General features: G+C 73.7%; 40 protein-coding genes and 1 pseudogene (1 of these 41 only partly in view). 24 read left to right on the top strand and 17 right to left on the bottom strand.

What is annotated here, in order from left to right; genetic code table 11:
- Positions 1-697: 697 nt before the first annotated feature.
- The 10 genes from HCC30_RS29040 to HCC30_RS19780 all read left to right on the top strand — a co-directional run bounded on the left by HCC30_RS29040 (position 698) and on the right by HCC30_RS19780 (position 10,345).
- Complete coding sequence (locus HCC30_RS29040) at positions 698-820, top strand: hypothetical protein (RefSeq protein WP_277348010.1); 123 nt, start codon at positions 698-700, stop codon at positions 818-820.
- A gap of 35 nt (positions 821-855) precedes the next feature.
- Complete coding sequence (locus HCC30_RS19820; protein ID WP_169443932.1) at positions 856-1,281, top strand: phage tail protein; 426 nt, start codon at positions 856-858, stop codon at positions 1,279-1,281.
- A 55-nt stretch (positions 1,282-1,336) separates the two neighbouring features.
- A complete protein-coding gene (locus HCC30_RS19815; protein ID WP_169443931.1) occupies positions 1,337-2,080 on the top strand; it encodes a LysM peptidoglycan-binding domain-containing protein in 744 nt (247 codons plus the stop codon).
- Positions 2,077-4,005 carry a VgrG-related protein gene (locus HCC30_RS19810; protein ID WP_169443930.1) on the top strand — a complete coding sequence of 643 codons (1,929 nt, stop codon included), beginning with the start codon at positions 2,077-2,079 and terminating at the stop codon, positions 4,003-4,005. The genes HCC30_RS19815 and HCC30_RS19810 overlap by 4 nt, the downstream gene beginning before the upstream one ends.
- A 40-nt stretch (positions 4,006-4,045) precedes the next feature.
- Positions 4,046-4,516, top strand: coding sequence for a GPW/gp25 family protein (locus HCC30_RS19805; RefSeq protein ID WP_169443929.1), 471 nt, complete (start codon positions 4,046-4,048; stop codon positions 4,514-4,516).
- Positions 4,516-6,474: a putative baseplate assembly protein gene (locus HCC30_RS19800; RefSeq protein ID WP_169443928.1), complete on the top strand. Its 1,959-nt coding sequence runs from the start codon at positions 4,516-4,518 to the stop codon at positions 6,472-6,474. Before HCC30_RS19805 ends, HCC30_RS19800 begins: the two co-directional genes overlap by 1 nt.
- Complete coding sequence (locus tag HCC30_RS19795) at positions 6,471-7,028, top strand: phage tail protein (protein ID WP_169443927.1); 558 nt, start codon at positions 6,471-6,473, stop codon at positions 7,026-7,028. Before HCC30_RS19800 ends, HCC30_RS19795 begins: the two co-directional genes overlap by 4 nt.
- Positions 7,025-8,377: a zinc ribbon domain-containing protein gene (locus HCC30_RS19790; RefSeq protein WP_240979725.1), complete on the top strand. Its 1,353-nt coding sequence runs from the start codon at positions 7,025-7,027 to the stop codon at positions 8,375-8,377. Before HCC30_RS19795 ends, HCC30_RS19790 begins: the two co-directional genes overlap by 4 nt.
- 91 nt (positions 8,378-8,468) lie before the next feature.
- The gene (locus HCC30_RS19785; protein WP_169443926.1) at positions 8,469-9,245 is read left to right on the top strand and encodes an SDR family NAD(P)-dependent oxidoreductase; all 777 of its coding nucleotides are present in this window, start codon (positions 8,469-8,471) and stop codon (positions 9,243-9,245) included.
- A 62-nt stretch (positions 9,246-9,307) separates the two neighbouring features.
- On the top strand, positions 9,308-10,345 hold the full coding sequence (locus tag HCC30_RS19780) for a WYL domain-containing protein (protein ID WP_169443925.1): 1,038 nt from the start codon (positions 9,308-9,310) through the stop codon (positions 10,343-10,345).
- On the opposite strand, the gene HCC30_RS19775 is transcribed toward HCC30_RS19780, so the two are convergent.
- Both HCC30_RS19775 and HCC30_RS19770 read right to left on the bottom strand, forming a co-directional pair.
- Positions 10,336-11,295, bottom strand: a complete 960-nt coding sequence (locus HCC30_RS19775) for an SDR family oxidoreductase (protein WP_169443924.1) — start codon at positions 11,293-11,295, stop codon at positions 10,336-10,338. The genes HCC30_RS19780 and HCC30_RS19775 overlap by 10 nt on opposite strands.
- 72 nt (positions 11,296-11,367) lie before the next feature.
- Positions 11,368-12,033 (bottom strand): hemerythrin domain-containing protein, encoded by a 666-nt coding sequence (locus HCC30_RS19770; RefSeq protein WP_169443923.1) that lies wholly within the window; start codon positions 12,031-12,033, stop codon positions 11,368-11,370.
- A 39-nt stretch (positions 12,034-12,072) separates the two neighbouring features.
- Here HCC30_RS19770 and HCC30_RS19765 point away from each other — a divergent pair, with 39 nt between their 5' ends.
- Positions 12,073-12,636: a GNAT family N-acetyltransferase gene (locus HCC30_RS19765; RefSeq protein ID WP_169443922.1), complete on the top strand. Its 564-nt coding sequence runs from the start codon at positions 12,073-12,075 to the stop codon at positions 12,634-12,636.
- Positions 12,637-12,684: 48 nt separating this feature from the next.
- On the opposite strand, the gene HCC30_RS19760 is transcribed toward HCC30_RS19765, so the two are convergent.
- On the bottom strand, positions 12,685-13,743 hold the full coding sequence (locus HCC30_RS19760; RefSeq protein WP_169443921.1) for an alkene reductase: 1,059 nt from the start codon (positions 13,741-13,743) through the stop codon (positions 12,685-12,687).
- A 221-nt stretch (positions 13,744-13,964) separates the two neighbouring features.
- On the opposite strand from HCC30_RS19760, the gene HCC30_RS19755 reads away from it, so the two are divergent.
- The gene (locus HCC30_RS19755; protein WP_169443920.1) at positions 13,965-15,041 is read left to right on the top strand and encodes a metallophosphoesterase; all 1,077 of its coding nucleotides are present in this window, start codon (positions 13,965-13,967) and stop codon (positions 15,039-15,041) included.
- Positions 15,042-15,104: 63 nt separating this feature from the next.
- Here HCC30_RS19755 and HCC30_RS19750 read toward each other — a convergent pair whose 3' ends face one another.
- Positions 15,105-15,779, bottom strand: a complete 675-nt coding sequence (locus tag HCC30_RS19750; RefSeq protein WP_169443919.1) for a DNA alkylation repair protein — start codon at positions 15,777-15,779, stop codon at positions 15,105-15,107.
- Positions 15,780-16,053: 274 nt separating this feature from the next.
- Between HCC30_RS19750 and HCC30_RS19745 the strand changes: the two genes are divergently transcribed.
- The gene (locus HCC30_RS19745; protein WP_346776706.1) at positions 16,054-16,731 is read left to right on the top strand and encodes a ScbR family autoregulator-binding transcription factor; all 678 of its coding nucleotides are present in this window, start codon (positions 16,054-16,056) and stop codon (positions 16,729-16,731) included.
- Positions 16,732-17,227: 496 nt separating this feature from the next.
- Here the strand turns inward: HCC30_RS19745 and HCC30_RS19740 are convergent, their stop codons facing one another.
- A complete protein-coding gene (locus tag HCC30_RS19740; protein ID WP_169443917.1) occupies positions 17,228-17,899 on the bottom strand; it encodes a TetR/AcrR family transcriptional regulator in 672 nt (223 codons plus the stop codon).
- Positions 17,900-18,330: 431 nt separating this feature from the next.
- Between HCC30_RS19740 and HCC30_RS19735 the strand changes: the two genes are divergently transcribed.
- Complete coding sequence (locus tag HCC30_RS19735) at positions 18,331-19,002, top strand: YceI family protein (protein WP_169443916.1); 672 nt, start codon at positions 18,331-18,333, stop codon at positions 19,000-19,002.
- Between the two features lie 109 nt (positions 19,003-19,111).
- Here HCC30_RS19735 and HCC30_RS19730 read toward each other — a convergent pair whose 3' ends face one another.
- Positions 19,112-19,927 carry an SAM-dependent methyltransferase gene (locus HCC30_RS19730; RefSeq protein ID WP_169443963.1) on the bottom strand — a complete coding sequence of 272 codons (816 nt, stop codon included), beginning with the start codon at positions 19,925-19,927 and terminating at the stop codon, positions 19,112-19,114.
- A 639-nt stretch (positions 19,928-20,566) separates the two neighbouring features.
- On the opposite strand from HCC30_RS19730, the gene HCC30_RS28760 reads away from it, so the two are divergent.
- Positions 20,567-20,779: a hypothetical protein gene (locus HCC30_RS28760; RefSeq protein WP_346776711.1), complete on the top strand. Its 213-nt coding sequence runs from the start codon at positions 20,567-20,569 to the stop codon at positions 20,777-20,779.
- Positions 20,780-20,807: 28 nt separating this feature from the next.
- Positions 20,808-22,688, top strand: a complete 1,881-nt coding sequence (locus HCC30_RS19720) for an alkyl sulfatase dimerization domain-containing protein (protein WP_346776705.1) — start codon at positions 20,808-20,810, stop codon at positions 22,686-22,688.
- Positions 22,689-22,694: 6 nt separating this feature from the next.
- On the opposite strand, the gene HCC30_RS19715 is transcribed toward HCC30_RS19720, so the two are convergent.
- Entirely contained in the window at positions 22,695-24,341 is a 1,647-nt protein-coding gene (locus HCC30_RS19715) for an acyl-CoA dehydrogenase family protein (RefSeq protein WP_169443915.1), read from the bottom strand.
- Between the two features lie 24 nt (positions 24,342-24,365).
- Positions 24,366-24,986 carry a TetR/AcrR family transcriptional regulator gene (locus tag HCC30_RS19710; RefSeq protein WP_169443914.1) on the bottom strand — a complete coding sequence of 207 codons (621 nt, stop codon included), beginning with the start codon at positions 24,984-24,986 and terminating at the stop codon, positions 24,366-24,368.
- A gap of 99 nt (positions 24,987-25,085) precedes the next feature.
- On the opposite strand from HCC30_RS19710, the gene HCC30_RS19705 reads away from it, so the two are divergent.
- The 4 genes from HCC30_RS19705 to HCC30_RS19690 all read left to right on the top strand — a co-directional run bounded on the left by HCC30_RS19705 (position 25,086) and on the right by HCC30_RS19690 (position 30,189).
- Positions 25,086-25,688, top strand: coding sequence for a TetR/AcrR family transcriptional regulator (locus tag HCC30_RS19705; RefSeq protein WP_169443913.1), 603 nt, complete (start codon positions 25,086-25,088; stop codon positions 25,686-25,688).
- Positions 25,689-26,128: 440 nt separating this feature from the next.
- Positions 26,129-27,070, top strand: a complete 942-nt coding sequence (locus HCC30_RS19700; protein ID WP_169443912.1) for a TauD/TfdA family dioxygenase — start codon at positions 26,129-26,131, stop codon at positions 27,068-27,070.
- A gap of 90 nt (positions 27,071-27,160) precedes the next feature.
- Positions 27,161-28,486, top strand: coding sequence for an MFS transporter (locus HCC30_RS19695; protein WP_169443911.1), 1,326 nt, complete (start codon positions 27,161-27,163; stop codon positions 28,484-28,486).
- Positions 28,483-30,189, top strand: a complete 1,707-nt coding sequence (locus tag HCC30_RS19690; protein ID WP_169443910.1) for an aldehyde dehydrogenase family protein — start codon at positions 28,483-28,485, stop codon at positions 30,187-30,189. The genes HCC30_RS19695 and HCC30_RS19690 overlap by 4 nt, the downstream gene beginning before the upstream one ends.
- A gap of 19 nt (positions 30,190-30,208) precedes the next feature.
- Here HCC30_RS19690 and HCC30_RS19685 read toward each other — a convergent pair whose 3' ends face one another.
- Together HCC30_RS19685 and HCC30_RS19680 are read right to left on the bottom strand one after the other, a co-directional pair.
- Positions 30,209-31,192: a M56 family metallopeptidase gene (locus tag HCC30_RS19685; protein ID WP_169443909.1), complete on the bottom strand. Its 984-nt coding sequence runs from the start codon at positions 31,190-31,192 to the stop codon at positions 30,209-30,211.
- Complete coding sequence (locus tag HCC30_RS19680) at positions 31,189-31,566, bottom strand: BlaI/MecI/CopY family transcriptional regulator (RefSeq protein ID WP_169443908.1); 378 nt, start codon at positions 31,564-31,566, stop codon at positions 31,189-31,191. Before HCC30_RS19680 ends, HCC30_RS19685 begins: the two co-directional genes overlap by 4 nt.
- Positions 31,567-31,722: 156 nt before the next feature.
- Between HCC30_RS19680 and HCC30_RS19675 the strand changes: the two genes are divergently transcribed.
- From HCC30_RS19675 to HCC30_RS19665, 3 genes are all read left to right on the top strand, one after another.
- On the top strand, positions 31,723-32,598 hold the full coding sequence (locus HCC30_RS19675; protein WP_169443907.1) for a F510_1955 family glycosylhydrolase: 876 nt from the start codon (positions 31,723-31,725) through the stop codon (positions 32,596-32,598).
- 37 nt (positions 32,599-32,635) lie between these two features.
- Positions 32,636-33,070 (top strand): hypothetical protein, encoded by a 435-nt coding sequence (locus HCC30_RS19670; RefSeq protein ID WP_169443906.1) that lies wholly within the window; start codon positions 32,636-32,638, stop codon positions 33,068-33,070.
- A 77-nt stretch (positions 33,071-33,147) separates the two neighbouring features.
- Complete coding sequence (locus HCC30_RS19665; protein WP_169443905.1) at positions 33,148-34,740, top strand: multicopper oxidase family protein; 1,593 nt, start codon at positions 33,148-33,150, stop codon at positions 34,738-34,740.
- A gap of 74 nt (positions 34,741-34,814) precedes the next feature.
- On the opposite strand, the gene HCC30_RS19660 is transcribed toward HCC30_RS19665, so the two are convergent.
- A complete protein-coding gene (locus HCC30_RS19660) occupies positions 34,815-35,612 on the bottom strand; it encodes a cytochrome c biogenesis protein CcdA (protein ID WP_169443904.1) in 798 nt (265 codons plus the stop codon).
- Between the two features lie 195 nt (positions 35,613-35,807).
- Between HCC30_RS19660 and HCC30_RS19655 the strand changes: the two genes are divergently transcribed.
- Entirely contained in the window at positions 35,808-37,019 is a 1,212-nt protein-coding gene (locus HCC30_RS19655; protein WP_169443903.1) for an MFS transporter, read from the top strand.
- 67 nt (positions 37,020-37,086) lie between these two features.
- On the opposite strand, the gene HCC30_RS19650 is transcribed toward HCC30_RS19655, so the two are convergent.
- The 6 genes and pseudogenes from HCC30_RS19650 to HCC30_RS19625 form a co-directional block, all read right to left on the bottom strand.
- Entirely contained in the window at positions 37,087-37,293 is a 207-nt protein-coding gene (locus HCC30_RS19650; protein WP_169443961.1) for an EF-hand domain-containing protein, read from the bottom strand.
- A gap of 90 nt (positions 37,294-37,383) precedes the next feature.
- Positions 37,384-38,607: pseudogene (locus HCC30_RS19645) on the bottom strand (2-oxo acid dehydrogenase subunit E2); the annotation flags it as partial.
- 17 nt (positions 38,608-38,624) lie between these two features.
- Positions 38,625-41,333: a pyruvate dehydrogenase (acetyl-transferring), homodimeric type gene (gene aceE / locus HCC30_RS19640; RefSeq protein ID WP_169443902.1), complete on the bottom strand. Its 2,709-nt coding sequence runs from the start codon at positions 41,331-41,333 to the stop codon at positions 38,625-38,627.
- Between the two features lie 261 nt (positions 41,334-41,594).
- Positions 41,595-42,221, bottom strand: coding sequence for a GntR family transcriptional regulator (locus tag HCC30_RS19635; protein WP_240979747.1), 627 nt, complete (start codon positions 42,219-42,221; stop codon positions 41,595-41,597).
- A 151-nt stretch (positions 42,222-42,372) separates the two neighbouring features.
- Positions 42,373-43,641, bottom strand: coding sequence for an MFS transporter (locus HCC30_RS19630; RefSeq protein ID WP_169443900.1), 1,269 nt, complete (start codon positions 43,639-43,641; stop codon positions 42,373-42,375).
- A 129-nt stretch (positions 43,642-43,770) separates the two neighbouring features.
- Positions 43,771-43,890: the 3' portion of an AEC family transporter gene (locus HCC30_RS19625; protein ID WP_169443899.1), read on the bottom strand. Its footprint extends 804 nt past the window's final position; only the last 120 of its 924 coding nucleotides appear in the window; its start codon lies off the right edge, out of view; its stop codon occupies positions 43,771-43,773.

Here is a 43,890-nt window from a genome sequence, read left to right as displayed (position 1 = left end):
GACGCCGCCCCGTACTGGCACTTCGCCCGCGAGGCCAACGCACCCCGGAGCCTCGGGCGTGACGCCGCCCCGTACCGGAACCTCGGGCGTGACGCCGCCCCGTACTGGCACTTCGTCCGCGACGCCAACTCCCCCCGGAGCCCCGTCCGCGACGCCGCCCCGCTCCGGAACCTCGGGCGTGACGCCGTCCCGTACTGGCACTTCGTCCGCGACGCCAACGCACCCCGGAGCCCCGTCCGCGACGCCGCCCCGCTCCGGAACCTCGCCCGCAACGCCGTCCCGCACTGGCCCCTCGCCCGCGACCCCAACTCCCCCCGGACCCCCACCCGCAACCCCGCCCCGCTCCGTACCCACGCCCCCGACGCCACTCCACCCCGGACCGATCCCACCCGGATTCAAGGCCCCGACCCCAACCTCACCCGAAACCCAGCCCCACCCCCCAACTCCCTCCACCCTCAACCCCGTTCACCCCACCACCCCACGCCCTCTCCCCATCCAGCCCCGCCGCCGCAACACCCGCCCCCGACGCCCCCACCCCACCCAGGCACCTCCGCCCCCGACCGACGAGCCCCCACCCCCGGACACCACGCCCCCGAACCACACACCCCCCAACCCCCCACCCACCCAAGCCGAAGCGCCCCCGACCTCCCCACCCCCCTACACCCCCGTCCCCCAGGGCGAGTTCGATCCGCGGCGGTTGAGTGAGTTCCAGCTGGACGAGCTGGCGCAGCGGCTGATCGGGCGGATCACGCGGAAGCTGCGGACCGAACTGCGGCTCGACCGGGAGCGCACCGGACAACTGCGCGACCCGCGGCACTGACCGTCCCCGCTCCCGACTCCAGAAAGGCGTACGCGATGCCCAGCGATCCCGACCCGGCCTCCACCGTCTTCTTCACCCTGACCATCGACGGCGCGAGCCTGGGCTACTTCAACGGGTGCGAGGGGCTGTCCTCCTCGGTGGAGATCGAGCAGCGCCAGGAGGGCGGCAACAACGGGTTCGTGTGGCAGCTGCCGTCGCGGGTGACCTTCTCCACGATCCGGCTGACCCGGCCGCTGACCCCGGACACGACCAAGGTGGCGGCCTGGATCTCCTCCGTCACCACGGGGGTCACCCGGCCCACCGCGCAGATCGCCGCACTGCGCGCGGACGGCACCGAGGTGGCCCGCTGGGGCCTGATCGACGTGCTGCCGGTCAGCTGGCAGGGCCCCCGGCTCGACCCGTCGAGTCCGGGCGTGGCCACGGAGGTTCTGGAGATCACGCACCACGGCTTCACGGACTGAACCAGGAATCGAAGAACCGGGAACACGGCATCACACCAGCGAAGGAGCGGGACTCATGGCAGGCAGGGGCGGCAGAGGCTCCAGGGGCGGGGCGGGCAAGAGCCTGGTCCGGGCCTCGTTGGCGATTCACGAGCCGCCGATCGGGCAGAGCACCACCCCGGGCGCGCTGATCCGGAACTTCGCGTTCGACTTCAACCCGTCGCAGCTCGCGCTGAGCCGGCGCGCCCAGTGGAAGACCACCCCGACCGCGGCCGTACGGGACGGCGCCGTACCGGAGTTCATGGGTCCCGAGCCGCGCGAGATGACGGTGGAGATCTTCCTGGACTCCTCGGACCGGCCGAGCGGCAACGGCGTCATGAAGAAGGTGGAGTCCCTCTTCTCCTGCTGCGAGGTGACCCGCAAGAGCATCGCCGCGAAGCAGCCGTCGACGCCCTGGGTGGTCTTCCAGTGGGGCTCGTTCAAGACGGCCCGGTTCACCGCGTACGTCTCCTCCGTCGACGTGACCTACTCGCTGTTCGGCACGACGGGGGTGCCGATCCGGGCCACCTGCCAGGTGCGGCTGAACGAGATCCCGGCCAAGGCCAAGGGACAGAACCCGACGTCCGGCGCGCTGAACGCGGCCCGCGTGCACCGGCTCGTCGCGGGCGACTCGTTGCAGTCGCTGGCCTGGCGGGAGTACGGGGACGCCGCCGTGTGGCGGGCCATCGCGGAGGCCAACGGCATCGACGACCCCGCGCGGCTGCCCACCGGAGCGGAACTCGTCCTGCCGGCCGCCGAGGAAGTGGGGGAGCTGCGATGACCAAGGCGTCCTTCTCCAACGTCGTGCACGTGAAGCTGGGCGGCGCCAAGCTGCCCGACAAGGTCGCCGACGACCTCGTCGAGGCATGGGTCGACCTGGGCGCCGGCGTGCCGGGCGCGTTCCAGCTCACCTTCCGCGACCCGCACGGGCGGCTGCTGGGCGAGCAGAAGGTCAGGTTCGGCACCAAGGTGGTCGTCTCGCCGGTCGCGGACGGGCGGGGCGCGCAGACGCCGCTGCTCACCGGCGAGGTCACCGGAATGGAGAGCGAGTACGACGGGACCGGCACGTTCACCGTCATCCGCGGCTACGACAAGGGCCACCGGCTGATGCGGCAGCGCCGCGTCGCCGCGTACCGCAACCAGACCGCCTCGGACATCGCGCGGAAGCTGGCCCGGCAGAGCGGCATCCCGCTGGGCAGGATCACGCCGACGAAGACGGTGTACGAGTTCATCAGCCAGGCCAACGTCTCCGACTGGGACTTCCTCTCCCGCCTGGCCGACGAGAACGAACGCGTGATGTCCCTCGACGCGCGCGGCAGGTTCTGCTTCGTCACCCCCGACCCGGCCGCCAAGGCACCGCCGACCAGCACCGAGGGCGACAAGAGCGCCTTCGTGCTGCACGCGGGCAAGGACGTGCTGCGCTGCCGGGCCGCGATCTCGGCCGCCGACCAGATCGGCAAGGTCGAATCGCGCGGCTGGGACGTCACCACCAAGAAGGCGGTCACCGCCACCGCCACCGCGACCAGCACCCAGGGCGTCGCCATCGGCAAGAAGCCGGCCGAGGCCGCCAAGGCGTTCCGCGGGCAGAAACTCGTCGAGACGGGCGTGCCGTACGACAAGCAGGCCGAGGCGAAGAACGCCACCAACTCCCTTGCCGACGACGTGGCTTCCTCCTTCGCCGAACTGGAGGTCACCGTGCGCGGCAACCCGCAGCTGCGCCCCGGACTGCCGGTGACGCTGCGGGACGTGGGCGTCCCCTTCGAGGGCAAGTACACGGCCACCTCCGTCCGGCACGTCTTCGCCGACGACGCGCCCTACCAGACCTGGGTGACCGTCAGCGGCCGGCAGTGGCGCTCCCTGTACGGGCTGACCTCGGGCGGCGACGGGGGCGGCGCGGCGAAGCTGCCCAGCGTGGCCAACGCCCTGGTGACCGACGTCCAGGACCCGCTCAAGCAGGGCCGGGTGAAGCTCCGCTTCCCCTGGCTCGACGGCACCTACGTCAGCGACTGGACCCGCACCGTGCAGCTGGGCGGCACCGCGGGCGGCGGGATCTTCCCGCTCGACGTCGGCGACGAGGTGGTCGTCGCCTTCGACCGGGGGGCCCTGGACCACCCGTTCGTCATCGGCGGCCTCTACAACGGGCGCGACAAACCGACCCCGGTCAAGGACGTCCCGCTGCACGACGGCGTACGCAAGAAGGCCGCCCGGCACACCCTCTCCGACCGGCAGGGCAACCGGGTCGACCTGCTGAGCCAGGGCTCGCGCAGCCGCAAGCAGGGCGTACGCGTCGCCAGCGGCGACGACAAGCTCACCGTCAACCTGGACCGCACCAAGACGGAGATCACCGTGACCAGCAAGGGAGCGGTCCGGATCAAGGGCAGCGGCGCGGTGTCCGTGGACGCCGGAACCCGGCTCGACCTGCGGGGCAGACAGGCCGTCACCATCCGCAGCGGCGGCCCGCTCACGCTCCAGGGCCAGGGCGCGGTGAACCTCGGCTCGCTCGGCGGCCTCGTCAACGTGAACGCGGCCGGGGCGCTGAGCCTGCGAGCCGCGGCCGCCGCGTCCCTCGCCGCCGGAGGCGCCGCCACGGTCAACGCGGGCGGCACGGTGCAGATCCAGGCCGCCGCCAACCTGGGCCTGCGCGCGGCCACCCACCTGATCAACGGCGTGGTCCTGGTCAACAACAAGCCGTATCCGATCCCGTGACGGCGCGGCGGCACGTCGGGAGAAGGGGAGGGGGCCACTGATGGCCGAACAGTTCGTCGGGTCCGGCTGGGGGTTCCCGCTGCGCATCGGGCCCACCGGCGGCATCGCCCTGGTCAGCGGGGAGCTGGAGATCGAGGAGGCGATCCGCCTCGTGCTCGGCACCGCGCCGGGGGAGCGGCCGCAGCGCCCCGAATTCGGCTGCGCCATCCACGACCTGGTCTTCGCACCGGTCAACGAGGCCACCGCGGGACGCATCCAGCACGAGGTGTACGCGGCCCTCGACCGCTGGGAGCCCCGCGTCGAGGTCAACGACGTCGAGGTGACCGCGGGCGGCGATCTGAGCGTGCTCTACATCGACGTGCGCTACGCGATCCGCGGCACCAACAACCCGCGCAGCCTGGTGTTCCCGTTCTACGTCATCCCCTCCCACGACGAGCCGGACGGCACCGGCGCGGACGACACGAACGCGGGACCAGCGGGCACCTCTGTGGAAAGCGAGAGCGAAGACTGATGGCACTGCCCTCCCCGAACCTCGACGACCGCCGCTTCCAGCAGTTCGTCGACGACGCCAAGCGCTACATCCAGCAGCGCGCGCCGGAGTGGACCGACCACAACGTCTCCGACCCCGGCATCACCCTCGTCGAGACCGTCGCGCACATGGCCGACCAGATCGTCTACCGGCTCAACCGGGTGCCGGAGAAGAACCACCTGGCCTTCCTCGACCTGATCGGCATCACCCTCTTCCCGCCCTCGGCCGCCCGCACCGACGTCACGTTCTGGCTGTCCGCGCCGCAGGAGGAGGCGGTGCTGCTGCCCGTCGGGACCGAGGTCGCCACCCTGCGCACGGAGAGCGAGGAGGCGGTGGTCTTCGCCACCGAGCGTGAACTCACCGTCGTCTCCTGCGAGTTGCGGCACCTGATGGTGCACCACCAGGACGGCCCGGTCACCGACCGGACCACCGACCTGGCCGAGGGCCGGGACCTGATGTGCTTCGCCGAGGCGCCCCGGCCCGGCGACTGCCTGCTGTTCGGGCTGAGCGCCGCCGTCCCGCACTGCGCGATCGCGCTGGAACTCGACAGCCGCGTCGACGGCGTCGGCGTCGACCCGCGCCAGCCGCCGCTGGTCTGGGAGGCGTGGACGGAGGACGGCTGGGCCGCCTGCGAGGTCGACCGGGACGGCACCGGAGGACTCAACCGTCCCGGCGAGGTGATCCTGCACGTCCCCGGCGGCCACGCCCTCTCCCGCACCGGCGGACAGCAGGCGGGCTGGGTCCGCTGCCGCGTCACCGAACCCCGCTCCGGGCAGCCGTTCTACACCGCGTCGCCGACCGTACGGTCCGCCGAGGCGTGCACGCTCGGCGGCACCACCCGGGCCGTGCACGCCGAGCCCGTACGGGACGAGCCGCTGGGCGAGGCCACCGGGCTGCCGGGCCAGCGGCTCCGGCTCGCGCACGCGCCCGTCGTCGGCGACGACCCGCCGGTGCTGCTCCAGAGTTCCGAGGGCGAGGGCTGGCAGGACTGGCAGGTCGTCCCGCACTTCGCCGCCTCGGGCCCCGGCGACCGGCACATCACCCTGGACGCGGCCACCGGCGAGATCGCCTTCGGCCCGTCCGTCCGCGAACCCGACGGCTCGCTGCGGCAGTTCGGGGCGCTCCCGGCCAAGGGCGCCGTGCTCCGCGCCCGCCGCTACCGGATCGGCGGCGGCCGCGCCGGCAACGTCGCCCGCGGCGCCGTGCAGGTGCTGCGGGACTCCGTCCCGTACGTCTCCGAGGTCGTCAACCGGGAGGCGGCGCGCGGCGGGGTCGACGGCGAGACCGTCGAGGAGGCCAAGACCCGCGCCCCGGTCACCCTGCGCGCCCAGGAACGCGCCGTCACCCTCCGCGACTACGAGGAACTCGCCCGCCGCGCCGCACCGGAGACGGCCCGCATCACCTGCCTGGAGGGCGAGGAGAACGAGCACGGGGCCTACGCGGTCCGGGTGCTGGTGGTGCCGCAGGCGGTGCCCGACCCCGGCGGGCGGCTCCGCTTCGAGCAACTCGTCCCCGGCGAGGCCCTGTTGAAGCGCATCACCCGGCACCTGGACGAGCGGCGGCTCATCGGCACCCGGGTCGCGGTCGGCCCGCCGTACTACCAGGGCGTCACCGTCGTCGCCACCGTGCACGCCTTCCCCGGCGTCGACACCGACCGGGTACGGCGCCGGGCGCACGACGCGCTCTACCGCCATCTCGACGCGCTGACCGGCGGCGCGGAGGGCACCGGCTGGCCGTTCGGGCGCCGGGTGCAGGCGGGCGAGCTGCACGCCGTGCTCCAGCGCGTCCCCGGCGTCGAACTCGTCGACCAGGTACGGCTGCACCCCGCCGACCCGCTGACCGGCAAACGCGGCGACCCCACCGACCGCATCGACCTCGAACCCCCGGCCCTGGTCTTCTCCTACGACCACCGGGTCCGCGTGATCGGGGACGGCGCGTGAGGGGGCCCGTCGACGGCCTGGGATCCTCCTCGCCGCTCGGCCTGATGCTGCCCGCGATCTTCGCCGACGACCGTCTCGCGCAGCAGTTCGTGGCCGGGCTCGACGAGACCGTCGCGCCCCTGCTCAACGTCCTGGACTGCCTGGACTCCTACTTCACACCCGCCCTCGCCCCGCAGGACTTCACCCGCTGGCTCGGCGGCTGGGTCGGCGCCGAGACCGACGGCACCGAGCCCGAGCAGCGGCTGCGCGCGGCCGTCGCGGCCGCCGCCCATCTGCACCGCATCCGCGGCACCCGCCGCGGCCTGTCCGAGACGGTACGGCTCGCCTTCGGCGTGGCACCCGAGATCACCGAGAGCGGGGCCGCCGCCTGGAGCGTGCGGCCGCGCGGCGCGATCCCGGGCGAACGCCGCCCCGGCCTGCACGTCGCCCTGCGCCTTCCCGACCCGACCCCGGCGGACGAGCACCGTCTCGACACCCTCGTGGCCGCCGCCCGCCCGGCCCACATGCCGTACACGGTCCAGGTGACCGCCGCAGAAGGGAGCACCGAACGATGAGCAGCCAGACCTCCGGCACCGGGCCCGGGAGGGGCCCGTCCGGACCCGGCGGCGCCCTGAACTGCCCCGAGTGCGGCGTACGGGCGGAGCCCGGCCAGTCCTTCTGCGACTCCTGCGGCGCGGTGCTCGGCTGGACGAGCGCCGGCACGGCCGGCATCGCCGAACTCGCCGAGGCGGAGGGGCCGCAGCGGACACCGGGCGGGGCCGCCGGGCCCCCGGAACCGTCCGGGCCCGCCGGAAACCCGGAGCCGGACGGTGAGCCGGGCCGTCCCGGGACGCCGCCGGTCCCGCCCGAAGCCGGACCGGGGGACGCCGCCGGAGCGCCCCTCGGGCCACCGGCCGGACCCCTCGACGCGCCGGGCTCCCAGCCCCCGGAGCCGGCCCCGCCCGCGGACCGGGCCCCGCAAGCACCCCCGCGGCAGGCCCCGCCCGCGCACCCGGACGACACGGCGGCCCGGGCCCGCTCCCTGCTGGTGCCTGTCGAGGAGCCCGACCCGCCGCAGGCGCCGCAGCCGTCCGTGGCCCCCGTGCTGCCGGGCCGCCCGGACGCGGACCGGCCCCAAGTCCGCGCCCCGGCAGGGGAGTCGGGGGAGCGCGGCGGGACGCCCTGCCCCTGGTGCGCCACTCCCAACCGGCCCGACCGGCACTTCTGCGGCCGCTGCGCGATGCCGATGACCCGCCGCGAGGAGGCCCCGCCCGAGGCCCCGCTGCCCTGGTGGCGCCGCCTCTTCGGACGCGACGGACGGGAGACGCCGTGGGCGGGCGACCGGCCGCGGCTGCGCCGGGGCTTCGGCCGGGTGCTGAACTGGGTGGTCGGCGTCCTCGTCCTGGCGCTGGTGGCGGTCGCGGTGCTCAACGCCCCCGCCGCGTATCACGCGGTGCGCGACCACTTCGCCAAGCGGGCGCCGGTCCAGCCGAATTCGGTCGCGGCCTCGCGCTCCTACTCGGGGCACGATCCGCAGCTCCTCTTCGACAAGCGCAACGACACCTGGTGGGGCCCGGGCGTGACCAAGTCGGCCGAGGGGGAGTGGGTCGAGGCGCACTTCGACCGGCCCCCGAGGCTGCTCGACGTCATCATCACGCCCGGCACCTCGGCCAAGGCCGACGAACTGTCCAAGTCGGCCCTGCCGCAGGAGGTGGAGGCGACCGTCACCAAGGCCGACGGCAAGAAGGAGACCCACCGGCTCACCCTCGACCAGGCGGCGGGCGGCCAGCTCCGCTCCTTCCAGGTCGGCTCCGCCAGCGCGGTACGGCTCACCGTGCGCTCCTCCTACGGTGCTACCGACAACAAGCAACTGGCGATAGCCGAGGTCGAGTTCTTCGGGCCGTCGAGCGGCAGCAGTTCATAGGAGCGGACGGCCGGTGCTCCTCCCCGTACGACCACGGTGCCCATGCACGACAATTGACGGGGCGTCAGGTGTCTCCGTAGCGTCGTCCGGCATGACACTTCCGGCGTACGACCTCACCGGCCGCACCGCCCTGGTCACCGGCGCGGCCGGCGGCATCGGACGGGCCACCGCGCAGCTGCTCGCCCGGGCCGGTGCCGCCGTGCACTGCGTGGACCGGGACGCCGAGGGCGTCGAGGAGACGGCCGCGCTCGTCACGGCGGACGGCGGCACGGCCCACCCGCGCACCACCGACGTGACCGACCCGGCGGCCGTACGGGACGCCGTCGAGGCGGCCGCCCGCACCGGGGGCGCGCTGCACATCGCCGCCGCCGTCGCCGGGATCATGCACCGCAGCACCGTCCTGGAGACCGAGGAGGCGGACCTGGACCGGGTGCTGGACGTCAACTTCAAGGGCGTGCTGCGCACGTGCCAGGCCGCCGCGCGCAGCATGATCGGGACGGGCACCCGGGGCAGCATCGTCACCATGGCCTCCGGCGCCGTCGACGCGGCCGCCCCCGGCCTGCTCTGCTACAGCGCGGCCAAGGCCGCCGTCGTCCAGCTCACCCGCACCCTCGCCACCGAGGCCGGCGCGCACGGCATCCGCGTCAACTGCGTCGCCCCCGGCTGGATCCGCACGCCCATGACCGAGCGGAACAGCGCCGACGAGCAGCGGCAGACCGAAGCCGCGATGGCCCGGACGTCCCCGCTCGGCCGGGTCGGCGAACCGGAGGAGATCGCCCAGGCCGTCCTGCACTTCGCCACCGACGCCTCCGCGTTCACCACCGGCCAGATCCTCCGCCCCAACGGCGGCGTGGCCATGCCCTGGTGACCCACCGGGCCCCGGGGGCGCCCGCGGTGCGCAGACGCCCCCGGACCCGCGATGATCGGGGGATGCGTGCTGCCCGCCTCATCCGGATGGCCCTCCTGGTCCAGTCGAACCCCGGCCTGACCGCCACCGCCCTCGCCCGTGAGCTGGAGGTCTCGGAGCGGACCGTGATCCGGGACGCGCAGGCGCTGCAGGAGGCCGGCGTCCCGGTCCGCTCCGAGCTCGGCCGGACGGGCGGCTACCACCTGGCCCCGGGCTACCGGACCCGGCTGACGACGCTGCACCCCACCGAGGCCGAGACGCTCTACCTCTCGGGACTGCCCACGGCCCTCCGCGACCTCGGGCTGTCGGACGCGGCGAGCACCGCCCGGCTGAAGCTGTCGGCCACGCTCCTGCCGTCCCTGCGCGCGGTGGCGGAGTCCTCGGTACGCCGCTTCCACCTCGACGCCCCCGGCTGGTTCCGCGAACCGACGGCCCCCGAGCTGCTGCCCGAACTGGCCCGCGCGGTGTGGGCGGACCGTACCGTCGAGCTGACCTACGCGCGGCCGCCCCGGGACGGCACGCCGCCCCGCGCCGTGACCCGGCTGCTGGATCCGCACGGCCTCGTCCTGAAGGCGGGCGTCTGGTACGTCGTCGGCCGCGTCCCGGAGCGGCGGGCAGCCGGGGACCCGGCCTGGCGCACCTACCGCGTGGACCGCGTCACGGCCCTCGACCCGGCACCCGGCGCCGACGGGCCCTTCACCCGGGACCCGTCCTTCGACCTGGCCGCGTACTGGGAGGAGACCGCCGCGGACTTCGCCCGGGCCCTGCTGCGCACGGCCGTGACCGTACGGCTCACCGCACGCGGACTCCGCCGGCTGCCCGCGGTGACGGACCGGGCCGGCGCCGACGAGGCACTGGCCCACGTACCCGCGCCGGACGCCGACGGGCGCGTCACCCTGCGACTTCCGGTGGAGTCGGAGGACGTCGCCTTCGATCAGCTGTCCCGGCTGGGCGCGGACGTGGAAGTGCTGGCCCCGCCGGCCCTGCGTACCCGCTTCCGCGAGCACGCGAGGGCCCTCACCGCCCTGTACGGGACGGAGCCGGCGGACGATCAGCGGTAGTCCTCCGCCGCGTAGTCCTTTCCGCCGACGACGACCTCCTCGTAGTACCTCCAGAAGTCCGGCCGGCTGCCGTCCACGTCCCGCACGCCGTAGACCTGCGCCAGCTCCGCGCTGGAGGTCGACCTGCCGGCCCACCGGCCGGCCCGGTCCGGGTCGGCGGCCAGCGCGGCGACCGCGCGGGCGAGGTAGTGCGGCGACTCGGCGAGGGCGAAGGCCGGTTCCTGTGCGACGGCGTCGCGCCAGTTCTCCTCCCGTACGCCGAAGTGGGCGAGCATCTGCTCCGAGCGCAGGAAGCCCGGGGTGACGGCGACGGCGGTGCCCCCGTACTCCGCCAGTTCCTGGCTCAGCCCGAAGGCGATCCGGATCGGGGCGTTCTTGGCGAGGTCGTAGTAGAGGTTCTCGCGGTAGCGACGGTTGAACTCCGCCGTACCGTCGGTGACTTCGATGTGCAGCGGACCCTCGGAGCGGATCAGCAGCGGGAGCGCGAGCGCCGCGGTGATCACGTGCGAGCGGACCCCGAGCTCCAGGATGCGCAGCCCGTCGGCGAGCGGCGTCTCCCAGCTCTTCTTGCCGAAGACCGAGTCCACGAGCAGGTGCTCGCCGCCCCACAGGTCGTTGACGAGAATGTCGAGCCGTCCCTGCTCGCGGTCGATCCGCTCCACGAGACCGCGTACCTGATCCTCCTGGAGATGGTCCGTGGGGACGGCGACGCCGACGCCGCCCGCCGCCGTGACCAACTCCGCGGTCTCCTCGATGGTTTCCGTGCTCCGTCCGACCTCGCTGACTCCTGCGCGGGTCGTACGCCCGGTGACGTACACGGTGGCGCCGGCGCGGCCGAGCTCGACGGCCAGCGCCCGTCCGGCCCCGCGCGTGGCCCCGGCGACGAGAGCGATCCGCCCGGCGAGCGGGCCTGCCTGACCGGGGTGCTGAGCGTGCTGTTCCTTGTCCATACCACCACGGTGCACGCCAAGGGTGACAACCTGCGTCACCCTTTTTCCGGCACCCGAACCGGCCGCGGAATCTCACCCCGAGGCGAACACCCTGCGCCGGTAGCGCCGCGCGGCGACCGGGCCGAGCCGGGACATCACCGCGAAGACGGGGGCGCCGGCGGCTTCCCGGAGGAGGGCGCGCTCCTCGTCCGTGGCCTCCTGCAAGAGCATCCCGAACAGCACGGGCAAGCTTCCGCGCGGCATGGTGCCCAGGGCCTTGCTGCCGACCTCGGCCCACTCCCCGGCGGTCAGGTGCCGGTCGATGAGCGGGAGCAACTGCGCCTCCTCGGCGGCGAGATGCTCGCCGAGCGGCGGCAGCAGCCCGTCGACGGTGCCGGCCAGCGCCTCGCGGTCCGCCGCCGTCGCCGTGCTCCGCCAGCGGGCGGTGCGCTGCTCCGTCTCGGTCAGCGCCGCGTCGACCGTCCGGTGCTGGGAGCGCATCAGGTCGACCAGGGGCGCCACGTCCTCCGGGCCCCGGCTCGCCAGCTTGGGCCAGCAGTGCTCGTCCTCGCTGCGGTGGTGCACGTGCAGCAGGCCGACCACCAGGTCGACGTGCTCGGCGACGGTCCGGGCGCGCGCCCGGTCGTCCGCCGCCACACCGCGGATCAGCGCGGGCAGCGCGCCGAACTCGCGCCGGAACATGGTGTGGACCGCGAACATGTCCCTGCTGTCCGCGGGCCGCGGGTGCTGCTCCGTCATGCTGTCCCCCTGTGTCCTGGCGTTCCGTAACCTGTGATCATGGCGAACACCCGTTACCCGGCATACGAGTTGCGCACCGCGGGCCCCGAGGACGAGAAGTCCATCGAGGCCGTAGACAGTTCCTTCACTACCGGAACCGTCTTCCGGGTGGAGGCCACGGACGCGGGATTCACCCTCACGGAGGTCCCGGTGGACCCGCCCCTGACCAAGGTCTTCCCGGAGGAGGAGCCGGGGGAGGGGGAGGGGGACGACGACGGGGACACCGCCGTGTTCGTCGCCCTCGACCCGGAGGAGGGACGCGTCGCCGGGTTCATCTCCCTGACGTACGCGGCGTGGAACCGGCGGGTGACCGTCGAGGACATCGAGGTGGCGCCGGAGCACCGGGGCCGGGGCGTGGGCCGGGCGCTGCTGGACCGTGCGGTGGAGTTCGGGCGGGAGCGGGAGGCGGGGCATCTCTGGCTGGAGGTCTCCAGCGTCAACGCCCCCGCGATCCGCGCCTACCGGCGGATGGGCTTCGCCTTCTGCGGGCTGGACACCAGCCTCTACCTCGGCACCGGATCCGAGGGCGAGCAGGCACTCTTCATGAGCAGGCCCTGCCCCTGAGCAGGGACGGGCGCCCGCCCGGCCGCGCGGGGCCGGGCGGGCGGGGGATCAGCGCGCGTCCGCGAACGGGTAGTCGGTGTACCCGAGCGCGCCCTCCGCGTAATAGGTCTCGGGGTTACGGGTGTTGAACGGCGTGCCCGAGGCGAGACGCTCGGCCAGGTCCGGCGTGGCGATGTAGTCCTCGCCCCAGGCGACGGCGTCGGCGACACCCTCGGAGACAAGCCGGCGCGCGGACTCCGGCGTCATCTCCTCGTTGGCGATGACCGGGCCGCCGAACGCCTCCTTGATGTGCGGGAGCAGGCTGTCCTCCCCCTCGTACTCCCGGAGGCAGAGGAACGCCACGTCACGCCTGCCGAGCTCCTCGGCGACGTGCAGGAACAGCGACTTGGGGTCGCTGTCGCCCATGCTGTGCTGGTCACCGCGCGGCGCCAGGTGCACGCCGACCCGCTCCCCGCCCCACACGGACGCCACCGCGTCCGTGATCTCCAGCAGGAACCGGGCGCGGTTCTCGACGGTGCCGCCGTACTCGTCGGTGCGGTGGTTGGAGGCGTCCTGGAGGAACGAGTCGATGAGGTACCCGTTCGCGGCGTGCAGCTCGACGCCGTCGAACCCGGCGCGCTTGGCGTTCTCGGCGCCGCGCCGGAACTCCTCGACCACGCCCGCTATCTCCTCCGTCTCCAGTGCGCGCGGCACCGGGTGCTGGCGCTTCGGACGCAGCAGCCGCACGTGCCCCTCGGCGGCCACCGCGCTGGGCGCGAGCGGCAGTTCGCCGCCCAGGTACACCGGGTCGGAGATGCGGCCGACGTGCCACAGCTGCAGGAAGATCCGGCCGCCCTTGGCGTGCACCGTCTCGGTGACCTGCTTCCACGCCTCGGTCTGCTCGTCGTTCCAGATGCCCGGCGTGTTCGGGTACCCGATGGCCATCGGGGAGACGGAGGTGGCCTCGCTGATGATCAGGCCCGCCCCGGAGCGCTGCCCGTAGTACTCGGCCATCAGCGCGTTCGGCACCCGGCCCTCACTCGCGCGGGACCGGGTCAGCGGCGCCATCACGGCGCGGTTCGGCAGGGTCAGGGCCCCGAGATTGAGCGGCTGGGACAGCGGCGACATGCCAACTCCTTGCTGTACTGCGTACATCTTTCAGGCAGTTCAACAATCGCCACGGTCCGGTATTCCACCTACGGGCAGTCAGATCTGAGGGGGCGGATTCCGGCCGGGGTGGGACGGATTCCTCGTCGAAGTTACCGAGGCGTATCGGTACGGCCCGACTGCGTTTACCTTGACGGGATCATCTGTGCGACGAGCGACGACGAAGGGTCAGGGTTCAGGGGATGCGGGATCAGGGAATCAGCAGGCGCGCGATGCTGGCGGGCGTCGGCGGCGTGGGTACGGCGGCCGCCTTCGGCGCGTTCGGAGGGCAGGCGGTGGCGGCCGAGAACGGCGTGACCAAGTTCCCGGTACCCGACAAGCCGGAGCTGAAGGTACTGCTCACGGGCGACGCGGGCACGGGCACGCGGGAGCAGTACGCGGTCGCGGCCGCCGCGCGGAAGCTGTGCCGGGACCGGGGCGTCGACCTCGCCGTCGGCCTGGGCGACAACATCTACGAGAACGGCCCGGAAGACGTGATGGACGACGAGTTCATCTCGAAGTTCGAGGCGCCGAACGAGGGCATCGACGTCCCCTGGCTGATGGTCCTCGGCAACCACGACACCAGCGGCATCTTCCCCGGCAGCGGCGGCCGTCCCACCCGGGGCGACCACGAGGTGGAGTACCACCAGCACTCGGCCCGCTGGTACATGCCCTCCAGGTACTACTCCGTGGCGATACCGCAGAAGGACCCCGTCGTCGAGTTCTTCGGCATCGACACCACGCCGCTGTCCTCGTACGTCCTCCAGACCGACCCCGAGTACCACTGGGACGGACCGTTCGCGCGCCGGCAGCGGGACTGGCTGGCGGAGTCGCTGGCCGCCTCCCGCGCCCGCTGGAAGTTCGTCTTCGCCCACCACCCACTGCGCAACAACGGCACGCACGGCAACGCGGGCAACTACGAGGGCATCAGCTGCGGCGACTACATGAGCGGCAAACACGTCAAGAAGCTGTACGAGGAAGTGGTCTGCGGGAAGGCCGAGTTCCTGCTCGCCGGGCACGACCACACCCTCCAGATCCTGGACACCGCCGACGAGTACCGGGGCACCCAGCAGATCGTCTGCGGCGCCGCCGGGAAGAAGAAGGGCAAGTCCGCCACCCCGGAGAACAAGGCGTTCTGGGAGGCGTACGACACGCTCGGCTTCATGATGCTCTCGATCGACGCGGGCCGGGTCGTCACGGACGCGTACACCGTCGACGCGGACACCTCCGCGTACACGCACGCCTACCGTCACGTCCGCACGGACAGCCTCACCGACTGACCCCTCCCGGCGCCGCCCCGGCCCGACGGGCGGCGCCCACGGGGGAGTTCGGGCCCCGGCGGGCTACGTGGTGTCGTCCCTGCGGCGGACCAGTTCGGTGATCCAGACGGGCGCGTACGGGGACGTGCAGCCGGGGGACGTCGGGTAGTCCTTGAGTACCCCCAGGCGCTCGCCGATGGCGAGTGCGCGGGCGCGGTGCTCCGGGTGTTCGATCCCGATCCGGGCCAGGCAGTGGTTCATGGACCACTGCAGGCGATCGGGCGCCTCCTTCATCTCCGCCTCGACGACGTCGAGCAGGCCCGCGAGGTCGAGCCCCTCGGGCCGCTTCGCCACGCGTTCCGCCGTCAGTTCCCAGCCGGCGCTCGCGACCACCAGGTCCGGGTCCGCCGTCCAGGCGAGCCGCAGCTCCTCGGCGTGCGGGCTCTTCCGCACCACCTGGCTCAGCAGCCAGTCGTGCACCTTCGGCGTGCCCGCCTCGCGCAGCATCGCGTCCAGCTCGTCCCGCGTGAACGCCTTCGGGCGGCAGATCAGCAGCGCCAGCAGCCGCGCGGCGGAATCGCCCGTGGCCCACAGCTGCCGCGCGAGGTCCTGCTGGGTCTTCAACCGCCTGGCGAGCGCGCGCAGTTCGCCGAGCTTCACCCCGTGGTCGTCCCCGTGCCGCGCGTTCACGGCGCGGACCTTCGGGTCCTCCAGCTCCGCCAGCTCGGCCGTCACCTCGGCCACCGTCTTCCCGGCCACGTCGGCCTCCGTCCCTCGGGTGCGTACGCGCGAACCCGCTGGTGTCCGCGCGGGAGGCAGCCTACGAGGGGCGGGGGCCGACTCCCGGGAGCGCCGGGGCGGGTGGTGCGGGCGGGGCGCGGCGAAGTGCCGAAGTCGTCGGAGCGCGCGGGCTCTTGGGCGATCTTTCCCCGAACGTCCCCTGCGCGGCGTGCAAGTGGGTGTCCGCTCCAGGAATCGCGCATTAACGTAGAGAGCGTTCCATTTTTTTGTCGAGGACGACGGAGCGGCGCAGGTGGCGGGAGCGAAGCAGGAACGTGCGGTGCGCACTCGGGCGGCTCTTGTCCAGGCGGGTGCCCGGGCATTCGGCGAGCTGGGGTTCGTCGGAGCGAGCGTTCAGAAGATCACGAAGGACGCCGGGGTCACTCTCGGGGCGATGTACTTCCACTTCGCTTCCAAGGAGGACCTGGCCCGCGAGATCATCCGCAGTCAGCCGGGGCGCCTCACCCTGGGCCACGGTTCGGCCGGGCTTCAGCGGGCCGTGGACATCACCCTCCACTGGGCGTCCCAACTCCTGGAGGACCCGATCCTGTTGGCCGGTGCCCGGCTGGTGATGGACCAGGAGTACTTCATCACCCCGGAGGAGGAGAGCTCGCACCACCAGTGGGCGGAGGTCGTCATCCCCACGCTCCGCGACGCCCAGCGGAACGGCGAACTGCGCGCGGACGTCGACGTGGACGCCCTGGCCCGCCTCATAGTGAACGGCTGCACGGGCGCGCAGATGCACGCCCAGCTCTCCTCGAGGCGCATCGACCTCGTCGACCGCGTGGCCGAGATGTGGCGCCTGCTGCTCCCCCTCGTCACCCCCGACGGCGCCCCGCGCATCACCCTCCAGGCGGAGAGCCCCACCGCGGGTGACAACGGCACCCTTCCCGGCCCCCGGGCTGAACCCGCGGGGGCGGCCGAGAACTGAGTGGGCGGGCGTACTCCTGAGGGGAAGGCGTACAGCCTGACCGGTGGCGTACGTCTGAGGTACAGGTGCGCGCCCCGGCCGGTGTTGTACGCCTGGAGGTCCAGCCGCTGCCTCGACTGGTGTTGTACGCCTGCGGTCCAGGCGGACGCTGGACCCCGGACGTGCGCCTCAGGTACAGCCGTACGTCCGGACCCTGGGAGTACCCCTGAGGTCCAGCGTCCGCTTGGACTCCGGGTGTACGCCTGAGTGCGAGGCGTCCGCTTGGACTCCGGGTGTACGCCTGAGCGCCAGGCGATGCGTGGCCCTCGGGCCTACGCCTGAGTGCCAGAGGTTCGCCCAGCCCCCGGGCGTACGCCGAAAGTTGGCATCGCGGAGGTGGTTCCGCGTCAAGGGTGGACCCGCGCGGGGTACGGCCGCGCGGGTTCGGGGGTCCGGGGCGGCTCGGGGCGGGGGAGCCCCGAGCCGGGCGGGCCGTGGTGCGGGTGCGGCGGGGAATCTACTGCTCCCGTGGGGGAGTCGGGTCCGCGCGCAGCCCTGCCAGGACGATCTGCCACACGGGATCCGCGACGGCCTCGGGGGACCCGGAGCGCTCGGGGGGCTCCGGGTGCCCTGGGGTCTCACCGCTCCCGCCTGCCCGGTGGGCGCCGTCCGCACCGTCGCCGTCGCCGTCGTCCTCGGACAGAGCCAGCGCCGCTCCGGCGATCAGGCGCTCCGTGATGTGCAGGGCCGTCTCCGCGTCGCAGGTCAACCGGCCCTGGGCAGCGGCCTGTTCGAGCAGTGCGCGCATCGTGGGGAGCCATGCCTCGTGCCATCCGGCCGCCGTGGTCGTGCCCTCGCCGGTGAGGCGTATCGCGGCGCGGACGGCGGCGTTGTGCTGGACCAGGCGTGTGAGGCGGCAGACGAGTTCCGTCGCGGCGGCGAGCGGGTCCTCCGGTTCGCCGGCGAAGCGTTCCGCCTCCGCCTCCGCCAGCTCGGTCGCGATGGTCTGGATGCTGAGGGCCAGCTTGGCCTTCGAGGGGAAGTGGAACGTGAGAGCGCCGGAGGACACTCCCGCGTACCGGCTGATGGTGTTCGTGCAGGCGCCGTAGTAGCCGTACTTGGCGAACTGTCCGGCTGCCGACCGCAACAGGCTCGCGCGCGTCTGCGCGGCCCGTCCCTGAATGACCATGGTGTCACCGTTCCTTCGTCTCCGGGACCCGACGTCTGCGGGGTCCGACCCGGTACCGGCCTGCCACGCACGCGCGTCGGCCCTCCGGCTCCGTCGTGCGGGCCGGGGGACGGGTGACGTGCGGGCGGAAAAAATAGCGAGCGATCACTATCTTTGCCGTCCGATCCCCGCTGAAACCTCGCGTCCACGGTGTGTCCATTGACACGTGGGGCCGTTCAATGCCCTTGGGGCGGCGGTGAGTTGGAGCCGGGTACGCAAAAGGGGCCGGTGTGACGGCCGTTGCGGGTGAACGGGGTGTGAAGTCCCGCCGGAGGATGGGCGGATCTCGTGCCGTGCGCGATTCTGTGGGCGGAGGGCTCTGGCGCGACAGGGTTTGGCCGGTTCATGATCAGGGCTTGCGCACCACTTACCTTGCACGTAACTAATTGATCATGAAACTGTTCAATCGCAGCTCGCCACCCCGACGCCCCGAGGCGAACGCCCCTGCGACGGCCCCCGGCCCCGCACCGGGCCACGACCGCGCCCCCGCCTCCGCGGTCCGGCCCGACCCCGCACTGGAAGCCCTCACCGGTGAGTGGATCATCGACTCGGCGCACAGCAGGATCGGCTTCTCCGTCCGGCACGCCATGGTCACGACCGTGCGCGGCGCCTTCGCCGAGTACGAGAGCCGCCTCTACTTCGACGGCCGGGACCCCTCCCGCTCCCAGGCCCGGATCGCCATGTCCACCGCGAGCGTGCGGACCGGCGAGGAGCAGCGCGACGCGCACCTCGCCGGACGCGACTTCCTGGACGCCGCGAAGTACCCGCGCATGACCTTCGTCAGCACCGCCGTCGAACTCGCGGGCCCCGACGTCTACCGGATGACCGGCGACCTCACCATCCGGGACGTCACCCGCCCCGTCGTGCTGGAGCTCACCTACATCGGGTACGTCACCGACCCGTTCGGCTACGAGCGCGTCGGCTTCGACGGGACGACCACCATCAACCGCTCCGAGTGGGGTCTGACCTACAACGCCCGGCTGGCCCAGGGCGGTTCGATGGTCAGCGAGACCGTCCGCCTGCAGTTCGACATCGCCGCCATCCGCACGGCCCCCGGCGCCTGAGCCCTCCCCGGGGCCGCACACCCGTCACGCCCGCGCCCGCCCCTGCCGCACCCCCCTGCGGCGGCAGGGGCGCGGCGTGGGCGGCCCGCGGTCCCCGGAACCCCCGGGATCAGCCCGGCTTGCGGGCCAGGGCGCCGTACATGGCGATGTCCGCGTCCCGTACCGGCTCGTCGTCCGGGCCGGGGCGCCACTTGTGGACCTGGACGACGCCCGGGTCGACGAGTTCCAGCCCGTCGAAGAAGGCCGTGGCCTCCGCGTGCGTGCGCAGCACCATGGGCATGCCCTCGGCCGCGTACCGCTCGGCGACGCGGCCGACCTCCTCGGGCGCGAAGTCGGCGGTGCCGATCGTCGCCGCGAGGTAGCTGCCCGGGGGCAGTGGGTCGAGGAGCCGCTGTATCAGGCCGTGGTCGTCGTCCGACGGGTGGATGAAGTGCAGTATGCCGATGACGGTGAGCGCGACCGGCTCGTCCGGGTCGAGGGTCCGCCGGAAGTCGGGCGAGTCCAGGATGGCTTCCGGGTCGCGCATGTCCGCGTGGACGTAGGCCGTGCGCCCCTCGGGGGTGCTGTCGAGCAGCGCACGCGCGTAGTTGAGGACGATGGGGTCGTTGTCGACGTAGACCACGCGGGAGTCCGGCGCGGTCTCCTGGACGACCTCGTGCAGGTTCGGTGACGTGGGCAGGCCCGTGCCGATGTCGAGGAACTGGCGGATGCCCTTCTCCCGGGCCAGGTAGCGGCCCGCGCGGTGCATGAACGCGCGGTTGGCGCGCATGTGCACGGGCAGCGCGGGCCACACCTCGACCATGGCGTCCCCGGCCGCCTCGTCAGCGCGGTAGTGGTTCTTGCCGCCCAGGATGTAGTCGTACACCCGGGCCGAGTGCGCCGTGCCCGAATCGAGCGGCTCCCGCGTAACGGCGTCTTCCCGCATCACTGCCCCAGACTCGCCGACCCCGGGCCGGCGTGACGTCGCTTTTTTCCTCCCCCGCACCTCGCACCCTAACGCCTCCGGGTGAAGGCCGCCGGGCCCGAACAGCCCTGCACAGAGGCGATGTTGAGCACACGGCCGGTGCAGGCCCGCCGTGGCACCGCCGTCCCGCGCGGACTACCCCGTTCGGCCTACCCGCGCGGACCCCGCCTCCGGGGCCGATACCGGGGGACGAGCCCGTACCGGCCTCGTCCCCCGACGGGCAGGTCCCGCCGCGGTCCCTTCTACTGGGCTGTGCTCCCGGTGGAGAGCCGGCGTACGCCGGTGGAAGGAGGCGCAGGTGACGGACCGGTACGCGTCCGACAGCCGCCCGTGGCCGCGGGTGTTCCCGACGGGGGCCGGCCCTGTGGGTGCCGGCCGTCGTGGTCACCTTCGCCACCGGCACCGCGCACCTGCTGCCGACGCTCGCCCTGCTCGGCAGCTTCCTCGTCCCCGTCACCTTCGTGACCTGGGCCTTCGCCCACGCCGGCAGGCAGCGCGCTGCTGGGGTGCACCTCGGCGTCGGGCTCATCGGGGAGGGCGTGAAGCTCGCCGCTCCGGGGCGTCGCGCACGGTCCGGCGCGCTGCACGCCGCGGGACGGGCTGGTCCCGGGCGCCGCCGTCGGCTTCGGCTCCGCGGCGCTGGAGTCCTCCGGGTACGCGCTGACCGCGCCGGCCACCGTGCCAGGCCTGTCCCCGGGGGCGCTGGTCCGGACGGAGATCCTGCGCGGGCTGCCGGCCCCCTCCGGGCACGGGCTGTGGACCCTGGCCCGCCGCACCCCGCCCGCGGAACCACGCACCCCGGCCCCGTACTGACCCGCCGCCCACCCGAAGGAGCCCCGAAGTGCCCAGCGAGCAATCCGCATCCACCGGCCACGGCGCGTACGCCGAGCTGCCCTTCGACGACACCCGGGACTTCACCGACGCCGGACGCGGCTTCCTCGCGCCCCTCGTGCCGCCCGTCGTCACCGGCGCGGACGGCGGCCGGGTGTGGGACGCCGAGGCGTACGGGTTCCTGGCCGGGGAGTGTCCGGACACCGCGCACCCGAGCCTGTGGCGGCAGGGGCAACTCGTCGCGAAACAGGGGCTGTTCGAGGTCACCGAGGGCATCTACCAGGTGCGGGGGCTGGACCTGTCGAACATGACGCTCGTGGAGGGCACCCGCGGGGTCGTCGTCATCGACCCGCTGATCTCCACCGAGTGCGCCGCCGCCGCGCTCGCCCTCTACCGGGAGCACCGCGGGGACCGTCCCGTCACCGGAGTGATCTACACGCACAGCCACGTCGACCACTTCGGCGGCGTGCGCGGCGTCCTGCCCGAGGACCCGGCGGGCATCCCGGTGCTCGCCCCGCAGGGCTTCCTGGAGCACGCGGTCAGCGAGAACGTGTACGCGGGCACCGCGATGACCCGCCGCGCGGTCTACATGTACGGCGACGCGCTGCCCAAGTCCCCGCGCGGCCAGATCGGTTGCGGCCTCGGCATGACCACCTCGGCCGGCACGCTCAGCCTCGTCCCGCCCACCGTCGACATCACCCGCACCGGGCAGGAGGAGACGGTCGACGGCGTACGGATCGTCTTCCAGCTCACCCCGGGCACCGAGGCGCCCGCCGAGATGAACTTCCTCTTCCCCGGCCACCGCGCCCTGTGCATGGCCGAGAACGCCTCCCACACCCTGCACAACGTGCTCACCCTGCGCGGCGCGCTGGTCCGCGACGCCCGCGTGTGGGCGCACTATCTCGACGAGGCGGCCGCGCTGTTCGCCCCGCACGCCGACGTGGCCTTCGCCTCCCACCACTGGCCCACCTGGGGCCGCGAGGGCATCGTCCGCCACCTGACCCAGCAGCGGGACCTCTACGCCTACCTGCACGACCAGACCGTGCGGATGCTCAACCAGGGCATGACCGGCACCGAGATCGCCGAGGAGATCACCCTGCCCCCGGCCCTCCGCTCGGCCTGGCACGCGCGCGGCTACTACGGCTCGGTCAGCCACAACGTCAAGGCCGTGTACCAGCGGTACATGGGCTGGTTCGACGGCAACCCGGCCCACCTGTGGGAACACCCGCCCGCCGAGGCCGCCAAGCGGTACGTGGAGTGCCTCGGCGGCACCGACGCCGTCGTCGCCCACGCCGGGCGGTACGCCGACGACGGCGACCCGCGCTTCGCCGCCACCCTGCTCAGCCACGCCGTCTTCGCCGACGAGCAGCACGCCGGGGCCCGCGAGGCACTGGCCCGGGTCTACGAACGGCTCGGCCACGGCAGCGAGAACGGCACCTGGCGCAACTTCTACCTGATGGGCGCCCAGGAACTGCGCGAGGGCGTCACCACCACCCAACTCGACATCGCCGACCCGGAGATGACCTCCGCGCTCACCGTGGAACAGCTCATCGACTCGCTCGCCGTACGCGTCAACGGCCCCCGCGCCTGGACGGAACACCTCGTCATGGACTGGGTGCTCGGCGACGAGGGCACCCGGCACCGCATCCGGCTCTCCAACGGCGCCCTCACCCACCTCACCTCCCCGGCCGACGGCCCCGGGGACCCCGACGCCACGGAGTCCCCGGCGCTCACGCTCACCCTGACCCGGCCGCTGCTCCTGCGCCTCCTGGCCGGGGAACCCCTGGAGCGGCTGGACGGCGTCGGCGTCGAGGGCGACCCGAGCGTCTTCGGAGCCCTGCTGGCCACCCTGGACCAGCCGGACCCGTGGTTCGCCCTCACGACGCCGTGACGCCGGTCAGGCCGGCAGCCGCTCCAGCAGGCCCGTGAAGTCGGTGGCCGGCGGCAGCGTGCCGAAGGCGAGGCCGCCGTCCCCGGCGAGCCGGGAGCCGCAGAACGCGTCGGCCACCGCGGGCGGCGCGTGCCGGACCAGCAGCGCGCCCTGGAGGACGAGCGCGGCGCGCTCGATGACGCGGCGGGCCCGCAGCGGCGCGTCCTCGGTGAGCACGAGCTCCTCCCGCAGGCCGCGCCAGGCCGCGTCGAGGCGCCGGTCGGCGCCCGCGGCCGCCTCGACCTCGGCGCGGTAGGCGTCCCAAGATTCGGGCTCGCGGGCCAGGGCGCGGAGCATGTCGAGCGCGTTGACGTTGCCCGAGCCCTCCCAGATGCCGTTCAGCGGTGCCTCCCGGTACAGCCGCGGCATGCCCGAGGTCTCGTCGTACCCGTTCCCGCCCAGGCACTCCAGCGCCTCGGCGACCGCGGCCGGCTGCCGCTTGCACACCCAGTACTTGCCGACGGCGGTGACGAACCGGAGGAAGGCGCGCTCCCGCTGGTCGCCCCGGTGCGCCCGGTCGGCGGCGCCCGCGAGACGCAGCGCGAGGGTGCTCGCCGCCTCGGACTCCAGGCCCAGGTCGGCCAGCACGTTCCGCATCAGGGGCTGTTGGAGGAGCGGGGCGCCGAAGACGGTGCGGTGGCGGGCGTGGTGCGCGGCCTGGGCGAGCGCGGCGCGGGTGCCGGCGGCCGAGCCGAGGAGGCAGTCGAGCCGGGTCATCGTCACCATCTCGATGATGGTGCGCACGCCCTTGCCCTCCGTGCCGACCAGCCAGGCCACCGTGTCGTCGAACTCCGGCTCGCTGCTGGCGTTGGAGCGGTTGCCGAGCTTGTCCTTCAGCCGCTGGATGCGGAAGGTGTTGCGCTCCCCGTCGGGCAGGACGCGCGGCACGAGGAAGCAGGACAGCCCTCCGGGCGCCTGCGCGAGCACCAGGAACAGGTCGTTCATCGGCGCACTGGTGAACCACTTGTGTCCGCGCAACCGCCAGCTGCCGTCGGCCTGTTCGACGGCCGTGGTGGTGTTGGCCCGTACGTCGGTGCCGCCCTGCTTCTCCGTCATGCCCATCCCGGCGAGCAGGCCGCGCTTGTCCGCCGGGGCGCGGAGGCCGGGGTCGTAGGTGCGGCTGGTGAGCAGCGGCTCGTACTCCTTGGCGAGCTCGGGGGAGTGCCGCAGCGCGGGCACCGCCGCGTACGTCATCGAGACCGGGCAGCCGTGCCCCGCCTCGGCGCTGCTCCACACCATGAACCCGGCGGCGCGGGCGACATGGGCGCCGGGCCGCTCGTCCGCCCAGGCGCTGCCGCCGAGTCCCTCGCCGATCGCGACGTCCATCAGGGCGTGGTACGCGGGGTGGAAGTCGACCTCGTCGACGCGGTGGCCCCAGCGGTCGTGGGTGCGGAGCACGGGCTCGTACCGGTTGGCCTCGTCGGCCCAGCGCTGCACCTCCTCGCTCCCGGTGCGGCGGCCGATCCGGTGCAGGTCGTCGAGGTACCACTCGGCGCCCTCCCGGCGCACGCCCTCCAGCAGCACCGGGTCGTCGGCGACGTCGTGCCCCGTCAACGGCGGGGGCTGGTTGGTCACTTCGTGGGTCACGGCGGTGGGCCGGGTTCCGGGTGTCATCGGGTCCCTCCGGGGTTCGCGGGGTCAGGGGTGCGGGGTGCCGGGCGGGGCGCCGGCGCAGCGCAGGGCCGTCGCGGTGAGCTGGGCGAGCAGCCCTTCGGTGCCGTCCTCGTCCGGGGTGCTCAGCGGGACGACGAGGATCTCGCCGATCGCGCCGGTGAGCGCGGCGGCGGTGACCTCGCCGTTCTGGGCGGGCAACAGGCCCTCGGCCATGCCCTCGTGGACCACCTCGGCCCACAGCTCGCGGTACCGGCGGCGGAAGGCCAGCCGCTCGGCGACGACGGCCGCGTCGACCGGGGCGGCGAGCAGCGCGTAGGCCAGTCCGCGGTTCTCCAGGGCGCGGCGGACGAAGGTCCGGATGCCGCCGGCGAGCCGCTGGACCGGGTCGCCGGGCCCGTCCAGCACCTCGGCCAGTACGTCCACCTCGCGCTGCGCCGCCCGCCGGAACACCTCGACGGCGAGCGCCGACTTGGACGGGAAGTGCTGGTACACGGAACCGGCCGAGATCCCGGCGGCGTGCGCCACGGCGGTCACCGACGCCTGGGACCAGCCGACTTCGGAGACGACGGTGGTCGCGCAGGTGACGAGGTGCTCGCGCGCGGCGTCGAGCCGGCGGAGCTCGGCGGGGGTCTTGCGGTAGGCCATGCAAGAAGTGAAGCACCATTCAGAGCTTGGGGCCAGAGTTTCTGCCCGCCGGGGGAGCCCGGCCTGCGGGGTGTCGCGCCGTCCGCGTAGGGTCGCGGCATGGCCGGTGAGGAGGCGCCGAACAGGCGGAGGGGGCCGGGGCGTCCGCGCGCGGAGCGGGTGTCCGGGGCGGTGCTGGACGCCGTCGTCGTGCTGGTCGCCGAACGCGGCCTGGGGGCGCTGACGATGGACGCGGTGGCCGCCCGCGCCGGGGTCAGCAAGCCCGCGATGTACCGCCGCTGGCCCACCAAGCAGGACCTGGTCATCGCCGCGGCCGAGTCCCGGATCGGGCCGCTCACCGTGCCCGACCTGGGCGACTTCCGGGCCGAGCTGCACGCCGTCCTCACCGCCCGGATGGAGGCGTACCGGCAGCCCGGCGTCGCCCGCCTGCTCGCCGGGGTGATCGGCTCCTCGGCCGAGGCGGAGGCCGAACCGGCCGCGTACCGCGCCTACACGGCCCGCGTGACGAGCGAGACCCGGCACATTCTGGAACGCGCCGTCGCCCGCGGCGAGATCGCCCCCGAGGTTGACGTCGCGACCACCACGACGCTCATCGCCGCGCCCCTCCTCTTCCGCACGATCGCCGAACACGAGGCGCCCGACCAGGCGTTGGTCGACACGGTGACGGAACTCGTCGCACGGGCGGTTGCGGGGCCGCGCTAGAGGCGCGGGGAGGCTCGCCCCGTCAGGGGCGCGGGGAACTGCGCGAGCGGCCACGTCGTACGGGGTGGCCCGGCGACGGCGTTGCGCACCCCGCGCCGGGGCGGGCGCTGCGCTTGCCAGCCCTGCGCCTTTGGCGCAGTTCTCCCAAGCGGGGTGAGCCCGCGATAAGGGGCGCGGGGAACGGCGCGAAAAAGGGGCGCGGGGAACTGCGCGAAACCCCGGAGCCCGACGGCGCCGCACCCGAACAGGCGGGGTGAGCCCGCGATAAGGGGCGCGGGGAACTGCGCAAAGGCGCGAGCCACGACGGCCCCGCACCCCGCGACGCCCCGCAACCCGCCCCCCGCGAAGCCCCCCCCGAAACCCCCTGCACACCCCTTGCCCCGCCCCCGGCGCAATATCGATACTGCCGGTTACGTAATCCGCCCCGTCGGGAGGACCCCATGCCCAGCCGCAGCGCCGCACCCCTCGCCGCCGACGCCCAACACCCCATGCTCGACAAGCCGTTGATGCACTACGGCCGCCGCGTCCTGAACCGCCGCGCGCCCGGCGCCGAACCCCCGGAGTTCCGGACGCTCGGCGTCACCCCGCTCACCCCGCACATCGGCGCCGAGATCAGCGGCGTCGACCTCGCCGAGCCGATCGGCCCCGAACTCGCCCGGGAGCTGCGGCAGGCCCTGCTGGAGTGGAAGGTCATCTTCTTCCGCGACCAGCCCCGCGTCCGGGCGGGCCATCACCTGGAACTGGCCGCCGTCTGGGGCCCGCCGGAGGCCAACCCGTTCTTCCCGAAGTCCGGGACGGAGGGCGTCTCCCGGCTCGCCAAGGACGAGACGGCCATCGGCAACGAGAACATCTGGCACAGCGACCACTCCTTCATGGCGGCCCCGGCGCTCGGCTCGGTGCTGCGCTCGGTCGAGGTCCCGCCCGCCGGGGGCGACACCATGTGGGCCGACATGGGCGCCGCCTACGACAACCTCCCCGAGCGGACGAGGACCCGCATCGAGCACCTCACGGCCACTCACGACTGGGTGCCCAGCTGGGGCTCGACGATGAGCGAGGAGCAGGTAGCCCGCCTCCGGGAGGAACTGCCGCCGGTGGAGCACCCCGTGGTCGTGCGCCATCCGCGCAGCGGACGTCAACTGCTGTACGTCAACGAGCCGTTCACGACGCGGATCAACGGCGTCTCCGAGACGGAGAGCCGGGAACTGCTGGACGAGCTGGTGCTCCAGGCCCGCGTCCCGGAGTACCAGGTCCGCTTCCACTGGGAGCCCGACTCCGTCGCCGTCTGGGACAACATCGCCACCCAGCACTACGCGATCAGCGACTACTACCCGCGCCGCCGCGTCATGGAGCGCATCGCCGTCGCCGGGGTCCCGCTCTCCTGAGCCGCGCGCCCCCGGGTGCGCGCTCCCGCGCGCACCCGGGGCACCAACCGCCCTGCCACACGGACCCGTTGACACTCCTCAGGAGGTCCCATGAACGCGGCACCGGCCCCACCCGGCACCGGCGACGGCGTGCGGGCCTGGACCGTGACGGCGCTGCTCGTCGTCTTCATGATGGTGAACTTCGCGGACAAGTCCGTACTGGGCCTGGCCGCCGACGAGATACGGGCCGATCTCCAGCTGACCGCCACCGGGTTCGGGCTCGCCAACAGCGCGTTCTTCCTGCTCTTCTCCGTCGCCGCCGCCCTCGTCGGGCTGCTGGCGGACCGGGTGTCGCCGAAGGTGCTGCTGCTGGTGATGGCCCTGCTGTGGTCCGTCGCCCAGGTGCCGGTGGCGGTCGGCGGCGGGCTCGCCGTGCTGGTCGCCTCGCGGGTCTTCCTCGGCGCGGCCGAGGGGCCCGCCTTCCCCGTCGCCCAACGGGCCACGCTGGCCTGGTTCCCCGACCACCGGCGCAACCTGCCCGGCGCGCTGATCACCCTCGGGGTCACCCTCGGCGTGATCGTCTCCGCGCCGGTGCTGTCCTGGGTGATCCGGCACCACGGCTGGCGGGCCGCGCTCTGGGTGCTCGCGGCGACCGGCCTCGTCTGGGCCCTGGCCTGGACGTTCCTCGGCGCCGACGGCCACCGTCTCACGGAAGGCGAGCCCCCGAACGGCCGGGCGGTGAAGGCCGCTTGGCGCCCCGCGCTCCCGTACCGCAGGATCTTCGCCACCCGCACCTGGGCCGGGGCCACCCTCGCCTACTTCACCAGCTACTGGGTCGTGGGACTGATGCTCGCCTGGCTGCCGTCCTACCTGCGCAACGGGCTCGGGTACCCGGCGGACGTGGCGGGCACCCTCGTCGCCGTCCCGTGGACGGTGGGCGCGCTCGTCCTGCTCGCGCAGGCCGGGATCACCGGCCGGCTGATGCGCCGCGGGGTGGGCAGCCGGTACGCCCGCGGCTGGGTCGGCGGCGCGCTGCTGGCGCTGGGCGCCGCCTGCTGCCTGGCGCTGCCGCTGGCCGAAGGCACCACCGCGCGGACGGTGCTGCTCGCCCTCGGCTTCGGCCTGGGCGGCTCCTACGCCACCGTCGCCGTGACCGCCGTCGCCGAACTCGTCCCCGCCGACCGCGGCGGCGGAGCCCTGGGCGCGATGAACGCGGTGGTCACCGCCGCCGGGCTGGCAGCGCCCGCCGTCGTCGGCGCGCTCGTGGACGCGCAGGGCGTCGCCGGGTACCGGAGCGCCGTGCTGCTGACCGGGCTGCTCCTCGCCCTCGGCGCCGCCGCCTCCTTCCTCCTCGTCGACCCGGCCCGCGACAGCCCCCGCCTGCGTCCCGCCCCCGAACCCCAACCGTCCGCACCACCACAGGAGTTGACCCCGTGAGCCCCGCACCCGACACCGCCACCCTCGACGAAGCCCTCTCCGTGCTGCGCGGCCGCGCGGAGTCCTGGACGGCGACGCCGCTGCGGGAGCGGATCGCCCTGCTGGAGCGGATGCTGCCGCGGATCGCCGACGGCGCCCCGGCGATGGTCGCCGACCTGGCCCGCGCCAAGGGCTACGACGCCGCCTCGCCCTGGGCCGCCGAGGACTGGGTGACCGCACCCTGGGCCCTGGCCCAGTCGGTGACGGCGCAGCTGCACGTGCTGCGCCGGCTGGCCGCCGGACGCGACCCGGTCGCCCCGTCGGCCGTCCGGCGGCACGGTGACCGCACCCTCGTCGACGTCTTCCCCGCCACCGCCACGGACCGGCTGCTGCTCAACGGCTTCTCCGCACAGGTCTGGACGCAGCCCGGCACGGCCCCGGAGGACGTCAACTCCCGTGCGGCGGGCGAGTACCGGGGCCGTCCCGGGCGCCCGGGCGTGGCGCTCGTCCTCGGCGCGGGCAACGTCGCGGCCATCACCCCGCTCGACGTCCTGCACAAGCTGTACGCCGAGGGGCAGGTCGTCCTCGCCAAGATGAACCCGGTCAACGCCTACCTGCGCCCGCACTTCGAGCGGGTCTTCGCCGAGTTCACCGACCGCGGCTGGGTGCGCTTCGCCGACGGCGGCGCCGCCGAGGGCGCCTACCTCACCGCCCACGAGGACGTCGCCACCGTGCACGTCACCGGCAGCGAGCGGACGCACGACGCGATCGTCTGGGGTACCGGCGCGGACGCGGAGCGGCGCCGCCGCGCGGACACCCCGCTCAACCCGAAGCCCCTGACCAGCGAACTGGGCGGCGTCAGCCCGTGCATCGTGACACCGGGGCCGTGGAGCGCGGCGGACTTCCGGTTCCAGGCCGAGCACATCGTCACCGGCAAGATGAACAACTCGGGGCACAACTGCGTCGCCGGGCAGGTCCTCCTGGTCCCCCGCGAGTGGGACGGCACCGAGCGGCTGCTCGCCGAGATCCGCCGGGTGCTGCGCGCGCTGCCCCCGCGCCGGGACTACTACCCGGGGGCCGAGGAACGGCTCGCCGAGCTGGCCCGGGTCCACCCGGAGGCGGAGACGCTCGGCGAGGGCACCTCCCGCCTCCTCGTACCGGACATCACCCGCGAGGACGACCCGATGCTCTCCGACGAGGTGTTCGCCAGCGCCCTCGGCGTGGTCCGGCTGCCCGGCGCGGACGCCCCCGCGTTCCTGCGCGCGGCAACGGAGTTCGCCGACGAGAAGCTGCCCGGCACCCTCGGGGCGACCCTGCTGGTGCACCCGAGGACGGAACGCGCGCACCGCGCCGCCGTCGACGCGGCGATCGCCGGGCTCCGTTACGGCACGCTCGGCGTCAACTGCTGGTCGGCCTTCGGCTTCCTGCTGGGCTACACGCCCTGGGGCGCCTTCCCCGGGCACACCCGCACCCGGATCGGCAGCGGCACCGGCTTCGTGCACAACGCCTTCCTGCTGGAGGACGTCGAGAAGACCGTGCTGCGGGCCCCGTTCGCACCCGCGCCGCGCGGCCTGTTCACCGGCTCGCCCTCGCTGTCCCCGCGCCCGCCGTACTTCGTCACCAACCGGACCGGCCGTACGACGATGCGCCGGCTCACCGCCTTCGCCACGTCCCCGGGTGTCACGAAGCTGCCGGGCATCTTCCTCTCCGCGCTGCGGGGTTGAGCGCCTCGGCGGCCGGCGGTCAGAGGGCCGCCGCCTCCGCCGGGGTGAGGGGGAAGTGCGGCAGCGGGCAGGAGCCCATCGCCGTCGCCGCGACCGCGGGCTGGGCCGCCAGCACGACGGGCAGCGCCAGCGCGACGGCGACGGTGACCGCCCAGCCCCAGGCCACCGCCCGGCGCAGCGGCTGCCGGGGCGCGAGCAGGCGCCGCACCCGGTCGGCCGCGTGGCCGCCGGACGCCGCGAGCGCGGAGGCGGGCGCGCCCGCGCCCGCGAGTTCGACCAGCGCGCCGGCCAGCGGCAGCGAACCGGTGCGCGCCGTGGCCTCGTCGTCGGCGGCCATCTCGACCAGCCGCTGGGTCTCCTCGGCCGCGTGCCGGAAGAGCGGCAGGAAGGGGAAGGCGCGCCGGAGCGCGTCCGCGCAGGCGAGGACGAGGTGGTGGCGCTGCCGGATGTGCGCGCGCTCGTGCGCGATCACCGCGTTTAGCTCGTGCGGCTCCAGCGCGGTCAGCGCCGCCGAGGTCAGGACGATCCGCCGGCCGCGCCCCGGCAGGCAGTACGCGGCGGGGCGGCCGTCCTCCAGGACCGTGACCCCGAGGTCGTCCCGCACGCTGCCGACCATGGCCAGCACCCGCGCGTGCCGGGCCCGTTCGCGGCGCGCCCGGAACAGTCCGGCCGCCAGGCACCAGCCGCCCCGGGCCAGGATCGCGGCGGCCAGCAGGGTGCCGCCGGCGGCGGCCGCTCCGCCACCGGGCGCCTCGTACGGCGCGCGTACCGCCATCACGCACGCCTGCAGCAGCTCCGCCGCGCTGCCGACCACCGGCATCGCGGGGACGGCCAGGGCGAGTCCGGCCAGGACGGCCGAGACGACGACGGTCGAGGTCAGCGCCTGCCAGGCCCAGATGCCCAGGCGCGGGGCGCGCGCCGTCCAGCCGTCCCGGGCCAGCAGCGCGGGTGCGAGCGCGCCCACCAGTGCCGCGTACCCCAGCAGCCAGAGCGCGATCGTCACGACCGGCCGCCTTCGGTGCGGCGCGCCGCCAACGCGGCCCGCAGCTCGGCGACTTCGGCGTCGTCCATCCCGTCCACCAGGCGTACCAGGGTGGCGGTGCGGTCGGCGCCGGTGGCCCACACCTGGTCGATGAGGGAGGCCGCGTACTCCTCGCGGGTCTTCGTCGGGCGGTAGCGGAAGGCGCGGCCGTCCCGCTCGCGGGAGAGCCAGCCCTTGCGGTGCAGCACCTCCGTCACCGTCTGCACGGTGTTGTAGGCGAGTTGCTGCGTGCGCTCGCGGTTGAGCCGCTCCAGCACCTCACGCGCGGTCACCGGCGACTCCGCCGCCCACACCACGTCCATGATCGCCTGCTCCAGCTCGCCGAAGCCCCGCATCAGGCCGTCCTCCTCCACGCAAAGCCCCGGGTCCAGTTCTCGACAGGCCATCGTACGGGGGCGGGGTGGAGGGCCGGACGGGAGGCCGGGGTCCGGGGTGATCACCTAAAGTGCTTAGGTGTTAGGGTTCCGGAACCCGACCGTTGAGGACGCCCGATGAACCTCCCCCTCCGTGCCGCGGCCGCAGCCGCCGGCGCCCTGCTGCTCACGGCGACGCTGACCGCCTGCTCCACCGGCCCCGAGGACTCCGGCGCCTCCGACGCGAAGGCCGACGGCCCCGCTGTCAGCCACGTCCACGGACTCGGGATCGACCCGGCCGACGACCGCCTGTACGTCGCCACCCACCACGGCGTCGTCTCCGTCGCCGAGGACGGCACGGCGAAGCGGGTCAGCGAGGACGAGGGCGACTACATGGGGTTCACCGTCGTCAAGGACAAGACCTTCCTCGGCAGCGGCCACCCGGCACCCGGCACCGGCGAACCCGCCAACCGCGGCCTGATCCGCAGCGAGGACTCCGGCAAGACCTGGAAGACCCTCTCCCTCGGCGGCGACGTCGACTTCCACTCCCTGAAGTACGCGCACGGCTCGGTGTACGGCTACGACAACACCAACGGCATGCTCCGCGTCAGCGAGAACGGCACCGACTGGGACGACCGGGCCAGGCTCGCCGCGCTCGACATCGCCGTCCACCCCGAGGACCCGGACACCGTCCTCGCCACCACCGAGGCGGGCGTCGCGAAGAGCACCGACGGCGGCGAGAAGTTCGGCACCGGCGCGAAGCCCGTACTGGCCTTCCTCTCCTGGCCCGAGCCGAAGGCGCTGTTCGGCATCTCCCCCGAGGGGGAACTGCGCCGCAGCTCCGACAGCGGCGAGAGCTGGAAGACCGTCGGCACCCCGCCCGGCGGCGCCCCCCAGGCCCTGACCGCGCTCGACTCCCGCCACCTCCTCGTCGCCACCGGCGACGGCGTGTACGAATCCCGCGACGGCGGCGAGAGCTTCGACAAGCGCCTGGCCGTCACCGGCGAGCAGTAACCCCATTCCGGCGGCGAGGCAGCAGAGGGAGGACACGATGCGGCGACCGGCCACGCCCGCGCGGGACACCCGCACCCGGCGCCTCCTCCTGCTCGCCGCCCTGCTGTTCGGCCTCTTCACGATGCACACCCTGGGGCACCCGACGGACCCCGGGGGGCCGGGCGCCGTCGCGGAGGCCCAACCGGGCGCCGGCGAAGGGGAGTTGGCCACCGCCACGCAGGCGCGGACCCCGGACGCGGCCCCCGAGCCGCACGATCCCGCGCACAGTACGGGCACGGACCCCGCCGCCGTCTGCGTCGCCGTGCACGACGACCGGCCGCTCACGGACCCGGCCGCCGCCTGCTCCGTCGCCGGGGTGGGCGGCGAGGGCGTACCGTCCGCCGTCGCCCGGGCCGGGGCGCCGCTCGCCGAGCGGCCCGAACCGCCGCCGCGCGGCGAGCTCCTCGCCGGGATGTCGGTGCTGCGCAGATAGGGGCACCCGCCGCCGCTCCCGCGACGGCGAGCCACGCGTACCCCTATCGCTTCGACACCGACGAGGTGCCCTCCGTCATGCGCACACGCACATCCACCCGCCTCCTCGACCGCCGCGCCGTGCTCGGCGCCGGACTCGCCGCCGCCGGCGGCGGCCTGCTCGCGGCCTGCTCCGGCGACGGTTCCGGCCCGGACGCCGGAAAGGCCGCCAACAAGCCCTCCGGACCGGCCGGTTACGTCTCCCCGGACGGCAAGGAGGTCGCCGACGCCGAGGCCGCGCGGAAGCCGGGCCCGGTACGGAAGGTCCGGCTCACGGCGGCGGAGACCCGCCTCGACCTCGCCGGCCGCACCGTCTCCACCTGGGCGTACGGCGACCGGCTGCCCGGCCGCGAGATCCGGGTCACCGCGGGCGGGACGCTCGCCCTCACCCTCGCCAACCACCTGCCGGAGGCCACCTCGGCGCACTGGCACGGGCTGGCGCTCCGCAACGACATGGACGGCGTCCCCGGCGTCACCCAGCGGCCCGTGAAACCCGGCGCCTCCTTCGAGTACCGGTTCGCCGTCCCGCATCCCGGAACCTACTGGTTCCACCCGCACTCCGGGGTGCAGCAGGACCGCGGCCTGTACGCGCCGCTGATCGTCGAGGACCCGAAGGAGCCGCTGGCGTACGACCGCGAGTGGGTCGTCGTCCTGGACGACTGGGTCGACGGCGTCGACGGCAGCACCCCGGACGCCGTCCTGGCCGAACTCGGCCGCGGCATGGGCGGGATGGACCACGGCGGGCACACCATGTCGCACGCCTCGGCCACGTCCGGGAAGACGCCGTCCCCGAGCCCCTCCGGCCCCTCCCGGATGATGATGGGCGCGACGAGCAAGCTGCTCGGCGGCGACGCGGGCGATGTCGACTACCCGTACTACCTGCTCAACGGCCGCACGGCGGAGGACCCGGAGACCTTCCGGGCGAAGCCGGGCGAGCGCGTCCGCCTGCGCCTGGTCAACGCGGGCGGCGACACCGCCTTCCGGGTCGCGCTCGGCGGGCACGGGATGACGGTCACCCACACCGACGGCTTCCCCTGCGAACACGCCGACACCGAGGCCCTGTTGCTGGGCATGGGCGAGCGCTACGACGTCCTGGTCACCGTCAAGGACGGCGTCTTCCCGCTCACCGCCCTCGCCGAGGGCAAGAAGCGGACGGCGCTCGCCGTGCTGCGCACCGGCGGCGGCGCGGCGCCCGAGCCGTCCGTACGGCCCGCCGAACTGGACGGGAAGCTGCTCACGGCGGGGAAGCTGAGGTCCGCCGAGCAGGTGCGGCTGAAGAGCCGCAGGCCGGACCGCCGGATCGAGCTCACCCTCACCGGCTCCATGGCCGACTACGACTGGGGCATCAACGGCGAGGCGTACGACCCGGACCGCCGATACGGCCTCCGCGCGGGCGAGCGCGTCCGCCTGTCGTTCCGCAACCGCACCCACATGTGGCACCCCATGCACCTGCACGGCCACACCTTCGCGCTGCCGGACGGCGGCCCGCGCAAGGACACCGCGATCGTGCTGCCCGGCAAGCGCCTCGACGTCGACTTCGACGCCGACAACCCGGGCCTGTGGATGACCCACTGCCACAACGTCTACCACGGTGAATCCGGGATGATGACCGTCCTCGGCTACCGCCGCTAGACCCCGCACGGCCCGGGCGGGAACGATCCCGCCCGGGCCGCCGCGGTCCACCCGACCGGGGTGAACTCCTGTTTTCACAGGGGGAGTTGATAATCGCTCATCCAGACCTGGAGCTCGTAGATCATCATGCTCCACAGCCCGGTGACCTGCGTGAGGCCGACGGCCACCAGCAGCCCGCCCCCGACGCGGAGCACCGCCTGGGTGTGCCGCCGCGCGAAGGAGAAGGCCCGCAGGGACTTGCCGAGGGCGAGGGTGAACAGCAGGAACGGGATGCCGACGCCGACGGCGTACAGGAACGCGAGGAACGCGCCCCGGGCGGCGGAGCCGGTGCTGACGGACAGCGACAGCACGGCCGCGAGGGTCGGGCCGATGCAGGGCGTCCAGCCGACCCCGAACATCACGCCCAGCACGGGCGCGCTCGCGAGCCCGGCGCGTGGCGTGTACTGCGGGCGCAGCGTGCGGGACAGCAGCGGTATCCGGCTGAACACCCCCATGAACATCAGGCCCAGCACGATCGTGATCACGCCCAGGACCCGGATGATGACGTCCTGATAGCTGAGCAGCAGCCTGCTCACGGCCCCGAACAGCGCCCCGTACGCGGTGAAGACGGCCGCGAATCCGAGGATGAAGAGGAGCGTGCCGAGCAGCGCCCGGCGCTTCTTCGGGCCGGTCCTCGCGCCGTCCGGGCCCTGCCGCTCGGCCTGCGCGTCGGAGGCGGTCATTCCGGTCGCGTAGGAGAGATAGCCGGGCACGAGTGGCAGGCAGCAGGGGGACGCGACGGTGATCGCCCCCGCGGCCAGGGCGACCGGAGCCGCCAGCAACAGTGAGCCGGAGCCGACCAGTTGGCCGACATCGAGGGACGCGAGGTACATGGCGGCGCCTTTCGAACGGGTTTCGCCCGAGGAGCGTATCTCCTATGCGGCTTAGGTGTTCGCCTCGGGGTGCCCCCGCCGGAGCCGGACGTACCCGGGTGAGTTCCCCGGCCGCACCGCAGCGCGCCGCCCCGGCGGCCTCCCGGCGGTCCACCAGGATCGGCACATCGCCCGTACGTCCGCCCCAGGAGCCCCATGAGCACCCCGCCGCACCAGAACCCGCCGGGCACCGAAGCGGCACCGGCAAGGCGCGGGGCGGCAGGCCGCCTCGCCACCGCCTGGCTGACCCAATTCACCGTCGGCACCGACCTGTTCGTCGTCTCCCCGCTGATGCCGCAGATGGAGGACTACTTCTCCGTCTCGGCCGGCGCGATGGGCCTCACGCTGACGGTGTTCTCGCTGGCCTACCTCTGCACCGCACCCCTGCTCGGCAGGCTCGCGGACGGCATCGGACGGCAGCGCGTCCTCGTCGCCGCCCTGCTGCTGTTCACCCTGGCCAACCTCGCCACCGCCCTGATGCCCGCCTACCCGCCGCTCGTCGCGGTCCGGGTGGTCGCCGGAATCGCCGCCGCCGGAACGGGGCCCACCGTCTACGCCCTCTCCAGCGCCACCGCCCCCGCCGGCCGGCGGGCCACCCACCTGGCCCTGGTCGGCTCCGGACTGCTGTCCGCGCTGTGGGCGGGCGCCCCGCTCGGCGAGGTGCTCGGACGCCAATTCGGCTGGCAGTACGTCTTCGTGGCCCTCGCCCTCGCCACCCTCCTCCTCACCCTCGCCAACGCCCGCGTCTGGCGCGGGGCGCCGGGGACGGGCCCGCGCGCGGACGCCGGGGCCGGGCGGGCCGGGGAGGCGGGGCGCTCCGCGCGCGGCGGGCCGCTGCTCGTCGCCGTCACCGCGCAGTGGGCGCTGGCGGTGTACCTCCTGTACACCTTCCTCGGCACGGAGGTGAGCGGCCGGGGCGACGCCACCGCGCTGCCGTGGACGCTGGTGGCGTACGGCGTCGGTGCGGTCGGCGGCAGCATGCTCGGCGGGCGGCTCGCCGACCGGATCGGCCCGGACCGGCTGGCCACCGGGTCCCTGCTGGCCGCCGCGCTGACCGAGGCCCTGTGCGCCTGGGTCTTCCGCACCGGTGTGCCCTGGGCCTTCGCCCTCGCCCTCCTGTGCTTCTCGCTGCCCGCCTACGCGACCTTCCCCGCCCAGCAGCGGCGCCTCTTCGACCGCTTCCCGCACCGCGCCGGCACGCTCATGGGCTGGAACAACAGCGCGCTGTTCTGCGGCATTTCGGTCTCGGGCGCGGTGGGCGCACCGCTCATCCACGTCCTGACGTACCCGGGCGCGCTGCTCGCCGCGGCGGCCGTCGCGGCGCTGGCCGCCGGTACGAGCGCGCTGGCGGGGGCCCGGCGGCGGTGACCTCACACCACTGTGCGCGTACTCCGGGCCGTGGACCCGGGGTACGCGCACTGTCGCGTGGAGTGCTTCAGATGCCCATGGAGGCGCGGAATTCCTCGAAGGAGACCGTGCGGTCGCCGTCGCTGTCGAGGGAGTCGATGAAGTCCTGCGCGGCCTCGGTGGTGATGCCCGACTCGCCGAGCTCCTCGACGACCTTCCGGTACTCCTCGGCAGTCACCTGACCGTCACCGTCGACGTCGTACTGGTCGAAGACCTTGCGCGCCGCGGCTGCCATGTCTACCACGTGATCCCCATTTCCTTGCTGTGCCAAGACCGGCCCCAGCCTAGGGCCTTGAGGGCAACCACCGGCCACCGCCCGAGCCCGTCACAGGACCGGCTCGAACTCGCCGGCCTCCAGGATCTGCTTGACCGTGGTCAGGTAACGGGCCGCGTCGGCGCCGTCGACGAGACGGTGGTCGTAGGAGAGGGCGAGGTAGGTCATGTGGCGCACGGCGATGGTCTCGCCGAGTTCCGGGTGGTCGATGACGACGGGGCGCTTGACGGTGGCGCCGATGCCGAGGATGCCGACCTGGTTGGGCGGCACGATGACGGTGTCGAACAGGGCGCCACGTGAACCGGTGTTGCTGACCGTGAAGGTCGCCCCGGACATGTCGTCGGGGGAGATCTGGTTGTTGCGGACCCGGCCCGCGAGCTCGGCGGTCTTCTTGGCGATGCCGGCCAGGTTGAGGTTCCCGGCCTCCTTGATGACGGGGGTCATCAGGCCCTTTTCGGCGTCGACGGCGATGCCGATGTTTTCGACGTCGAAGTAGGTGATGGTGCCTTCGTCGTCGTTGATGCGGGCGTTGACGGCCGGGTGGGCCTTCAGCGCCTGGGCGGCTGCCTTGACGAAGAAGGGCATCGGGGAGAGCTTCACGCCCTCGCGGGCTGCGAAGGCGTCCTTGGCGCGGCCGCGCAGCTTCATGATCTTGGTGACGTCGACCTCGACCACGCTGGTGAGCTGGGCCTGGCTGTGCAGGGCCTTCATCATGTTGTCGCCGATGACCTTGCGCATCCGCGGCATCTTCACCGTCTGACCCCGCAACGGCGACGCCTCGACGACCGGAGCCTTCGACGCGGGCTCGGGGGCTTCGACAGTCCCTTCCTGCTCTACCGCTGCGGCCGCCTGCTCGACGTCCTGCTTCCGTATCCGGCCGCCGACGCCCGTCCCCTGGACCTGCGAGAGCCGCACCCCGTGCTCGGCGGCCAGCTTGCGCACCAGCGGCGTGACGTACGCACCCTCGGCCGCACCGGCGGAGGGCCGCTCAACAGCGGGCGCGGGAACCGGGGTTGGCGCCGGAACCGTATCCGGAACGGCCTCCGCCGCCCCGATGACGGCGAGCTTCGAGCCGACCTCGGCCGTCTCGTCCTCACCGACGGTGATCTCCAGCAGGGTGCCGGAGGCCGGGGCCGGGATCTCGGTGTCGACCTTGTCCGTCGAGACCTCCAGCAGCGGCTCGTCCTCGGAGACCTCCTCGCCGACCTGCTTCAGCCAGCGCGTCACGGTGCCCTCGGTCACCGACTCGCCCAGCGCCGGGAGGGTGACTTCGGTGGGGTCCGGCATGACGGTCAGTCCTCGATTCCGTAGTGCAGCGCGGCCTTGCGGGCGCTGTCGGGGGCGATCTCGCCGCGGCGGGCGAGGAGGGCGAGGGCGGCGGCCGTCACCGACTCGGCGTCGACGCCGAAGTACCGGCGGGCCGCCGCGCGGCTGTCCGAGAGGCCGAATCCGTCGGTGCCGAGGGAGGCCCACTCCTGCGGCACCCAGGGCCGGATCTGGTCCGGAACGGCCCGCATCCAGTCACTGACCGCAAGCACCGGCCCCTGGGCCCCCTCCAGTGCCCGGGTGACGTACGGGACGGAACCGGAACCCGGACCGGAACCGCCCGACTCGCGCCGTGCCGCCGCGAGTTCGGCCGCCTCGCAGGCGAGGGCCTCGCGGCGGAGCTCCGTCCAGGAGGGCGCGGACCAGACGTCGGCGGCCACGCCCCAGTCCTCGGCGAGCAGCCGCTGCGCGTCGAGCGCCCAGTGCACGGCCGTGCCGGAGGCCAGCAGCTGGAGCCGCGGCACGTCGGTGCCGAGCGTGCCGGGCGCGGTGCGGTACCGGTACAGGCCCCGCACGATGCCCTCCTCGACGCTCTCCCCGGGCGGCGCCTCCGGCATCGCGGGCTGGACCTTCGGCTCGTTGTAGACGGTGAGGTAGTAGAAGACGTCCTCCGGGTCGGGCCCGTACATGCGGCGCAGCCCCTCGCGCACGATCACGGCGACCTCGTAGGCGAAGGCCGGGTCGTAGCTGAGCGCCGCCGGGTTGGCGGAGGCCAGCAGCGGGGAGTGGCCGTCGGCGTGCTGGAGCCCCTCGCCCGTCATCGTCGTCCGTCCGGCGGTGGCGCCGATGACGAAGCCGCGGCCCAACTGGTCGGCCAGCGCCCAGAACTGGTCGCCGGTCCGCTGCCAGCCGAACATCGAGTAGAAGATGTAGAAGGGGATCATCGGCTCGCCGTGCGTGGCGTACGAGGTGGCCGCCGCCGTGAACGAGGCGAGCGAACCGGCCTCGGTGATCCCCTCGTTGAGGATCTGGCCGCTCGACAGCTCCTTGTAGTACAGCAGCTGGTCGCGGTCGACGGGCTCGTAGTTCTGCCCGGCGGGGGAGTAGATGCCGGCCGAGGGGAACAGGGACTCCATGCCGAAGGTCCGCGCCTCGTCGGGCACCACCGGAACCCAGCGCCGCCCCGTCTCCTTCTCCCGCATCAGGTCCTTGACCAGCCGCACGAACGCCATGGTCGTGGCGATCTCCTGACTGCCCGAGCCCTTCTTCAGCGCGTCGAACGGCTTGTCGGGCACCGCCAGCGGCCGGGGTTTCACCCGCCGGGCCGGCGCCGGACCGCCCAACTCGGCGCGCCGCTCCCGCAGATACCGCACCTCGGGCGAGTCGGGGCCCGGGTGCGCGTAGGGGACGAGGCCGTCGCCGAGGCGGCTGTCCGGGATGGGCAGTTCCAGCAGGTCCCGCATGGCGCGGAACTCCTTGCCGGTGAGCTTCTTCATCTGGTGGTTGGCGTTCCTGGACTCGAAGCCCGGGCCCAGCGTCCAGCCCTTGACGGTCTGCGCCAGGACCACCGTCGGCGCGCCCTCGTGCCCGACGGCCGCGCGGTACGCCGCGTACACCTTGCGCGGCTCGTGCCCGCCCCGCGAGGTGCCCACGATCCGGGCCAGCTGCTCGTCGTCGTACCCGGCGGCGAGGTTCCGCAGCGTGTCGCCGGAGCCGAACAGGTGCTCCCGGATGTATGCGCCGTCCCGGGCCGCGTAGGTCTGGAACTGGCCGTCCGGCACCTCGCCCAGCCGGGCGAGCAGCGCGCCGTCGGTGTCGGCGGCGAGCAGCGGGTCCCAGTCGGCGCCCCAGGGCAGCTTCACGACGTTCCAGCCCGCGGCCCGGAACTGCCGCTCCAGCTCCTGCATGATCTTGAAGTTGCCGCGTACCGGGCCGTCGAGCCGCTGGAGGTTGCAGTTGACGACGAAGGTGAGGTTGTCCAGCCGCTCGCGCGCGGCGAGTGCCAGCGCGGCCGTCGACTCCGGCTCGTCCATCTCGCCGTCCCCGAGGAAGGCCCACACCCGGGAGCCCGAGGTGTCCTTGATCCCGCGGTGGTGCAGATAGCGGTTGAACCTGGCCTGGTAGACCGCCGAGAGCGGGCCCAGCCCCATCGAGACGGTCGGGAACTCCCACAGCCAGGGCAGCCGCCGCGGGTGCGGGTACGAGGGGAGCCCCGCGCCGCCCGCCTCCTGCCGGAACCGGTCCAACTGGCCCTCGTCGAGCCGGCCTTCGAGGTAGGCGCGCGCGTAGACGCCGGGGGAGGCGTGGCCCTGGACGTAGAGCTGGTCGCCCGAGCCGCCGTCGGCTCCCTCCTTGCCGCGGAAGAAGTGCTGGAAGCCGACCTCGTACAGCCAGGCCGCCGAGGCGAAGGTGGCCATGTGGCCGCCGAGGCCGCCGCGTTCGTTGCCGCGGGTCACCATGGCGGCTGCGTTCCACCGGTTCCAGGCGGTGATCCGGCGCTCCATCTCCTCGTCGCCGGGGAAGGCCGGTTCCTCGGCGGTGGGGATGGTGTTCAGGTACGGCGTCTCCAGCACTCCGGGGAAGTCGAGACCGCTGTGCCTGGCGTGGTCCAGGAGCCGGTGCAGCAGCTGTGCGGCCCGCTGCGGTCCTGCGTGCGCGACGGCGGCGTCGAGCGATGCGCGCCACTCCGCCACCTCGGTCGGGTCCCGGTCGGGAAGCTGGTCGAGCTGGGACATGCGTCCCCTCCCATCTGGTCGCGTGGGGCCCGCGGTTGCCGACCGGGATGCGGTGGCCTCACGGGCTGTTCCGGCCGTACGGGTCGGGCCGGAGCAGGGGGCATCGACGACGCACCCCGAGAGCGGCAGTTCCGAATAACGGAAGAAGTGATCCGCGAAATGGAAACTATGACTCCGTGTGGGATGCAGTCAACGCTTACCGCGAAGTAATGCGCGATGATCGATCAAATGCGCGCGAGGTGTCCGTTCCCTGCCGGTACGTCACCCCTCGGCCGTCGACCGCGAGGCGTACTCCAGGACGTGCAGCTCCAACAGGCGCCCCAGGTACGGGTCCTGACGCCGGACCGCCTCCACCACCGCCTCGTGGTCCTCCGCGTTCTCGTGCAGCCCGGTACGGAGCCAGCGCAGCGACAGCCGCGTCCACACCTCCACGCCCAGCAGTTCCCAGTGCCGGATCAGCACCTCGTTCCCGCAGGCGTGCACGATCACCCGGTGGAAGGCCACCGCGCTGCGCAACTGCCGCTCCATGTCCCCTTCCCGCGCCGCCTCCCGCATCCGGGCCAGCTCGCGCTCCAGGGCCGTCACGTCCCCGGCCAGACGGCGGCTCGCCAGCTCGCCGGCCCGCCGCTCCAGCGCGGCCCGCACCTGGTAGACGTCCCGCAGCCGGGACAGCGACAACTCCCGTACCCGCATGCCCCGGTTCGGCGCCCCCTCCACCAACTGCATGCCCTGCAGCTCGCGCAGCGCCTCGCGCACCGGCGCCTGGCTGATCCCCAGCTCCGTCGCCACCCGCCGCTCGACGATCCGGTCACCCGGGCCCCAGCGTCCGGTCAGCAGCCCCTCCAGCAGGAAGCCCCGCACCCGCTCCGGCAGCGGCGCACGCTCCAACGCCCGCTTCCCGGACGGCACATGACCGCCCGCCCGGCTCCCCGCCGACGACCCCTCCGGTGTCCTGCTCACGGTCCCGCCCTCCGTCGATGCGCAATGATCGATCATTCCTACCGCACGGAAGCCGCCGACGGCTACGGCCCCGCACCCCTCACCCCTCGCCGGGCACCCCGTCCGGCCGCTCCGGGACCACCTCCGCGCCCTGCGGCGCCCGCGTCCCGTTCCGTACGCCCCGCCTGCGGGCGGAGCGTTCGCCCGCCGCGCCCGTGGCGGTCAGGGCGAGGATGAGGACGACGCCGGCGAGCATCGCCTCGGAGGGCTCGACGAGGTTCAGCAGGGCGCCGGAGAGGGTGCCGGCCGCCGCGTAACCGGCGCCCACGGCCGCGTACATGACCGAGTAGCCGGCGGCCAGGGTGTTCGCCGGGAGGGTCTCGCGGAGCAGCAGGTTGCGGGCGAGCATCACGCCGGACTCCAGCACCCCGGCACACACCAGGACCAGGCCGATCCACCAGACCGACGGCGCGAGCGCGAGCGCGACCAGGCAGCCCGCCATCACGAGCAGCAGCACGGAGCTCTGCGTGGACAGCCGCCCCGGCCAGGAGCTCCGCAGCCCGTACAGGAACGAACCGGCCGCCGAGCCGACGGCGAGGGCCGCGAGCAGCGGCCCGGCGAACCCGAGCGCGATGCCCCGCTGTTCGAGCAGCGCGGGCAGGATCAGTTCGGCGAGGGCCAGCAGCGTCATGGACGCGGCACCGGTGACGTACAGCGGCCAGGCGCGGGCCAGTACGGCGAGCATCGCGCCGTACCCCTCGCCCTTGCCGTCCCCGTCTGCGTCCTCGGGCGACCAGCCGGCGGGCAGCGCCCACAGGCCCGCGACCGAGGCCGCCATCAGCACGGCGGCGAGCAGCAGGGCCAGCGGCGGGGCGGCGCCGAGCGCGAGGCCCGTCGCCACGGCGGGGCTGACGGCCCAGATCGCGAAGGTCAGCATCGACTCGACGCTGAGCGCCTGCGGCGCGGACCGTACCGGCACCAGCGAGGTGAGCAGCGCCCGCAGTCCGCCCGGCGCCGCGGCCGGTGCCGCGCCCGCGAGGAAGGCCAGCGCGCCGAGGACGACCGGGTGGGCGCCGGGCAGCGCGCCGAGCCCCGCGAAGGCGGCCGCGCCCACCGCGAGCCCCGACGCCAGCTGCGGCCGGGCCCGTTCGGCCCGCAGCCGCATGCCCAGCACCGGCGCCCCGGCGATCTCGCCGACGACGTAGGCGGCCGCGAGCACCGCGCCGAGCGCGTAGCCGCCCGGCTGCTCGCGGACCAGGAACACCAGCGCGAGCGGCGCCATGGCGACCGGCATCCGCGCGCCGACGGCGACGGCTCCCCAGGCCAGTACGGGGCGGGTGAGGGTCTCCCGGTAGCTGCGCAGTGACATACGAGGACCGTAACGAGCAGCCCGAGCCGCTCCGCAACGCATTTTCCGTCCACGGTCCGGACCGTCCCGCGCGCGATCCGGAACAGGCCAACGTGCCGGACACCCGGGCCGGTTGACATACCGGTGATTTCAGGCCAGCAGCGTCGCGACGGCGAAGAGCACGGGCGCGGACAGGATGGTGGTCAGGAACACGCAGTCGCGGGTGGGGACCTCGGCGACGCCGTACCGGCTCGCGTGCACGAAGACGTT

It is taken from the genome of Streptomyces sp. HNM0574, assembly GCF_012726235.1.
GTDB lineage: Bacteria > Actinomycetota > Actinomycetes > Streptomycetales > Streptomycetaceae > Streptomyces.
Note: the sequence above shows the minus strand (reverse complement) of the source record. Positions and strands in the feature narration are given on the sequence as shown.

Excerpts from the sequence above, each read along its gene's own strand:
- HCC30_RS19820 (WP_169443932.1), top strand. The coding sequence starts at position 856 with ATGCCCAGCGATCCCGACCCGGCCTCCACCGTCTTCTTCACCCTGACC.
- HCC30_RS19815 (WP_169443931.1), top strand. The coding sequence starts at position 1,337 with ATGGCAGGCAGGGGCGGCAGAGGCTCCAGGGGCGGGGCGGGCAAGAGC.
- HCC30_RS19810 (WP_169443930.1), top strand. The coding sequence starts at position 2,077 with ATGACCAAGGCGTCCTTCTCCAACGTCGTGCACGTGAAGCTGGGCGGC.
- HCC30_RS19805 (WP_169443929.1), top strand. The coding sequence starts at position 4,046 with ATGGCCGAACAGTTCGTCGGGTCCGGCTGGGGGTTCCCGCTGCGCATC.
- HCC30_RS19800 (WP_169443928.1), top strand. The coding sequence starts at position 4,516 with ATGGCACTGCCCTCCCCGAACCTCGACGACCGCCGCTTCCAGCAGTTC.
- HCC30_RS19790 (WP_240979725.1), top strand. The coding sequence starts at position 7,025 with ATGAGCAGCCAGACCTCCGGCACCGGGCCCGGGAGGGGCCCGTCCGGA.
- HCC30_RS19785 (WP_169443926.1), top strand. The coding sequence starts at position 8,469 with ATGACACTTCCGGCGTACGACCTCACCGGCCGCACCGCCCTGGTCACC.
- HCC30_RS19780 (WP_169443925.1), top strand. The coding sequence starts at position 9,308 with ATGCGTGCTGCCCGCCTCATCCGGATGGCCCTCCTGGTCCAGTCGAAC.
- HCC30_RS19775 (WP_169443924.1), bottom strand. The coding sequence starts at position 11,295 with ATGGACAAGGAACAGCACGCTCAGCACCCCGGTCAGGCAGGCCCGCTC.
- HCC30_RS19770 (WP_169443923.1), bottom strand. The coding sequence starts at position 12,033 with ATGACGGAGCAGCACCCGCGGCCCGCGGACAGCAGGGACATGTTCGCG.
- HCC30_RS19765 (WP_169443922.1), top strand. The coding sequence starts at position 12,073 with ATGGCGAACACCCGTTACCCGGCATACGAGTTGCGCACCGCGGGCCCC.
- HCC30_RS19760 (WP_169443921.1), bottom strand. The coding sequence starts at position 13,743 with ATGTCGCCGCTGTCCCAGCCGCTCAATCTCGGGGCCCTGACCCTGCCG.
- HCC30_RS19755 (WP_169443920.1), top strand. The coding sequence starts at position 13,965 with ATGCGGGATCAGGGAATCAGCAGGCGCGCGATGCTGGCGGGCGTCGGC.
- HCC30_RS19740 (WP_169443917.1), bottom strand. The coding sequence starts at position 17,899 with ATGGTCATTCAGGGACGGGCCGCGCAGACGCGCGCGAGCCTGTTGCGG.
- HCC30_RS19735 (WP_169443916.1), top strand. The coding sequence starts at position 18,331 with ATGAAACTGTTCAATCGCAGCTCGCCACCCCGACGCCCCGAGGCGAAC.
- HCC30_RS19730 (WP_169443963.1), bottom strand. The coding sequence starts at position 19,927 with ATGCGGGAAGACGCCGTTACGCGGGAGCCGCTCGATTCGGGCACGGCG.
- HCC30_RS19715 (WP_169443915.1), bottom strand. The coding sequence starts at position 24,341 with ATGACACCCGGAACCCGGCCCACCGCCGTGACCCACGAAGTGACCAAC.
- HCC30_RS19710 (WP_169443914.1), bottom strand. The coding sequence starts at position 24,986 with ATGGCCTACCGCAAGACCCCCGCCGAGCTCCGCCGGCTCGACGCCGCG.
- HCC30_RS19705 (WP_169443913.1), top strand. The coding sequence starts at position 25,086 with ATGGCCGGTGAGGAGGCGCCGAACAGGCGGAGGGGGCCGGGGCGTCCG.
- HCC30_RS19700 (WP_169443912.1), top strand. The coding sequence starts at position 26,129 with ATGCCCAGCCGCAGCGCCGCACCCCTCGCCGCCGACGCCCAACACCCC.
- HCC30_RS19695 (WP_169443911.1), top strand. The coding sequence starts at position 27,161 with ATGAACGCGGCACCGGCCCCACCCGGCACCGGCGACGGCGTGCGGGCC.
- HCC30_RS19680 (WP_169443908.1), bottom strand. The coding sequence starts at position 31,566 with ATGCGGGGCTTCGGCGAGCTGGAGCAGGCGATCATGGACGTGGTGTGG.
- HCC30_RS19675 (WP_169443907.1), top strand. The coding sequence starts at position 31,723 with ATGAACCTCCCCCTCCGTGCCGCGGCCGCAGCCGCCGGCGCCCTGCTG.
- HCC30_RS19670 (WP_169443906.1), top strand. The coding sequence starts at position 32,636 with ATGCGGCGACCGGCCACGCCCGCGCGGGACACCCGCACCCGGCGCCTC.
- HCC30_RS19665 (WP_169443905.1), top strand. The coding sequence starts at position 33,148 with ATGCGCACACGCACATCCACCCGCCTCCTCGACCGCCGCGCCGTGCTC.
- HCC30_RS19660 (WP_169443904.1), bottom strand. The coding sequence starts at position 35,612 with ATGTACCTCGCGTCCCTCGATGTCGGCCAACTGGTCGGCTCCGGCTCA.
- HCC30_RS19655 (WP_169443903.1), top strand. The coding sequence starts at position 35,808 with ATGAGCACCCCGCCGCACCAGAACCCGCCGGGCACCGAAGCGGCACCG.
- HCC30_RS19650 (WP_169443961.1), bottom strand. The coding sequence starts at position 37,293 with ATGGCAGCCGCGGCGCGCAAGGTCTTCGACCAGTACGACGTCGACGGT.
- aceE (WP_169443902.1), bottom strand. The coding sequence starts at position 41,333 with ATGTCCCAGCTCGACCAGCTTCCCGACCGGGACCCGACCGAGGTGGCG.
- HCC30_RS19630 (WP_169443900.1), bottom strand. The coding sequence starts at position 43,641 with ATGTCACTGCGCAGCTACCGGGAGACCCTCACCCGCCCCGTACTGGCC.